Origin of the sequence: Limnovirga soli, assembly GCF_013106755.1 — a bacterium.
Lineage (GTDB): Bacteria > Bacteroidota > Bacteroidia > Chitinophagales > Chitinophagaceae > Limnovirga > Limnovirga soli.
In genome coordinates this window covers 1-57671 of sequence record NZ_WHPF01000017.1, presented here as the reverse complement: position 1 = coordinate 57671, position 57671 = coordinate 1, and the positions used below count along the sequence as shown (strand labels likewise).

Below are 57671 nucleotides of genomic sequence, written 5' to 3'. Positions count from 1 at the left end.
TTGTCAATTAAGAAGAGACATCGCACCAATTGACGAACCGACTACAGAATGGGTTGAGACGTTTGCAAAATGTATCACTTAAAGGAGTCGCTATAGAAGAGCAGCAGATAATAGGAGGTTTGGCGAATAGTGGAGCGTGACGGAACTCATATTGCAACTTCAGTACGAGTCAAATCTTGAGAGTTAACTGAACTTCAACCTCCTCGTTTTACTATTTTGCTGCATACAATACCAGCGCATTTCGGCTTTGTTGTCTGTTTTTAGGCCTGCGGTATTGCCTGGTTTACCTTTACAATAATGCGTCTATAGCGATTTGTTCATTTGCCATAGTTAACGCAATCAAGGTAATAACATCCAACGCACAGCAAGAGACCCTTCAACAAGTTAAGGGTGTCGGCAAGGTAAACCATTTAAAGCGAACATGTTTCAGCATCTGCTGCCATACTATTCAATGCACACCATGAGGCCGTGCAAAAAGCTAGTTGTGAAAGTGAAATGGCTTTGATTTAGGCCCTGGACAAGCTGCACAAAGCACCGAACCCACAAGAGTGTGACGCAAGCGGCGGTGCCCAATGGGTAAATGCAGGGCTAATAAAGGAACTGGGCGAAATGAAAAAGTAGATCTACAACAAACTAAATATGTGCCCATTTTGGGGTTTGAGTTTCACCAACAGTGGTAGAGAAATGTATCAAATTTCTATAATACATTTTTTTGATAAGGCTATTTGGTTCGTCTTTTTTTGATTAATAGCAAATGGTAGAAAAACTCTAAAAGAAAAACAATCACAAAAAATATAAACTATGCCAAAAAGTACCGAAAATGCTGAGGGCGCTACATGGCCTTTACCAAAATTCAGATTTGAAGTTGATCTTGGAGATGAATTAAAAGGGATATCATTTCAGGAAGTATCGGGCATGGATGTGGAGAGTCAAATTATTGAATATCGTAACAGCAATACACCGCTTTTCTCCTCACAAAAAATGCCAGGTATTGCCAAATTTGGGAACGTTACAATGAAAAGAGGTGTCTTTGTAAATGACAATAGTTTTTGGGATTGGCACTCACAATTTAAAATGAATTCGATAAAAAGAAGAACGATAGTAATTAAATTGTTAGATGAGGACGGTAATATAACCATGCAATGGACATTAAGCAATGCCTGGCCTACAAAAATCACGAGCACGGATTTAAAATCTGACGCGAATGAAATTGCTATAGATACGATTGAGATTGCGCATGAGCAGCTAATTATTTCAAATGGGAAATAATTAGGATCGAAGTATAAATTTTCTTAAATCATTGGCTTCAGTGGAGTAAGCAAGGGGTATTTCGCTCCTTTAATCACCCATCAGGTGGAGAACTCATTTTTTGGGAAAAGGTATTTAATTCGGCTATTTTCGGATTAGTGGCAAGATTTGCAGAACCAGATAAACTCCATAAATTTTAACCAATAATAAAATATGATAATCAAATATTTTCTAACACTGACATTTTTAATTGCGCTACTTAGCGTAAAAGCACAAACAAATCCTGTAAGAATAAACCCAAATATAGTTTTGCCAAAAGACAGTATTGAAAGCAAACTTTTGATTTCAACATTGAATGAGTTTTTAAATGCTGCTCAAAAACCAAACGATGAAAATAAATTAGTTTTAGAGACCGAAAAAGTAGAAACATTTATTTTGCTTGACGAGGTAAACAATATAGAAAAAAGTGAGAAATATAAAGATGATTACTTCTATAAGCCATATTTGACAAATGTTGTAGCATTGAAAGAAAATCAATATCTCTTGCAAGTATCGTATATTGGAACATTCGAAAACTTATCATATTTGAGAACAAGTTTTGAATTTATTGCTCACAAAATAAATAATACCTTTCAATATTCTTCCCCACTACTCAGGAACACTAAAAATTGGAAAATTGAAAAAGCAGGAAACAATGTTTTCCATTATCAAACTACCATCAACAAAGAGAAAGTTAAAGAATTCAATAAATTGGCTACTTCTTTTGACTTGAAACTAAAGGCAACTAATAAAATAACTGACTATTATTGTACTGATAATATTATTGAACTACAAAAATTAATTGGGGTTGATTATAAGTCTGATTACAATGGAAGAATACAAAGTGTTTGGAGCTCTTCATTAGGAGACAAAAAGCTAATTGTTTTAGGCAACAATAACTCAAGTTTTAACGAATTTGACCCACACGACTTATGGCACGAAAGATTAAGCTTGGTTATTTCACGAAGTCAGGTGAATAAGCCAGTGGATGAAGGTTGTGCTTATATTTATGGGGGAAGCTGGGGTTTGAGCTGGCAAGAAATCTTCAAAGCATTTAAAGAACAAATTGCAAGTAATAAAAATACAAATTGGACTGAAATAAAAGAAACGCCAATTTCTTTTAAGACAGGAAATTACCCAAATTCAGCCGACAATATTGTAAACGCTTTGTTGGTGAAGAAAATAGAAAAAGAAAAAGGGTTTGAAGGCGTTTGGGAATTATTAACCTGTGGAAAATTTGAAAAAGGAAACGAAAAATATTATACAACACTTGAAAAATTGACAGGAATTACAAAAGCAAATTATAACGACAAAATTTGGGAACTTATAAACAGCGAGAAATAAATCTGCCAAATGTCTAGTAAACAAGGGAGATTTCGCACCGCTGCATCCTAAAGTGGGAGTAGAACTCATTTTTTGAGAAAGGGTATTTAGTTCGGCTATTTATGAGTTAGCATCAATTTTATGAAACCACTAATAATCATATCCTTCATTGTTTTGTTACTCGCCGGATGTACAGAAACAAAATCGAATATTCCCTGGTATATGAAAACCTTTAACGAAAAAGGTCTCGATAAAAAATACCAGTTAGACAGTTTTTTAAAACCATCTTTTATAGAAGCCGACTTCAATGGAGACGGTACAATAGACATCGCACTAAGTATTAGTGAAAAATCAACCAATAAAAAAGGTATTCTATTAATACATAATAGCTCAAATGCATTTTATGTTTTTGGTGCGGGCACAAATTTTGGTAATGGTGGAAAAGATTTCAACTGGATAGACAATTGGGAGCTTTACAAAGAAAAAACAGTTTTTGAAACACAATTTGACCACGAAACAGGAGACATTATTGGTGGCAAAGAGATATTATTAGCACACACTGGAATAATGGCAGCACAATATGAAGATGGCGCCCCAATCGCAGGTGGTATTATATACTGGACAGGAAAAAACTATATCTGGATACACCAAGGCGAGTAAAAAAACTGCTGCCAATGTTACGCCTTCAAGTAATTATTAGGGGAAACACAAACTCCGTTGTTCCAGGTCTTCCAAAGGGTGACCTGGAACTTATAATAAATACCTTTCTGTGAAAGGAGTTAACTGGGAGCATTAACATTGTAAATAGGATTATAATACAATAGCATATTGATTTTAATGCTGCTAGTACGTCCCTTTTTAAAAGGGTATTTATTTACAGTTCAGGATGCCTATTGGAACATCCTTAACAACGTAGGAACTTCAAACACCAAAAACGCCTTAATTCATGATTATTAATCAAAAAGATTTTTACAAATTAATCGATTCAATTTTAAGCCCACTAGGGTTCATAAAAAAAAAGGAAACATGGTATTTGCATACAGATGATTGTATCTGTTTTTTTGCTGCAGCTAAATCTCCCTATGGAGGGTATTATGGACATGTTATGGGGTGTTTTTTAAAAGAAATATATGAAGGTGAAGACGAATTTCCTAAATATTACAAATACAATTTGATTTACAGCATTAGTGATTTGGCTCAAAAAGACTTGGTTAAAAAAGCTTTTGATTTAGAAAATAATGAGTTTGTCAAAGGTGAAAGAGAAACCATCATTGAAGATCTAATTGTAAATTATGCATTACCTTTTTTAAATAGTATCAAAACAAAGTCAGGAATAAAAATTGCAATAAATGAATATACGGGTTTGAAATATGGGATGGATTTAAAAATAAAAAATGCGCTTTCAATTGAAGATTAGATTACACACTTCCGTTGTTTCCTTCTCCGCAAAGTCTTCTTAAATAGCTTTGTGTGCGGAAGGGACGCTGCGGTTCGTTGGCCCTGATTTCCCTATTCTTGCGTAAGTATGCTGCTAAGTGTTTGCAGTGAAGCGTACCATTGCCTTAGCAAACGCATTTCCGGTAACAAGTTCCAACGCACACAAGGAGACCCTGCAACAAATTAGTTGTGAGGATGCAATGGCTTTAGTTTATGCCTTGGAAAAGCTGCATAAAGCCCCGAACGTACAAGAGTGCGACGCAAGCGGCGATGCCCAATGGGTATATGCCGGGCTAATAAATTTGCTGCTGTTTTTGTTTGCCTGATTAGTTTACGGAGAGGGTATGCGCTTCGTCGGTATTTTTAAAACCGGTGAGTAAATAGAGGTTGAAATAACGCACAGCGGCCTGCTCCCGTGTTATTTGAAAGCTATGTAATAAACGCACGGTGGAGAAATAGGGCAAATAAGTATCGGGCATGGGGATCATGTAATTGCTGGGCACGATGCAAAGGGCGCTATCGCCCAATTTTAAATTGTTACGCTGCTGGTTTAACCATACGTATTGGTGCAAATCGGTAAAATTACCTACGCCAATTACCTGCATTTGGTTGGTGCGGGCAATATAATAATCTATATGGGCGGCGGGATACCATTTGTTGCAAACAATGGTGCGGTTGGCGGGTATTTGGGGCTGTACGGCGGGCTGATTGATATAATTGCGAATACTATCGCCCATGGGTTGCCAGCCGTAGAGGTCGAGGGTAAAATCGCCATCGCCCAATATGTTTTTATTTTTACTGCCAATAGTACCCGGATAATAAGAGATAAACAAAAAGCCTGCACTTATTACAAACATGATACAGCCTGTAGCATATTTTACAAATTTGGGTACTACACAGGCGGCAGTAGATTTAACATCGAGATAGGCGGCTGCAATAAACTGGAGGGTAATAAAGCCGGGGCCACTCCAATGTGGTAAAACGGAATTAAACATAGCCGCAGCTGTTACTGTAATGATGATTGGCAGTGATAAAAATAAGAGCATGGATGTTATACCGGCCGATAATAATTGTTGCTTACGGATATAGATGATGGCCAGGATGATGACAATAAAGTTTAATGGATTATTGTATGCAATTTGGCCGGTGATGGCCTGTATAAAACTGTCTTTATCGAAACTGATGGTGTGTACCGCCACCCGCTGGCTGTGGTACAGCCAGGTTATAAAATTGTTTTGCCAGTTCCAAATAAATATTGGGCTTATTACGGCTGCTGTAATTATTGCCGATAGGTAGAGACCTTTTTGCATTAATAATTGCCGGTTGTATACGAGTATATATAAACCCGCCCCAAGCCATAAAAATATACCGTGCACTTTGCACATAATGCATAAGCCGGTGCACAGCCCCCACAATACCCATGTTGTTAGGGAGGGCATTGCTTTATTGGTTTGGGGTACAAATGCTAAGGCCAGCCTGATACATAGTAACCAGAAAACTACCTGTGGACTATCGGGCAGGATAAATAAACCGGCAATTACAGAGCTGTACACACAGGTGTTGTATAGCAGTGCTGCAAACCAGCCGGTTCTTTCGTTACGGATTTTGGTACCTATGGAATAACTAAGCCAGGTACCGGCGGCCGCACCCAATATGGCACCGAGACGCAGAAAAATTTCCTGTTGAAAATGAAGGTTAAGCGTAGTTAACCTTAGAAGCAGGGCAATGATGGGCGGATGATCGAAATAATTCATTTGGAGGTGTAAAGCGTAGGTCCAATAATACACTTCGTCGTTACCCAACTCGAGATAATTGGCTATAAAAAGCCTGATAAGCATTGTTAGAAAGATGAGAATGAGTACCCGCTTTTTATAGATCATTTTCAGGAATGAAAATTGAAAAAATAATTTGTTGTAAAGTTCCAGGCAAATACACAAATAATGGCAAGTGCTTTGGCCAGGTAAAAATGCACTTTGTATTTCTCATGAAAAAGAAATAGTAATGCACTGTTTAATGCCAACCCAATTAAAGCAAATACAAAGAATTTTACAAAATCCAATTGCATATTGGTTGAGGAGGCGTTAAACGTCCAAATATAATTAATATAAAAATTATTGATAGCGGCTACCACGAAGCCCATAATGTTGGCAATATATTTATTTATTGTAAGTTTTTCTTTGAGTACCCAGGTAATGGCAAAATCGAGCACCATACCCGTTAGGCCAACAATACCAAACCTGAATATTTTAATCAATACTTCCATGGATATCTGTGCTGCTAAAATTTCTTAATACTAACTGAGTAATTTTTTAAATAATGGCAAATATTAAGAATATTAGGTTGTTAATAACAGAATGGGGATATATTATTAAAACTTATACGTAGCAATAGAAAAATTGTACTTCTTAACCGTTTTTTGAAGGCTGTAAACATTTGAAAAAGGGGTTTGTGTTTGGTTTTTGGAAGCGGGACAAGAGACAGGCCGGGAAATAATAAATACCAAATAAATAAAAAATCTCTCTATCTTAATATAAAATTTGCATAGGCAAATTATTCTTGTTCAAACCAAACAACAATGAACGTAAGGAAATTTTATGGGGTTCTTTTGTTATTTATTACCCTTTCTGCATTGGCTGATATGCCAGGTAATCACAGGCGTCAGGATATAAGGGTTGTATTTTCCAATATCTCGGCTTTAGGTAATTATACCCTTCATGTAAAGGATTTTGATACCGATTCAGTAATTACTAAAGACACTTTGTATACCATTTATGCCAGTCAGGGTTTACCACATGAAATAATTATTTACGCCAGTTTGGGTACAGTTTTTACCGATAGTATTTTTCTGAGTGAAGTGGAACAGGAGAATTTAGGAATTGCTTTTACAGGCATTGCAGATAACAAATTACTGTATACTACCACACGAACATCGCTTGCCGGTGATAATGAAAACGCAGGTAAAGGGAAGGATGGTATTACCAAATCGGTGCGCCAATTCTGGAAAAGAAATGAAATACTAATAGGTATAAGTCTGGTGGCCGTACTTATTTTAGTGGTTTACTTTTTTTGGCGGAAAAAGAAAACCAGTATTGGCCATATTGAATAAGCCGCTGCATGCAAATTTTACAATACCTGCTGTATACACTTTTACTGGAACTGCCTATTGTGGTATGGATATACAGGACTGAATGGAAAACCGCACTGTTTACCGATACTTTACTTAATTTATTTACCTGGCCTTTGTTTACGGTATTATTTGATAATACTGGCCTACCCTTGTGGCTGCTTGAACTGGGCGTTTTTATAATGGAGGCGATTGTATTACAATTGTTCTTTAGTGCCAATGTTTGGAAAGCCTGGGTGGCTTCGCTACTTGCCAACGGTTGCAGTTTGGGGGTTGGTTTATTGATAACCGGTAATTCATTGTTTTAAAACAGCAGGATGCAGACAGATAAAAAAATTATTTATTCCTGGGCCATAGCGCATGGCATTAACGATTGGGTGGCTGGCTTTATGCTTGCCTACGCTTCTAATACTATGCAAAATACCCAAATTGTAACAGCATTGATATTATATGCCCTATTGGCTTTTGGCGGGCAATTACCCATTGGCATGTGGCTGGATAAAAACAAAAATTTAAAAGCTTTTGGTATCAATGCGTTGCTATTATTAATTGGGGCCTGTGCCCTGTTTTTTATACAACCCCTGCTGGCTATTTGCGTGGCGGGCATTGCATCGGCACTTTTACATGTAACGGGTGGTTGTATTTGCCTGATGCTGCATAAAAATAAATTTTCATTATTGGGCATTTTTACTGCCCCTGGTGTAGCAGGTCTTGCCATTGGTGGCTTTTGCGGGTCGCTACCTGTTTACAGTATTTTAATTCCAATGCTTTTGGTGATTGGCTTATTGGTAATCATCATAAAAAATGGGTTTCCGGTTTATAAAGTAACCGCTTCACAAAATAATATACCCGATAGCCATGATATGATAATGATACTTCTATTGTTTATGATGTGTTTGCGTTCATTTTTGTTTGACTTACTAAATGGGTTTGCCATTAATTACCCTTATGGTTTATTGGTTGCCGGACTAAGTGCATTTACCGGCAAATGGATTGGTGGTTTTATGGCTGATGCCATTGGATGGAAAAAATGGTTGTTATTTAGTTTACCAGCAGCATTTATATTATTGCAAATTGGTCATAATAATGTACTGGCATTTGGGTTTGGGGTAGCTTGTTTACAAAGCTCTGTGCCGGTTACCCTGCAATTATTATATAGCAGTGCCCCGCAATATCCCGCTACTGCTGCGGCATTAAGTTTAGGAACTATTATTGCCATATCGGGGCTTCCTTTATATGCTTCGGAAAATTTACAACATGTATTTGCGCATAACAGGATAGCTTATTCAGGCATTGGTTTGGTATCCATTATTGGAATACTGGCTGCACTTGCATGGTATTTTTTTATTAGTCGAAAATGGGTAAAAACCGCTGCCTGATAATAAATAATTGCATTTACAACTTTACAGCCATTATCTGCAGCCTATAGATTTGCTGTACAAGAGTGCGACGCAAGTATGTCCCATTAATAATCAATTGCCCGGTACAATAACTATTGCAAAATGGTTTTAGCCACGGTAATGTTTTGCTGAATAATAAATTCGCCTCCCTGATTGGTAGCATGTTTTAATGGCAAGGCTCGATGCATATGAATATTAATTTCTATTGGCCCTTTACTTAGGGTATTTAATTGGGCAATGGGAATTTGTATTTTATTATTCCTTATTTCTTCCTGAATTTCTATATCTGCGGTAGCAGAAGCAGTATCGGAGATGGACACGGAAATTTCATCGTTGCGAGCTGCGCCTGAGAACTGCAAAATGGCCAATGAATCAGTAGTTACAACAGCGGGTATTGGCGTTATGCAATTTATTTTGCTAAAGCTAAAATTCTCTGTATGGGTTTTGCCATTTATATCTGTAAACACTATTTGATGGGACCCGTTAAAATCATTTACACCAAAACGCACCAAATAAAAAGCACCAAAGGCTGTAGAGCTATCTACCTCTATGATTTTTTCGTCTATGGCAATATTACTGGGCTTGCTTAAAATAAGTGTGGTGCCATTTTCGCCGGCAAAACGAAACTGCATAAAACAGTTAACACTATCATCACCTTCATCGTAATTAATATTATAACTGCTGAATATCGTTTCGGGATTTACATCTTTACTAAAACCAATTTCGTTACTGGTACAGGATACAGACATGAAAGCAGCAGGTATAATTAGCCACATAAGTTGTTTAAACAATTTCATACAAGCATTTTTTGTTAATACCAGGGGAGTTAAAAAGTTAGTTAAGAAATACATAAATAAAAAAAGCTGCCTTTCAAGCAGCTTTAATTCTTTAGGTTACTATATTTTATTTCACAGGAAATTTTTTAAACAAAGCAGGTACTATTATATCTACAGCCGTTTTAAGTGTTGGCAAAGCTGCTTCATCATGCTTATAGGTATAAGAAGTTCTCCAAACAACATTCTTTGTAGCAGCGTCAATCATGTCAATAATTAATGCACCTTCTCTAAAAGTACTTACTTCCATTTTTCCTTTGTAAATGACGGGGCGGTTATCTGAACTAAAATAATAAATGCGGGCATTATTATCAAAAGCCGGGGTATACACTTCGGGCTTATACACCAACTGAGATTGCTGATTGGTTTCGTATTTCCTGTTCATCACCATAGTGTATTTAAAATAACAATCCGGATGTATTGAATCTTTTACCAGTCGTTTTTTCTCTATCTGGTAAATCCCTGCTTGTGCCAGGTATTGTTCAAACAATTGCTTATTCACCATTTTGGCGTATGATGTATCATCGGTTGGCAACAGAGCATATGTTTTGTATTTTGAAAAATCAGTGCCTGCTTCTGTTTCCGTTGCAAACATTTTGGTGCCGGGGCTACAAGCCACATAGAAAAGAGCCATTAAAATTGCCGTAAGTATTAATCTCATATTACAAATTAAAGAAGTTTAGTTCACTTAAAAAACTTTGCCATTACCACCTATAATAGAACCTTAATTATTAAAATGAAGTATTTGTTAACCAGCTGCAATAGTATGGGCATCACCGCTTGCCACGCTCGGTTCGGGGTTCCGCTTCCATGGCATCAAACCTGTACTTAACCAATAAAAAACAGCTATAAAATAATTAAGGTCTCTTGGATTTTTGTTGTGCAATAAAAATTTCCATTTGTGCCAGGGAAAAACTGCTCAGGTTTTGTGCTTTTGTAATGCCGGCTTTTTGGGCAGCAAGTACCCCATAATGAATATCCTTGTACCCTTCAATAGTATGCGCATCGGGGTCAATAGAAATCATTACTCCCTTTTCCGTGCAGTAATCTATCCAGCGCCAATCTATATCCAATCGTTTGGGATGTGCATTTAATTCAATAACCACCGCATTGGCGGCACATGCGTCAATAATTTTTTTATGATCAACCGGGTATCCGTTTCTGCTTAATAACAGGCGCCCGGTCATATGGCCCAAAATGGAAGTATAGGGATTTTCAATGGCGGCCAGTAAACGCATCATGGCTTTATCTTCTTTCATCTTCAAATTCGAATGTACAGATGCTATTACCAGATCAAAGCTGCTTAAAACCGAATTATGATAATCCAGGCTGCCATCATTCAGTATATCTGATTCAATACTCTTAAACACCTTAAATGGAGCATATTTGGCGTTTAAAGCATCTATCTCCTCGTGTTGTGCAATAATTCTTTCTTCATACAAGCCATTGGCGTAAAAAGCCGATTTAGAGTGATCGCTGATAACAAGATATTGTAACCCCTTTTGTTTAGCTGCTACAATCATTTCTTCAATGCTATTCGATCCATCACTCCATTTGCTATGGCTGTGAATAATGCCTGCTATATCTGCATCCTGTATCACCACCGGAAGGTTATTTTTTACGGCTGATGATACAATTGCCGCAGTTTCCCGTAAATAGGCTGGAATAAATGGTACACCAGCATTCTCAAAAATTGCTGCTTCACTTTCATATTCACCTGCAAACGGGAATCTTTGTTTCCAGGTATCCAGAAAAAGATCACTGCAGGAGTTTTCAAACACTGTTTGATAAAATATTTCAGGTGGTACATGTTTAAATACAAGTAAGAGATTCTCTTTGCCTTTTGCCTGTGTTAGGTTAGCAGCTAATTTTTCTATAGTATAAGTTTCATCTTTAGCCAAATAGGTGGTCAGCACTTCCTGTTCAACAGTAGTTACCCACACCAGTTGGTCAATAGTTTCCATATGCCTTATAAAATCACCCGCTAAAGCAAATTTTGCTGCAGGAAACTGCTGTTGCAATATTAGTTGTGCATTCTCTGCATATTGTTCTACCTGTTGATATAAATAACTGCCTATATTATTTAAGAAGTATTCAATGGCCTCTTTTATATTTTGCTGGGTTTTTTCTCCAAATCCTTTGTATAATAATAACCGGTTTTCATTACAGGCGTATAATAGCTCGCCCAAACTTTCAATCTCCAGATCTTTCCAGATGACAGCAATTTTTTTGGGACCAAGGCCTTTAATAGAAAGCATATCCAAAATCCCAGAAGGTGTTTTAGATAGGTACTCATTTAATAATGATAGCTGGCCTGTGCTGATTTGTTCTATAATTTTTTTGCCTATAGCTTCTCCTACCCCTTTAATGGCAAATATTCTCTCCTCGCTTAATGTTGCTAATTCAATGGGTAATTTTTCAATGGCAAATGCTGCAGATGAATACGATTTTGATTTAAAACTATTCTCGCCATGTATATCCATCAGTTTGGCCAGCAAAGAAAAATTATCAGCAATGGTATAGTTATCCATAAACTATGTTTTGTCTAAAAATAAAAAGTCCCGGTAAATTACCGGGACTCAATTTTATTGTGCTGTAAAGCCTAAGATTATTTCTTAGCGGCTTTCTTTGGAGCAGCTTTTGCAGCAGCCTTTTTAGGAGCAGCAGCTTTTTTAGGAGCAGCGGCTTTCTTTGGAGCAGCAGCCTTTTTAGGAGCAGCAGCTTTTTTAGGTGCAGCAGCTTTAGCGGCTTTTTTTGGAGCAGCAGCTTTCTTAGGAGCAGCAGCTTTTTTCGGAGCAGCGGCTTTCTTAGGAGCAGCAGCTTTTTTTGGAGCAGCTTTTTTAGCAGCTTTTTTTGCAGTTGCCATGTTCTTTTAAATTTAAATGGTTAGTAAATATGCCATAAAAATAAAAAAACTTTATGATAACTGCCAAAAAAATAAAATCTATGCAGTTACTTCTACTGGAACAACAGAAACAGTAGACCTGTTTAATCTTCCTTTTTTGAATTGAACAGTACCATCAGTTAATGCAAATAATGTAAAATCTCTTCCCACTCCTACATTAGTACCGGGATGATATACAGTTCCTCTCTGGCGTAAAATAACATTACCAGCGATGGCAGGTTGACCACCAAATATTTTAACACCAAGACGCTTGCTCTGTGAGTCACGTCCATTCTTTACACTACCTTCACCTTTTTTGTGTGCCATAAAAAATGATTATCTAAATGTGATTATGATTTATTTATTATACAAATACCTTATTAAAAAACATGCATACTATGCAATGCTTTCAATTTTGATTTGTGTATACTGAGTTCTGTGACCGGTTTTTTTGCGAAAACCTTTCCTTCTTTTCATTTTGAAAGCAATCACCTTATCACCTTTAACAAGGTCATTTACAATTTCAGCGGTTACAACTGCTGTTACATCTTTGCCGGCTGTTAATACACCGTCATTGTCAACAAGCAACACATCACTGAATTCTACTTTATCTCCAGTCTTACCTGCGATATGAGGAACATACAAACTATCTCCGGTTTGTACTTTAAACTGCTGGCCCGCTATTTTTACAACTGCTAACATAACTTTAAAAAATTAGGACGGCGAAGGTAGGAGTTTTACTTTAATTTGTTACATCTCCCAACAAATTTCTTTTAAGATTCTATATCTTACTGCCAATTCTTTTGCAAAATTAAGATTTCTATGCCGCAGAACTGGCAGGGTAGTACTATTTTTGACACCCTGTTTATACTTTCAATATGAATTTAAAATCGCTATTAGCCCGTCCGTTTGCCAATTATATATATAATAAGATAGCCAAAGGCATGGAAACTGCCGTGGCAGATCAGCAACACATTTTAAAAAGTCTGATAAAATCGGCCATCAATACCGATTTTGGTAAAGACCACGGCTTTAGTAATATCCATAATTACGAAGACTTTAAAAAACAGGTTCCAATACGAGATTATGAGCTGTTAAAGCCCTATATCGAAAAAATAAAGGAGGGCCGCCATAATGTTTTATGGAAGGGTAAACCCATCTATTTTGCCAAAACAAGTGGTACAACCAGCGGGGTAAAATACATTCCAATAACAAAAGAATCTATTCCCAATCACATCAATTCTGCCCGCGATGCCTTATTATGCTATCTGGCACAAACAGGTAATTATGCCTTTACACAAGGCAAAATGATTTTTTTAAGTGGCTCACCCGAACTGGATCGTATTGCCGGTATACCCACCGGCCGCCTTAGCGGCATTGTAAATCACCACGTTCCAAAATACCTGCGGGGCAACCAATTACCCAGTTATCAAACCAATTGTATTGAGGAATGGGAAGCCAAACTGGATAAAATAGTTGAGGAAACCTACCATCAGAATATGACTTTGATAAGTGGTATTCCGCCGTGGATGCAAATGTATTTTGACCGGTTAATGGAAAAATCTGGCAAAAAAGTAGGTGAACTATTCCCCAATTTTAACCTGATGGTGCAAGGCGGTGTAAATTTTGAACCCTATAAAGCCAAAATATTTGAAAGCATTGGCCGTAAAATAGATAGCATTGAGCTTTTCCCGGCAAGCGAAGGCTTTTTTGCCTTTCAGGATAGCCAAACCGAACCGGGATTACTGCTTAACACCAACTCGGGTATTTTCTTTGAATTTATTCCGGCAACAGAAATATTTAACGAAAACCCGACCCGACTTTCACTGGAAGAAGTGAAAATTGGCGAAAACTATGCCCTTATCATTAATAATAATGCCGGATTATGGGGCTATAACCTGGGCGATACCATCAAATTTGTATCTACATCTCCCTACCGTATTATTGTTAGCGGCCGTATCAAACATTTTATTTCTGCCTTTGGCGAACATGTAATTGGAGAAGAAGTGGAAGCTGCCCTGCTTAAAACCGCCAACGAAGAAAACATTAAAATAGTAGAATTTACTGTTGCCCCCATGGTGCAGCAAAACAATGAAAAAAGCTATCACGAATGGTTTATCGAGTTCGAAAACCTGCCTGCTAATATAGATGCCTTTAAACAAAAGGTAGACAATAACCTAAGGGCTAAAAACGTGTATTACGATGACCTTATTACCGGCAATATTTTACAGGAACTTAAAATAACACAAATACGCAAAAACGGGTTTATAGATTATATGAAATCTATTGGCAAGCTGGGCGGACAAAACAAATTACCCCGCTTAAGTAACGACAGAACCATTGCCAATGCACTGGCGCCATATATTACGCAGGTGTAATGCATTATTAGCCAGGCAGTTGAAAATATCATTTGGCTTTACTTGCGTCGCACACTTCAACGGCAACAATACTATGGGGCTATTTTTAAAAAGGCTGTTTGTTGCCGGGCAGCGAACAGAACCCCGCCATGTGCGACGCAACGGATGCCTTATTCATAATCAGCAGCCAGGCTCAACAAAAAAGAAAAACAAATTTTAATTTGAAATCTTATTAATAACAATTTCATGAAACGGAAAACTACCAATTCACTTTTAGCCAAGTGGGTATTTCTGTTACCTTTACCAACATTGTAAAAAAAGACTAACCATAAAAAGCATGTCTCAACTAAAACGAATTGCCATATTTGGCTCAACAGGTTCAATAGGCACACAGGCACTGGAGGTGATAGAAGCTCACGCCGATAAATTTTCGGTAGAAATACTTACGGCGCATACCAACGATACTTTACTGATAGCGCAAGCCCTGAAATTTAACCCCAATATGGTAGTAATTGGGGATGAAAAAAAATATCAGTCGGTAAAAGAAGCCCTTTCTAAAACCCATGTAAAGGTTTTTGCCGGCGAAGAAGCCCTGGAAGAAGTAGCTTCTATGGATTGCTATGATATTATGATTGCCGCCATTGTTGGGTTTGCAGGTTTAAAATCTACCCTAAGCGCAATAGAAAATGGCAAAACCATTGCATTGGCTAATAAGGAAACACTGGTAGTAGCCGGCGATATTGTAATGAAAAAAGCGGCTGAAAACAAAGCAGCCATTATTCCTGTGGATAGTGAGCACTCAGCCATATTTCAATGTCTGGTTGGCGAAGGCCGCAATAAAATTGAAAAAGTAATACTTACCGCCAGCGGTGGACCATTTCTGGGTAAAAAGCCCAATTTTTTGGTAAATGTAAAAAGAGATCATGCCCTGCAACACCCTAATTGGACCATGGGCGCCAAAATAACCATCGATTCTGCCACCCTAATGAATAAAGGGCTGGAAATGATTGAAGCCAAATGGTTGTTTAACCTGCAGCCTGAACAGGTGCAGGTGGTTATTCACCCGCAAAGCATTATACACAGTATGGTGCAGTTTGAAGATGGCAGCATAAAAGCCCAAATGGGTTTGCCCGATATGAAGCTTCCCATTCAATATGCACTGGCGTATCCACAACGCATTAGCAGTAAATTTCCCCGGTACGATTTTAAAAAACCCGGCACACTGGGTTTTGAGGAGCCCGACTATAAAACATTTCGCAACCTGGCATTGGCCATTGATGCCTTACAAAAAGGTGGTAATATGCCCTGTATTTTAAATGCCGCCAACGAAATTGCCGTATTTGCCTTTTTACGCAACCGTATTGGCTTTTTAGATATTACCGAAATGGTAGAACGTACCATGAATAAAATACCTTTTATAGCCAAACCAACGCTGGAACAATACTTTGAAAGCGATGGCGAGGCACGTAACTTCGCAGCCACTTTAATACAGATGTAGGTGTTAAAAATTAGTAACTAATTTGTTTTTGCCCCTAACCTTTGTATCATTGTACAAGTTTACAGGCGGTTTTACATTGCAAAAAACCAACTGTATTAAAAATTTGAAAATCAAATAATATGCTTTTAGCGATTGACTGGGCCGGTGTTGGAATTAAAACTTTACAATTTATTCTTTCTTTCTCCATATTGGTAACCCTGCACGAGCTGGGCCATTTTCTTACAGCCCGCTGGTTTAAGTGCCGCGTAGAAAAATTCTATCTTTTCTTTAACCCCTGGTTTAGCATTTGGAAAAAAAGTATTGGCGAAACAGAATATGGTTTAGGCTGGGTACCTTTTGGCGGCTATGTTAAAATTAGCGGCATGATTGACGAAAGCATGGATAAAGAACAACTAAAACTCCCTGCACAACCCTACGAATTTAGAAGCAAACCCGCCTGGCAGCGTTTAATTATTATGCTTGGCGGTGTTACCGTAAATGTATTGCTGGCCTTTTTTATATATGCCATGATGTTATGGCAATGGGGCGATTCATATATACCTACCAATAAAATGACCTATGGCATTACCGCCGATTCTTTGGCACAAAGCATAGGCTTAAAAGATGGCGATAAAATTTTAACCGTTGATGGTCAATACATAGATCGCTTTTCAAAAATTCCCCTGGCAGTTGTACTGCATGGAGCAAAAAGTTTTGAGGTAGACCGTGATGGTAAAAAATTAAATATTGCCATCCCTGAAGACTTTGCAGGTAAATTAATTACTTACCGCGATATTAGTTTTATTGGTTTGCGCATGCCATTCACAGGCATCGATGCTGTTGGCGATACCTCCATTGCCAAAAAGGCCGGACTGGCTAAAAACGATAGAATCATTGCCATTAACAACAATACTGTCACTTATTTTAATGATTTCAAGAAAGTTATTTCGGCCAATAAAGGCAAGCAGGTAAATATTGCCTATGTGCGTAATACCGATACCCTGCAAACTGCATTAACAGTACCATTAACCGGTATGATTGGCATTGCGAATAAAGATCCAAAAACCATGTTTCAGGTAACTGAAATCAGTTATGGTTTCTTCGAATCTTTTCCTGCAGGTGTTATAAAAGGTTTGGAAACCCTTACCTCCTATTGGTTACAGTTAAAACTATTGGTAAGTGGTAAGGTAAATGCCAGTGAATCATTGGGTAGTGTAATCAGCATTGGCAATATGTTTTCTTCATATTGGGATTGGGCTAATTTCTGGGCATTAACCGCCTTCTTTTCCGTAGCCCTTGCCATAATGAACCTCTTGCCTATTCCAGGTCTTGATGGCGGGCATGCACTGTTTACTTTGGTTGAAATGATCAGTGGCCGTAAACCCAGCGATAAATTTATGGAATACGCACAAATGGGTGGCATGATACTGTTACTTAGCCTTATGGCTTTTGCACTTGGTCTCGATTTCTGGAGATTATTCAAATAAAACATACAGGCTAATAACAGTACAGTTGTTATTAGCCTGGCTTTATACCAATTTTCTGCTTCACTTGCGTCGCACTCTTGTACGTTCGGTAATGCTATGCAGCAGAAAATGCCTTTTAGGTATAACTACAACTGTATCCCAATTTTCTTCATAAGTACAGAAGCATTCATACTGGTACAAATACCTTCTTTAAGCTTATAATCAAAATACAATTCTTCATTAGCCACCTGAACATCAAAATGGTAATTGCTAATCGCCTCCCGATAATTTGTTTGCATAGAAGCCAGTTCCACATCATGCGTAGCAATTATGGCCACTGCATTGTCTTTTATTAATTGGGTTATTAAAGCTTTTGACCCGGTGTAGCGGTCTAAAGAATTGGTGCCCCGCAGCATTTCATCCAAAAGTATAAACACCTTTTCGCCGGCATTTACCGCCTCAATAATTCCTTTCAGTTTTTTTAATTCTGCATAAAATGTAGAAGTATTTTCTGCCAGGTTATCGGCAATGCGCATGCTACTCATAATACGTACCACACTTATAGTAAAACGGGTGGCACAAACAGGCGCACCCATTAAAGCCAATACTGCATTTACACCTACGCTTCTTAAAAAAGTGCTTTTGCCACCCATATTAGAACCGGTAATTAAATGTATTTTCCCAATTCCATTTATGCCAAAACTATTGTTCACCCTTCTATCTTTCATAATTAATGGATGCCCCAAATCAACTGCTTCTACTTCAAAATGGTGGTCGGCAATGCGGGCAAAGCACCAATCGGGCTCATTAAAAGACAAGCAGGCCAGGCTATTTAATACTTCCAGCTGGGCTATGGCCGCAAACCAGGCAGGAATGGCCCCACTATTCTCCTTTTTCCACCGGTTAAGGGCCAGCAATTGCCTTAAATCCCACAATAAAAATGTATTCAAAAAGAAAAATGCAAAAACATTTAACCTAACATCAAAGCGGTTTAATACCTGCACCAGGTAATGAATGGAGGTGGCTGGTTTCTCGCCCTGTTGGTTTTTTACAGATTGCTGTATTTGCTGTAAATAAGCCGCATTCCACTGCTCTTTTTCTATATGCTGCAATTGCCTGTATATAGTTGTTACCTGCTTCACCACACCCGATAAAAGTCCATAAGTGCCATGAATTGTTTTGCTTAGCCTGAAAGCAAATAAATAACAGGCAAATAATACCAGCGAAAAAACACCCCCATCTAGGATATCTACTAAATACAGCAGTAATGCCGTAAACGGTATCACCGGGAAAACAAGTACAATTATTTTCCAGTAATCCTGTTTAAACAAATAAGGCTGCTGTAACCATAAAACAATTCTTTTTTCTGTTTGGGTAGTAAGTGGACTTGCTAATCCAAAAGCCTGTAATTGCTGGCGCCATGATATATGAGGTGTTAGTTCTTTTACCGCCTGCTGCACCTCTTGTATTTTTTCTTTGGGCATAGCAGCCAATAAATTTGAAGCTAATAATTGCTGCCCTTGTTGTGCACTGCAACGGTTGATGTATTGATAAATGGAGGCTTTCCCAAAAATATCCAGATCGTTGGCATAGGCATGTAATTCGGGCAAATAAATAGCCCCATCGAAACGGTGATAATATTCACCGGCAAGAATTTGCAATTCTTCCTGATTAATAGCCAGTAAAATTTCGGTATTGGCAATGGCAGCTTTTGTATCTGCATCCCTTGATAAAATAAATAAAAACGATGCTATTCCTGTTATACCTACAGCTATTATTAACCAAAGGGCGCTATCGATATTTATATAAATGGCAATTGAGGTGAATACAACTATTGCAAAACGAAGCCAGCCAATTTGGCTGCGCTTTTGCTGCAATTGTTTTAGTAGTTCTGTATACTTTTCAATGTGCTGTTGGTATATAGTTGCTGGTGATACTTTGCTGTTCATGGGGATGAAGCTACATAAAACATCAATTAGAAATTTATTGGCAAATAGTTTTATACATTTGCCAACTGTTTTGCACAGTAAAGTTCTTTGATGATTAATTGTGTACAGGCTGTTTACAGCTGCATAGCATTGTTGCCGTACAAGTGTGCGACGCAAGGATGTTAAATAGATTTGCAATAGCCGGGTACAAAAAAATTCTACTTCTTAACACGTATTACGTAAAACTTATTGGGGCTGTACTGGTTTTGACAGCATAGGTTACGGTAGGTGTAAGCATGCAGTGCGTTGGGTAATTAGCACTTTAATCTGAATATTCAAATCTCAAATGGCAATACTCAGTATGCCATGGCTGCCTAATCAGTGATTAAGTAGTCATTAGGGCCGCCGCGCAGGTTAGCCTGTTTCCATGCGCCGCCGCCGACTCAAAACAAACACAGGATGCTGCTGCAGAAGGCTGTGACTGTAGCAAAAGACTATTCAGCTAAGCGTTTAATTGGTTTGTTCGTTTCCTGTTAAGCGCCGACAAGCAATAATGAAATAAGCATGTAGAAAGCTTATGGTGATTGTGTTTGGACAGGGGTTCGATTCCCCTCAGCTCCACAAAAAATGCTTGCATAATTTTATGCGGGCATTTTTATTTTTAGTGCGTTATCAAAACATACATAGAATAACAAATTTCTGTTGTGCAATAATTCCCGGTCCTTTACTCACCAGAATTAACTTAACTTATTGTATTTCAATATTTTTGATATATAAAAAATCTTGTTTTACTTCTACTTCATTGATAATTTTGTTTCTCATAAATGATTAAATTTATTAGGATAAATATTAGCATACTTTACTATCTGAAAAAGCAAAAAAATTACACATTAGGTTTGGTAAAATATGCCATATTGGGTTTGGCACAACAAGTATTTGTTTCAAAGTATTTAATCAATTTACCCAGTGAGAAAGATTTGAAGATGATTATTGATAATGAAAAAGAGAAATGGTAACAATATTTATAACCCTATCTATCCAATTTTTACAAACATTTGGTTAGATATTTAATTAGCAAATTGTCAAAATGATTTCACGTGAACATACTTATAAAATATTAATTTAAACTTTAAAATTCAGCAGCTTAGTCTCGTGATTTTGATTTAATCGAAAAGTCAATCACCTATTTCCGAAAATTAATCATCTGCCATTGTTATTTATGCAAGGGAGGTCCAAATAGTTGCATATTATTCAATTTCAAATTTTTATAACTGTTTATGTCCTTCATTTCCCGGGAGGTAGATTTTAGTAATCGGAACTTGCCCGGATATTTTATAGTCCAGGCATGCTTTTTTATAAACTATTTCGAAACTTTCAATTGGATAATGTTTGATGAATTACTTAAAATTCAAAAACGATATTTCACAATTAAAAGTAACTCCTCCAATTTCAATATGTCAGCATTTGAAACTGAAAGAGCAAATAAAGTACCTAATTCAATATCCGAATTAATTCCTCTACACAGGTTTAACTCATCTACTCTTGAAAGATTTACAGCACTGGAAGTACTATGTAGCGGATCTGCAACATTAATTGTGAAATCCGTCGGATTATCTTCTACTTTAGCTACAAACATTATACTCTCTATCTCCAACATAGTATCAAATGATTGTACCATGTAGGGCAATCTTGATTTATCAATAGTCAAATCAATCGTTCCATTCATTTTCAAAAGATGCCACTCGTTAGGCAGATCATGTTTCATGTTGATAGAAATATGCAAACCATTTTGATTTAAACCTTGTTTGATTGCGGCTAATTGGTCTTTAAGTAGAATATTCGACAAGTCTTTAAAACCAGAACCACCTTCCCTTGCAATGTATTTTACATGAACAATAACATCTGAAATTGTATTGTAATCAAACTGTTTTATTTCCGTTGGAAGTTCCAATCTCCAACTACTTATTGCACCAGTGTTTTCAAAGGGTAAATAGCGTTCGTCTCTAAAGTTTAATTCAAATATGCCACTATCATTTTGAGCATTGCTGGTTGCAATGGATTGAATTGCTCCAATATTATAAATAAAACGTTCATCATTGGCAGGGTCTTCTGCATAGCCAGTTGTTGCTGCATTATCAGGGTTTGTATTTTTCCTGTATCGGTTATTTACCAACGATAGTTTAGCACTAACTGATGTATATGGGCCTGCAATACATGGAAGGCTTATACTTACGGATTTTAACCGTCTGAAATATTGACCTGGATGATCCATATCATAAAGTACTTCAGGTATTTCAAAATCGCAAATACCAGTTGCTCGAAGTCTTACCAAAGCCAATGGGTCAAGTAATGCAAGTGACACATGTTTGATAATTTCGAATTCTCTTTTGTTTTTATCCAGATAACCTGCTTCCATACGTTTTATGTCGTGAATCAAATGGTCAGCAGACTGTAATCCTTTCTTCATGCTATCCCAATAACCGTATGATATATAAGAGTCATCATTGCCCAATTCAAAACGATAACAACGTTCTGCTTTTTTGGAAAAGTCATGGGCTAGTTGGTATGATTTAAAATACACAGCACTTATTTGCCCGATCATCCAATCGTACAATTCCTTGTTAGTGAATTTAGAACGCATGAAGTCGTCGGTTTTCTTAGCGTTATCAATTTGCAATTCATGATTTATTAAGTCACTCTCCGCAATTTCTTTACGAATTTCAGCTGCAGTAATTTGTTTGTCAATAAACGCTATTTCTTTTGAGGCAAGGCGTTCCTGAAGCTGCCACTCATCATTACGCCTTTGGTAATTAGCAATTGTAGAAACACCTCCTGCAATTCTATCTATAACCTGAGAACCCAATAATATTGATTTTGCAAATGAACTAATGGAATTTGATATTTGCTCTCCACCAGTAACTTTGGAAACGGTTACGGGGGAACCAAAGGCTCCTGAAATACCTATGTTAATATCAGGTATTAGTGCGGTGCTTCCAGCAGCCATTTCCATTACTGAACCAATTGTATATGCGTAACCTGAAATCACGTTCAAACCTAAGGATGTGATTTCTCCAACATTCATAAACTCAATTTCATTATAATATTGCTGCCTCTCCTCGGTAACTTTCTTAGTCCGTTTTAAGACTTCAATTTGTTCTTTTGATTCAAGTATCTGGAGTCTTTTAATGTCTTTAACAGCATTCAATACATTTATTTCTAGTTCGCTTCTAAGCAAGGTTAAAGCTTCGGCATCTTTCTTTTCTAATGCCTGAAGCAATGAGCTTCCTAGGCCTCTTACCTCCTGGGCAAGTTCTGTTGCCTTTTGTGACAATATATTAAAACGATAATAAGGAGTTGGTGCATTTAATCCTGCAATTACAGATGATAAATTCAAACCTGAAGCGGCGGCACGAACTAACATGCCCGGATCAATCGGTGGAGCAAATAATGCTAAACTTCTTTCTACGCCATCAATATTTTGGCAATGCCTGATTTTAAATAACCGATCTGCCACCCGATCCCAATATTCAAACATTTTTTCATTGGCAGGAATACAAAAATAAAGAAGAGCTAAGTTTACAGGAGATGAAGGCAATTCATTACCACTTTCAGGCAACAGGGATAAGTCTGGAAGAATATTTTCTAATTCTATCAACGCATTGCCAAAACTATCCAGTTTAGCTTCAATTTGATTATAGGTTTCATACGGTTGTTTAATAACAGCAGGAATAATTTTTGGCTTTGGTCCCAATAAATTATCCGCTAAAATGTACATCTGCGTTGCCTGTGCAATGGATTCCATAGTGTCTTGTCTAAACAAGTAATCTCCCCATTCGGTGAGGTTATCAATATATTTCATCAACAAAGCTTTCTGATAAGCCACTGGACGAAAACGGGCAATTACATCTGGTCTAAACGGTTTGTTTCTCCATTCCTCTATTGCAAATTCTAATTCTTTAATAGTAGGATTGGATAATTCTGCTGTTGCATACATCAATGAATCAATACGCTGACTTACATAGTCAGTTTCCTGATTGAGATAAAAGGGTTTAGTTACCCAATATTTTTGTACACCGTTTCCAGGTAATGCACCTGTAGGATTGAACATATAATGAAACCAGGACAATGCTTCTTCAAAGCGTTGGTTCTTGGTAAGACTGCCAGCAATATGAAGCGGTACCCTGAAAAATAAATCCCAGTTATATGCACTGTAGCTTCCATCACTATTAAAATCAATATCTTCAATAGTATAGCTTAATGTTTCTGTTCCATCCGGATTTTTTACGAATGTTTGAGGGACAATTTGCACATTGGGATTGTAATAGGATTTAAAATCAAAATTTGTTTTTTGCATCTGTGTGTCCCTTTTCATCAAAGACGGAATACCAGATTTATACAAAATACTTCGCAAGGCACATACTAAAGGATGGTACATATTCTTAAATTGCTCACCATATTTCAGCGGTTCATCTTCGATCAATTCATTTAAAAATTCATCAACCTTTGGGTCACCACTTTTACCTATAAAAAGATTTAAGAAAAAATCCATATCCGCATACTTACTTAGCTCCTTTAATATATCTTGAAAAGCTGCATCAGTCAGGATATATTTAACTGCAGTAGCTGTATCCGCAGGATGATTATTCTGAAATTCAAATGTCATTTTTTTAAACCAATTGGTAATATCACCTATTAATTGAAAAACATTCGATGCAGTTCTTTTTTCACTATCATTCAAAGTGTATGTTTTAGAAAATTCACCCGCATCCTTTTCCTTTTTATAGAAACCTGGAATAATTACATAGGAATGCTTACTGTCTTCTTTGAAGTATGGTAGCAAAGTACCCAATGGGATTTTGAAATTATTTGCTTTATCATCACGTTTTCCAGAATTAATGATCAATTGAAAAAACTGAAACATCAAAGCAATCAAATCAATACTTGTGAATTGATGAGGATAGGATAAACGGAATGTTCCAGGTGTTTGAGCAAGTATTTTAGTATAATAATTGCCGCTTAGAAGGGCATGAATATTTAAAGAAGACAAATCATTTCCAGCAATCAAATCCATTTCTTTGTAACGCTGTTCAATCAGTTTTGTATCAAGGAATTTGGGTACGAAGTTTAGTGTATATGGTTTGGGAGATGCTAACTCAGGGTATCCTTTGCAACCAGCTATGTCAAATGCTCCAGCAACTATTGTATTATATTGATAATGGACACTATCAGAACTTAGATTCACATATATTCCTTGTTCATTAAAAACTACTATTTGATCAACCGATTCATTATAAAAGAATTTAAACCCCTCTATCGATACCGTGTTTTTGGAATAAGGTTCTGGATCGGGCGGGGTTTTGATGAATTCCTTGGAAACTCTCTTTGGCTGCCATTTTTTATTGCTTAATTCGCTAATTGCTAGTTGAATCTTTAATTTTATTTCTGGCTTATCTATTTTTACCCTTGTCCCTTGATCATTACTCGAAGGAATTTTTGAAGTTTGGTTAGGATTTGCTTCCTCACTAAACATAGGCCAAGCCAAATGCAATCTATTGTTTCGCATAAATGCCAACAAATGATTACCCGTAATGTCCAACTCCACTTTTTCCCAAGGGCTCCAGTATCGTTCGTTTTCAAAACGCCTGTAATAGTAAATGGAAGGTTCACCACCTTTGGTGCGGGCAAATACATGCATATTTCTTGTAGGCACGTCGTACCAGGTAGCCATTACTTCCAGAAAAGCAATGTTGTCTAACTTCTCAAGATATTTTTTGATGGCTTCCTCTGCAGTATCATTGGTCAATTCATTTTGCTGAATTTCATTAATGAACTCTGTCAAAAGATAAGTTTTATCATCGGTCAATGTAACATCATACCAGTTTTCTGGATATAAGAAAACTTTGCGGTTGGCTTCCCATACCCTGTAATTCTTCATCCATTTCCATTGGTTCCAGTTAGGGTCATCATCTACATTTGCAATGGCATCACGTTCCAATCCCATTAAACAACGTTGCACAAAAAGTTGGATGCTATTATGAGCCTGAACGATTCTTGAAGATGGCATGCAAGCCTCCATTTCCACATCAACCAAAAAATACTCATACAAATCATTCTCATCCTTCATTTCTGGCTTGGTAGCCATTAAATACGCAACCAAAGCGTTTCGTTTTTGAGGACGAATCCTATCCATGACTTCTTTTAAAGTGCTAAGCCATGTGTCTTCATCATAGCGTGATTTTAATGTTGCCCGCAAATCACTTACCTCATTTGCAGTAAGAATCGGGTTGATGTATCTTTTTATTTGAGCAACGGTTGCACCAATTTTTCTGGTAAAATCCGCACACTCAAATACTCTTCTCCAAGTTTCTGAATTTTTATAATTGCTTATATCGAAAGCTGCGAAAAGATGAGCATCAATTGCATCCAAATCTTCTTTTGTATAGTCGGTCAATAAAGCCAGGGTATTTAGGAATTCATCCCTATTGGCTGAAGCTCCGGGTAAAACAATCTCAGCAATTGTAAAATAACTAATTGGCCTCTCTGCGTCTGAAGGATTTACAACAGGAGTGAATTGTTTTGAATAAGAAACTGTGGTTAAAAATTCTAAATACTTTGAAAAAGTAATAGCCGTTTGTCCTGATTCATAAGGAATGCTGTCAAACTCCAGCCAACTCAAAGCTGCGTTAGCATTATTTTTAAAATACCATTCAACTTCTGTGTTGCTTAATTTAAACGCATTTAACAAAGCAAACATTTTATGCAATAACCTAATGGATGCATATTGTTTTGGATAATTAGCAGGAGTTATTGCGTTGTCAAAACTGTCTATAAGTAACACAGAAGCAAAATCTGTTCCCGGAGTAAGTTGTTTGAGTTGGGCAAACTGTAGAACTATTCTAATTAAAGACAAATCTATCTTAAAACTAATAGATATTGATTGCTCCAAGACCACCTGTTTTCCTTTTGCGATTTGGAAATCGGAAATGGAATCAAATAATGCTTGCACTAAATTCTTTTGCTCATTACTAGCATCTACCCCATTGGCCAATGCATCCAGTGCATCAATAGCAATGTTAATGTTGGTTCTAATGATGGCTTTATCAAACTTAGTATCAATAATTGTTTTAATTCCTGCAGCATCAATTACATCCGTCAATTCTTTATCAAGCAACTTAACTATTGTTTTAACATCTCCTTCTTCAACATTTTCTAATTGGGATAAAACATTAATCAACGTTTCCTTCTGCTCTTCTGCCGAAAGCTTGTTATCAAATTTTGACTTCTGCTCCTCATTAATTTTTTCGTATTCGAGTTTTATCTTACCCAACAACTCTTCAATTTTTGTAACTTTTATTTCCCGGTCGCTGAGGTTTTCGGCTTCATGGTTTAATATGAACCTGACATCAATCGCCTTTAAAGGTGATTTTTTAAAATCATCTACGACTGTCAGAAATTCTATAGTTTTATCAGGACCATCTGAAATATCTATTCCGCTTAGTTTCTGAATTATTGCAAAGTCCTCTGCTTTTAATTTGAGTATTTTTATCAGACGTGAAGCAGCAAAAAGAAAACTTAAATTAGAGAACGTTAGCTTACCATCAGGAAGTAATGGCGTGATGAATTCCAAATCTGTTTGTTTCAATTGAAGGCAGGTAGCTATATAGCCATTGTAGGTACTCAACAATTGCGATCCATTTACTTTTATGGGAAATAGACCCTCATCCAGTATTCCATTTTTTGCTTTGTTAAGAAACACTTGATAGTAAAGTGGTTTTAGTCCATCTTCTTGTAATACTAAATTGGGTAATTCTCCAAAACATCCGATTAATTCTTCTATTTTAATATTTGCCTTCTCTGAAATTTCTTTCAACTGAGCCGCTTTTATAAGGCAAGCATCATTTAGATTTCCTGCTCCAAGATTCCCTTGTGAAATGATTTCATTCAAAGTTTCATACTTCCATCCGGTTTTCTTTTGTAATCGAAGGAAACGATGGATTCTATCCAAAGCATCCAAATCTAAATGGGCGATTTCTTTTGTTGCGGTATCGCAGGATAAATCATTGTGTTTGATAAATAGATTCCCGTTCTTATCTATGAATTTCAGTTTCAATAACAAGTCCAATTCCTTGTACGTAAGTCCGGTTCTATCAAGAAAGTGATCAACCTGTTTTAAATGGTGTACTACATTGCCGGTAGCTGGAACATTCCAAAATGTTTGTTGAGCAGCATTGTCATTGGGTACCGGAGTGAGGGTAATTAATTTTCTTTCCGCATCGGTTAAACCCAATCTTTCAGCGGCAATACTTTCATCAGATGGGATGGCAGCACTTTGAAAAGCTTTCATCAAATCAGCTCTGTTTACATCAAAGCGACTGAGGTATGCTTTGGCTTCTGTGTGTTGTAAATCAAAAGGAAGCTTAAAGGCAAAGGATTTATTTCTCAATTCATCGTAGGCACCAACATTTACATATTCCGGTGCTGCATCCAACTCTGCTGCTGTACCAAAAGTTTGCCGCAAACGAAATACTTTGTAGTTATTCCCTCCAGTATTTTCAATTTTGCAAACAAGACTTTTATCTCTAAGGTAATGCTGTCGAGATGTTGAAGATTCTGTTTCAAAAATCAAAGCATCAGCAGTTACTTTAAGGCCAGCAGTTGTTAAGGTAATTAGCAAGTCATTCGATATCTTGCCTTTCAAAGCGTCTGCCCCATCTGAAAGCACACCTGAATAACTGATACCAGTATCTGGCGCAACTGCTTCCTCTAATATTTCACACACCAAATCAATGTACTTTACAGGCGTGTTGGCATTGGCACAACCAAGATCAATTTCACCTAATTCCGGTCTTCTTGTAAACAACACACTTTTTGCATTGTTGGCAACTACCATTCGCTTATCTAAAAATTGCAAAATCTCTACTAAGTAAGCAGCCGGACTATACACCGAACGGCAATGTTCGCACTCGCAGGTATCAACGAGTTTGAAAAGCGATTTCAGATTCGGGAAATCTTTGCTTACAGCTTCTAATTTTTTTGCTAAAGTGGTGGTTTCAAAAGATGCAATATCCATCACACTCATACTATCCTGCAGGTCGCCTACCATCAGTATGGCAGCGGTATGTTTGGTTTCTGCCTTGCGGTAAATTTCTTTGGCTTCTTTTTCTTCAATCCCCGCTTTAAATGCCACTTCTTTTACAAACCGGGTTTCACCAATAGCAACAATACTCTGCGATGAGTGGATATTTTGACTCCTCAAAGCCATTGTTTTGCTATAATTCGGCACTAATTTAAAAACCCGTTGAACAGACTTTATTTCTTCATTAATAACCTCTTTATCCTTCGTGGCAATCTTCTTTTCTTTTAGAAATAAATCTACATTATGTTTCATTAAATCAAAATCCTCGTGCTTGTTGAAAAATGAAACAATTATATCCTGATTTTTTACCACTGGTTTTTTGGCTCTTTCCAATTGTGCGGCAAAAGCCATCGTTGGAAATTCTTTTTCCATTTTCCTCACCATTGCCGAGGCATATGTGCTGATAAGCTGTTTGTCCTTTAAATCAGGTCTTGCTTTGGTAATTTCTGCAACCCATTCCCCCTTATTTAGTTTAGCCAGTTTTCTTACATCTTCAGGTTTTTTAAGCCCTTTTGATTTGGCTATTTGAGGAATTATTTCATTGCCGAAACCAAAAAATTTTCCCATTTCAATAGAAGTCTTTCCATCTTTTTCTTTCTCCTTTGTTGCATAAAAAGCAGGATCGGTTACTTTATCAAAAAAAGTATTCAGGTCATTCTTGTTTTCAGTAAATAATTCTTGAACCTCTTCCAGCTTTCCTTCTTTAAAAAAGTTGGTGAGCAGGTTAATTGCTTTTTTAGGGTGTTCGTTTTTATAATATGCTGTTGCTTTTTCTTTGTATTGAGAAAGGATTTCCAGGTTGCGTTTAACGTTTTTTGCTTCTGTCGGTGAAACAATTTTTTCTTCTATAGCAATTTTTATATCGGCTTCAATTTTTTTGCGGTCAGCAATGGCTGCATCGTATAACAGGGTTATATCTTCCACACCAATACCTATTGAGAGCCTTGCATGCAGGTTATTTGCAAAATCGTTATGGAGTAAAGTATTCTTACGAAACAAGGCATAAAAGAAGGCAGCATCTATTTTTGACAATTTTTGTAATCGATAGGCAACAACCAAATGCTCAATCTTTTCAGCAGCCACTTCCAGTTCCTTTGAAAGAAAAGTAATATCCCGGTGTTCTTTATTTTCCTGCAAATCGGCAATGGCAACTTTATTGGCCAGAAAGGAAATTTGTTTCACCAGAAAGTCAAATTCTACCACCTCCTTTGGCAAAGCTTGCCCTATAATTATATTAATTTCTTCTCTATCAGAAGCGTTGAACCGCACTTCATCCATATTAGATTTAAAGAGTTCTGTGCCTTTTTCTTTGGTAAAAAGTTTTACAGCAATATCCGCTTCCATTTTTCCACGACCACTAAGCTGCTCATGCGTCCATTGAAGTTCGTATTTACCTTCTTTACTCGTAAATGTATCAGCCAGTGCCTGCCACTCACGCATATCTACATCATAAATGACAACTTTGAGGTTTGCCAATGGCCTGCCGTTGCTATCCGTTACTTTACCGAGAACAGTGTTGGGATTTTGGTGCTTGAGTGTTGTTGCCATGATATTTATCTTTTAAAGTTTTATTCAATTATTTAATGATAATGTGCGTATGCGTTAGGCGGTTACTACGATCAAAAGACCAGTACATATTTTACTTCGGCATCTTTTATTATTTATTTGTTCTTGTGAACGATACAATACATAGCTTGATACAAGCTACAATAATTAATGGCATCGTTCCTTGCGTCGCAATCCTTTCATCGGCATAACCTATGGCATCATTTGCAACAGCCGGTGCCAATACAGTAAATAAACTTATCCTACACCAAAGCTGCTACTCAGCCCATCAAAGAAAAAGACGATGCAGTGTGCGACGCAACCAAAGCCAAATTATTGATCTGCGGTTTGGTACAAAAATATCTCCCGTCTTTCTTATCCAGTCGTTGTTGGTGCCAACAGCGTAAAGATGATTAGCTACTAAGTAATTATCCTTCATTAACCGTTTGCTCCCATTTGCCATGCCCCTCGTTCCATATCTGTATCATGCGTTCAGAAAATATGCGAAGGCTTTCTTCTGCTGAAATATTATAATACCTGCCTGCCTGTTGATTGAATAAAAATTTCTCCGCCTGCAGTTGTTGCCCGGTTGTTCTTGAATTGATCCAGATCCTTTGTGCACTGGAAGCGCCGAGAAAAGCAACGGCAACTGTTGCCGCCGCACTTACAACGGGTAATATCCATTGCGGAAAATTGGTTGGGTAAATAACCTGCAATGATGAAACGATGGTGGTAAATGCCGCCAACACAATGCTGCTGTATTTATAGAAATGGAAATTTGTTTTGGCCCTATCGGCTTTTGAATCAAAATGATTGAGCAGCCTGTTAAATTCTGCATTAACAAGCATCGTTTTTTCATCCTGGGTCAGCGCAGTATTCAATAAGTAAACACTTGTTGGTTTTTTATCTGGCATTTATCTTTTATTTTAATATTCGGTTCTTGCATATTACCTATTCTACAATGGCACAAGATGCCAACCTATATTTCATTTGCCTCGCTCTTGCGCCAGTTTGGGAATTGATTTCCTTTTCCTATTTCAACTTTTATTAATCCTGTTAATCCTCTTATTCCAAAAATCCTGATTCCGACAATAGCAGCATCATCGGTAAAATATTTCCAGAGGGAGAGTTTGGCTTCGGTTTGTGTGGTATCATTTGGCATTTTTCTGGTTTTATTGTTTGTGTAAATAGTTGTAGTTTTCATTGTGGACACAAGCGGACCTTGCCCCAATTGGGAGTACATTTGAACACATTGATAAGCATTACTGTTTCCATGAATAAGGAGAATAATTGGGGTCATCCTCATTCTTAAAAGTATTATTATAACTTTTCTCGGGATTCATTCCTTCAAACATTCGCTTTTCAATATCTGTCAAATGTTCCTCCACATAATAATCAGTTATAGTAGACGCAGCTTTGTAACCATCACCTACTATTCCAACTGGATTTACTTCAACATTAACAGAGCCTCCTACACCAACTACCAATTGAAATTTTAGTTTGATTCCTTTTTTCGCGCTAAAGTCTGTAGCAAATGAGCCTTTAAGCCCAGTTTCAAATGAACCCGAAAGTTTTAAATTCTCTACTCCAATGGATGATTGTAGGCTTGCTGCTGTAAATCCAACTGATGCTCCTAAATCTATTGCATCAGGTGATATTTTTAATCCAGATGTAAAACTAACTGAAAGCGCTTGAAACCTTAAATCAAAGTGATCAGTATCAATAATTGATTGATCAATAATTGAACGTCTATAATTAAATAACTCTAATTCCATTCCTGTTTTTTTTTCGCTTTTGAAATATTCACCAGGTTTCTTGCTATCATATATTAAAGATCTCCATTCTGGTCTAATTCGAAAACGAAATCCACTTCGCCAACCATCACGGCCTGCTATTGATATATTTTGGTTTTGGGTTACTTCTAAATCTGATTGTGTTAAATTATTTAAAGTAGATTTAAGGCCTAAGTCAGTAGAAACAGATATATCTGATGATTTAAATTGATCAGTAGCCGTTTGATCAGAAGCTTTTGATTTGCGTCTGAAAACTGATGCTACGGGGGCGGAAGCTTCTTCAGGCTCAATACTATATCCTTCGTAGGTTTCCGATGAATTATACCGTGGTTCAGGATCAACTGAAGCTCTGCTTTGTCTTGGTCTATCAATTGAATAGGTTTGCCCAATCTCATCATCATGCACAATAACTGATTCGTCTTCCGTTCCGGAAGTATCACAAGAAATTAATACTCTATTCTGAACATATCGGAAGCTATTCAATCCTCCGCCAATCCCAATAGGGTCCGCACTCAACCAACGCCCCAGCCAATTCAAATAATACCTGGCAATATGGTAAGCCATACCGCTTTCTTCATCCCTTTCCATTCCGGTATAGCGGTAACGTTTGGCCGCTGCTTTAATATCACTGTTGGTAGCGCTAAAACTAGTAGTGCCATAAGGGTGGTATTCTTCGTAAGAGATGGTAACGGCGTTTTCATTTAATTCTAAAGAAGAGGAGCCAAGGTGGTTGCCATAAATAAAACGTATCACTTGTTGCTCTTCAAAATCATCTGTAATCACTGGTGTTTCCACCATAGCAATCCTGCTTTTATCATCCATCAAATGCAGGGTGTCTGTTTGCTTTACTGTATCACCTGCACTATTTTTTATTCTAAATACTTCCACTGCACCCAAATACAAACGTTCTTCTTTCAAACCATTTTTTTCAATTACTTTTCTTATTCTTTGTCCGCCTCCGTCATATACATAAAAGGCTTTGCCGCCGCCGCCCAAATCAATTTGTTCCAACTGGTCTTTGTAATTCCATACCATGCCCATCAAATGCGGCAGGTTCAGCATATTGCCCTGTATGTCGTGTGTGTAACGGGTTGTGGTATCGGCAATTTGTGTTTGCAGCAGTTGGTTGTTTTTTATAGTGGTGGCATCAATGCTTAGTTCATTGCGGTGGGCATCGTTGTTATTGTACCAATATTTTCTGGTGTAGTCTCCGTCTTTAGCTCTATGTTGCATTTTTAGAATATTACCTACAGCATCGTACAAATATTGCTGGGTGTATTTTCGTAGTGCATTTACATTAGTTGGAGAAGTTTCCAGTTGAAAAGGAAAATTTCTGTTGTTGTCGCGGTTGTTTTCGTTTACTTTATTTTGACCTATATGCTCTCTGCCACTGGCATATACTAACTGGTAAATGGCATCATACTCATAATTATTTTCTGGTTTTATTTCCTGCCCGTTGTAAAAAACAGTTGGTTGTGCATTATCTTTTATAAAACTAATATTGCCAACCGGGTCGTATGTATAGCGCAGGTCTTGTAAAATATTTGTGCCATTGTTGCTTGTAGTTAGCAAGCGCAACAGGCGGAAGGTTTTGTTATCGTAGGTATATCTGGTAAGGGAATTGTTGCCATAGTAAATAGTTTCTCTTTGCCCCTTGGCATCGTAATATATATTGGTAACAAAAACGGTTGCGTCAACATTGCCTCTTAAATGTGCGTTCATACCATCCAAAACCCCGGCTTCATTATAAACAGGCAGCATCACAGATGCAGGTATAACTTCTGTATGTGGTGTGCGTATTTGTAAAGGCCTGTTCAGCGCATCAAATTCACCGGAGGAAATAAATATTTCATCCTCCATTTCAATGACTGCAATAGTTGTCCAATCGGGAATTGTTTTGTAATCTTTACATAACTGCCTGGAGCTTTCTAAAGGGTTTCCTTTAAAATCAAGTTTTCTAACTCTTGTAATTCCGGCACTGTCGTATTGAACAGGAGATGAGCCAATGAAATTTAAGTTTTGTTGCGCTAATAATTCCGCAGGGTTTAAATCTTTTGTGTCAATATATTCCTGTCTTCCTGTAATTATGGTATTGCCTTCATTGATCAGCAAGGAAGTCAGCGGTCTGTGCAGTTCATCATAAGTAGTTGCAAACTCATGTCCCTTTGCATCCCAGGCATATACAGGCTTGCCCATGCAGTCGTTCAGCATCCATTTTTCGCCTGCATCCATACTGTTTTGATACAACATGTTTCCCAGCATGTCATATTTATAAGCCATTACCGTATTGCCCGCGGCATCAATTACTTTTCGCAGGTTACTTTCCATATCCAGTACTGCAAGGCTGGTATAAAATTCTTCTATGATTGTATTGCTGCCAAAGTCCTTTCTCTTGTTATGTGCAATAGTACTGCATGGCCTGCCAAATGTATCCAGGTGAATGGTTGCCGGTGTGTTGAAATGCAATGCTGCTTTTTGTGCCGCATCTTTTTCTTTAACCGAATCTTTCAAAACATCATCTATTAAATTATTTATCCGGTCAGTGTACCATTTGCTTTCCATCACAGTATCATTGGCATCATAGGTCAACTGCTTCCAACTGTCAAATTCCACTTTGGAAAAAGTATTATCCGGCATTTCGGTTTTGATCAATCGTCCCGCCGCATCGTAATACATGATGGGTGTTACCCCTGTTTCCACGAGTTCTTTAACATCTTCATACCCGTTTGTTACCGAAAAATAGGGTTCGTATTGTTTTACCGGGTTGCCTTTATTATTCAGGATAGTTCTACCATTGCCGACCCAGCGGAGCTGTACTGGATTACTTGTTGAAGTATCAACGTTTTCAACTGTTACAATATCATCTGGTTGAATAGTTACTTTTTTTGCTACGCCAGGTTCTGCCTGCACTTTTTTCATCAACACTTGCCCAAGCCCGTTTGAATATTCAAAACCAAGCTGCAGTTTACTCTCAGGATTTAATGCTGCTTCATCTTTTCTAAAGTGTGTTTCTCTCACAATGGAAGAAACAACAGCAGGTTTGCCTGTGTTTTGGTACACCTCAAAATCGTACACAAAACGGGCAGAGGCATGCTGCAATAATTGTTTTGCTTTTTGGTGCAGGGTTACTGAATCATCAATGCCATTACCTAACTCAGGCACATTAAAAAATTCTTGAATCAAATCTTTTTCAGTCTGTTCAGTAAATTCAGTTAATCCGTCCAAATCATCGGCTTGATCTCCTTTTCCAAAAACAGCCATGGCTTTTACTAAACCCAATTCATCTGCAATGGTTTCTGAAATATTGTTGTTGGCATCCCTCATCCGCTGAGGCGAAAGGGTACGAAAATTAAAGACATCAACAGTAACTTTATTTTCAAGCGCATCTTCTGTTTGTTCTGCAAATAGAAAATAATTGCTATAGTATCTTACTTTGGTAGTGGAGCCAAAAGGATCGGTATATGAAAGCGGCAGATAAAAACGGTTTTGTGCATCTGCAGCTGTTTCAGTGTCCTGTATAAATTGTGTAGTACCTGAACGTATCCACCAATTATTATCGCCTTCGCTATGAATGAATTTACTTTCAGTTAGAAGACCATCATTTACTTTATCACCATAAATATCTGTAAGCAATTCAGGTGTAAACGCCAACTGAAAACTTTCGTAAGGCATTGCCAGCGATTGTAATTGGTGCAATGGCAAAATATTTACCAAGTCATTATTGCGGTAATTAATGCGAACCTGTTCAATCAATCTTTTTTGGGGAATGCCATCTGTTGGTTCTGTGTTTACCTGTTGATAGGGAACTTCATTTGCGAGATCGAGAATATTTTCAAAATCATTCATTGAGTAAAATGAACCTGTTTTACCCACACCTTTTAATTCAAATGTTTTTGTTGCAGCAGGCAAACGCAAACGATAAGCTTCCTCATTTACTACATCATTTGTAAACTCGTTTTGCGTATAACTGATAATTGTTTTAGCTTGTTCCTGTTGCACAGCTTCAGGCATTGATACATCTGCAATAAGCCTTGGATATACTATTGCTGCTGATTCCAATACATTGCCATATTCATCCAATTTAATATTCAGGCTATGTGCAATTCTTGGATCTTCAGTATTTCTTTCATAGCTATAACTAATGGCCTCACTTTCTTTTACTGTAAAAACAGCGAACTTGTTTTTGCCTTTGGGTTGCAACAATTCAATTAAACAATTATGTGTAGAAACAGTATAAGGAGTAAGTTCTTTTTTTCTTGCCTCATCGGTATTACCAAATTTAATGGCATCCCTGGCAAACACTTCAGAGCGTAGCCCCATTCCCTTGCAGGCTCTTAGTGCTTCCCGCCATTCCTGGGCAGAAAGATGGCTAATTATTGTTGGGTCTATCCCTGATGCGGCAACCAATCTTGCATCGGGTAGGGCAACTTCATGGTGGGTTACAACAAAACCTTGCCTTTGCATTTCTTCATACCAATAATCTTTGGCAAACTGATTGAGTATTTTATCTTTATGCAAAAAAGCTCCTGTATGGTTCCATGTTTTAGAAACAACAGGTTCTTGATGTAAAGTAGCATCGGTAATATTTGTTGCGCCACTCTTTTGCCAATGCTCAAATATTTCCGCATCTATTTGTTCCACCATGCCAAACCCTCTGAACTCTTTTTCTGCATGATCGAAATAGCCATGATGGTATTTGTATTCACTCACAAATTTGTAGCCCGATATTTTATCTTCTGTTGTAGTTTTTGAAATACAATGAACAGGGAAATGCAATTTTGTAACCCATGGTTTTCCTGCTAATTTATCTTCTATATAAAATTTTGTTGAAGCTGTGTATTCAAAGTAAGTCTCCTTACCCAAATTATTTTTATAAGAAACCATGATATGGGGCTTCTTACTTTTCATGAGGTCAATGTATTTGATAGAGGCAGTTGCATCTTTTTGCAAGGCAGAAGACCATACGATACAAGCCACACCATTACCCAATAAATCGGCAACCGTAACCATTGCTTCACTGTCAATGGCCGGAAATGAATTTATTTCAAATACTTCCCCGCTGAAACTGTTGCCGCTCAGATTCATCCAGCAGGTGAATTTGTTTTTGCCGAGGTAAATAATATCTGTTGTACCTGAGCCATCAATATCTGCCAGCCTGATGTACGATGGATTAAAAGTATCAGGATGATCAAAGATGGGAGCATTGTTCATTGCCACTTTTGCACCAAATTTTCCATATCCAAGATTGGGCCAGTAGCATACTTCACCATTGCGGATGCGTACAATATCTGTCATTCCTCCAGCGCTCATATCAGCCAGAAAAACAGTTTGCTTTAGGTCAGCAAAAACAACATGCGGTCCTTTTTCCTCATCAAAAGGCTTAACTGTTTTTTGAACAGTCTCGTAACCATTTTTGCCTGATGAAGGGTACCATGAAAAAACATGGTCTTCTGAAATTAAAATATCCGGTTTGCCATCACCATTTAAATCAAGCATTCTTGTATTGGAATCACCTAAATTAATATTCGGCAGATTTTTAAAATATTGAAATGGCTGCCATTCATTATCCTCATCCAGTTCAAAATACCCTTTGGGTTCATTTGCAAAATTCACCAGTTGTTTACCACCATCGGCATTCAAATCAGCCCACTGCAACTGGCTGCCCAGACCGGCAAACGTAGGTTTGGGTGTAACCAATTTTGCCCGTTCAAATTTTCCACCACCCAGGTTATGTTTATAATACCAACCGTTGGCTTGCTCCGTAAGCATACCAGATAAACCCTCGTTAAATAAATCTGTAAACTGGTACCCAGCGCCATCAAGCCCTGATGGTGCATGGATCAATTCTTCTGCTGCAATTGTGTTTACTTCACTGTTCCATTCATGCTTTTGATATTGAAATTCAACAGCAGGAAAGTTTTTGCTGCTATAGGTGCCATCTTCTTTTTTGATATACCCAAAAGAAGTAACTGATTTTAAAAATGTAAAATCTTTTTGGGTGGCTGTATCATATTCTAAATTAACCGACCTTACCAGCCCATCATATTCACCAGTTCCATTAAAATGATGCAACAACAAAACCCTTTTGCAAAGCCTTGTTGTCCTTATTTCAAAACCGGCTTTGTAATCGGAGAAAGCATCGGTACGAAAATCCCAGTATTTGAATGTATCAACTGCATCACCAGTTTGCAATGTACCATAATCAAACACAGTTTCAAACAGGTAATCTGCTGTTCCCGGAAAATCATCTTCAATTTTTTTATACGGTGTTTTATTGCCGTATAAAATTTTATCAGGGTAAATATTTGTGTAAGTGAGTCGACCGTTTTGAAAACGGTTTTTATGATGCAGCAGAGACTTGTCAAAACCAATTTCATCTTCGCTTTTGTAAATGTATTGGCAGCAATTTCCTTTATCATCAAATACAAATTCAGGCAACCATTCAAATATTTTTTTATTATCAGCAGGGTTAGCCACCACAGCATTGTTGGTCCAACCAAAAAGGCTGGTAACATTATCCCTGGTAATAATGCGCCATTTAATTATCCCGGTTAGCTTTTCTGTCCATCGTTCTATCCTTGCAAAAAGCCCCTCAATACGTGGCCTGTAAAAGCGTATACTGTGCAATCCATCTGCAGCAGTTTTTTCATTAATGACATAATCCCCGTTTCCATCTATTGAAAAACTGCCATCAGTTTCTTTTTTAAATTCCGGCACCAGGTCCTCTGCTTCTGAAAAAAGAAAAGTATCTGAATCAATGCTATCAAAATATTGAGGTAATCCTTTATCGGTTTTTCTTTTGATAGAAGGCAAACTAATATTCCAGCCTAAACCAAAAATGCTGTTTCCTGCACCTGAATTATAAGAAAGCGAAAGTGAAGGCGAAGCACCTCTTGCAGGAGAAAAGGGGAGTGGAATAGAAAAGGAGGCGGTACCGTTTACTGCATTTACAGAAAATTTTTCATCAATACCTTTTATTGCACCGCCGCCTTTGGGCAAAGAAATGGAGGGTACATCAATTGCATTTGATTTGGTTTTTCCTCCATCAGTTTTTAGGAATTGAGAATTTCCTGATGTAGAATCGCCCATTGCGGAGTCTGATGACCCGCTGACAGAGTTAGCCTGCATATTATAATTTGTGTGAAATTATTTTGGTAGCAAAAAATAAATTCCTGGTAAACGGATTAATAAAATAAATATAATATTAATTTTTAAGATATGCAATTTCCTTTTTTGTACTTATTAACATAGGTAGTATTATCCAGTTTTAAAGATTATTCGGATATTGCGGCTTTCAACCTCCCCCCAAAAAGTCTTTTCACCTCCATCTTTGCCAGGTAATAATTATTCATCACCTGCATTTGGGTAACATTGGATACAACAGGAATGTCTTTGTATTTGCTCAATTACTCATTCAGTTTATCAGCACCATTAAAAATCTCTGCATGAAACATCTTAAGCTAAATTTTCTCATCCGACTTATCAGCGCCTAAGTCAACATGTTCACCCGAAGAAAGAACCCTAATTCTGGACGGAGTAAGGCGTTGTCCAATTGCTTGGTCATAAATGTAAAAGGAAGTTAGATGACTATAGATATATTCGATATAATCCTTCTTACAGGCATTATATTAGGAGTACTATTTAGCTTGATAATGTAATAAAAATGAGTCGTTCTTTATGAAAAATTATACGCAAGGGCTAATTTTTCCTATATTTCAGGTATAGCTTTGAAGCTAAAAAGCATTAAAAAATCTTAGTGAATTATTCGGTAAGTAATTTTTACAACTCTTTAAAATTACCGATTTTTTAGGGGGGGGGGTATTGGAGGGTTCGATTCCCCTCAGCTACACTGAAAGGGAATGGTGTTTTACCATTCCCTTTCATTTATTCCATCCGGAACTATTTGCATTTTTTAAAAGTATCAAATTTGAATTTCTATACAATTCTCAATCAAATTTGAGTTAATAGGGCCTTACTTCCTATTTGATAAGTAGAAGTTGATTACTATTAAGACCAAAAAATAGACACTTGCGTTTTTGTTGTCTTTTATAGAAAAGCCTTTCACATAATTAATAATAGTTTGATTGGTAAATGCATTTAAAAATTCAAATTGGGTTGCGATCTTTATTCCCATTTTAATTCTGCAGTTATTTTATTGTTGAAAAATTTTGGGTTCATTGCTGAAGTACAGATTTTCCTTTCCCTCAAAAATGTTTTTCAATCACATTTATTGATTCATCGGGCAGAAAAGTTATCTATAAGCGGTTAAGAGCAAATAAGGTTTGCCCAATATTATTCATTGTATTTGTCATTATCTTTACGATGAAAAATAAGGCTAATTTTCAATTATTTTTAAAGCCGAAGAAAGACATTAGTGATTTTGATGGTTGTAATATTTTTAATTGGCCAGTCTATATTTTCTGAACATTAAGCCGAAACTATTTATACATGACAATTATAATTATTCTACTGGGTTTTGCTTTTGGTTTCTTTTTGCAATATTCAAAAGTAAACACCTTCAATACCATTTCAAAAATGGCTATACTAGAAGACTTTACTGTGGTAAAAACAATTGCTACAGCTATAGGTATTGGCGCCATTTTGCTAAGCATTGAAATAAGTTTTGGACTTGCCAGTTATCACATTAAGCCTTTTATTGTTGGAGGTATTGTTGTTGGTGGTTTTGTTTTTGGTGTTGGGATGTCGATTTTAGGGTACTGTCCGGGTACAATGCCGGTATCATTAGGACAGGGATCTATTGATGCCCTAGCAGGAATGCTGGGTGGTTTTGTTGCATCTTTTGCATTTACAGTTTTAAACCCTTATTTACAAAATCTGCTTGGACCTGATTTAGGAAAATTGTCGCTGATATTTAATATGGATCAAACTTCTGCATTGCACTTTCTTTTTGTGTTTCTAATTGGCACCTTATTTATAGCCATTTCATTCTGGCTTAATAAGGTTGAAAAGAAGAAAGATTTTAAATGGTTTTATTCTGCATTGGGTATCTCTGTAGTAGCTAGTATTATTTTTGCAGTATCAGACAGGGGTTTAGGTGCTTCAACTTTTTATCCTTACATCGCCGACATAATAACTGGCACTACAGATAATGACTATTTTATAAAGCACGTAGAAAAATCAGGATCTTATGAGATGATTTTTTTAATGGGTGCCTTTCTCTCCGGACTTATCTTTTCGCTGATAAAAAAGGAATTCAAATTAAAGATTGTACATGAAAATTGGGCGAGATTTAAAGGTAATTCGAACATTAAGCGACTTATTTGGGCCTTTATCGGAGGTTTTATTTTACTCTTTGGTGCCAGACTAGCAAGTGGTTGCACTAGCGGGCACATAATTTCAGGAGGCATGCAACTGGCGGTGAGTAGCTTGGTTTTTGCTGTTTTTGTTTTTGCTGGTTTCTTACTTACAGGAAAGTTGTTTTACAAAAAATAACACTTTTAATAAAAGGGAAGAAAAACTGTAAAACGGTAATGCGCCTACACAAGTTGCCTCAATTTATTAAATAATACAAAAACAAGATTCCAAATTAAAACAATGTTCTATCTGAAAAAATGAATGCAGCTAAAACAGTATTAATATGTATGTAGCTTTATTTATTGCCAGGAGTGTTTTTGAAAGTATTGGTATTTTCAAATAAATTCAGGTAGTGTGAGAAATGTATAACACAAATATTAATTGCAAATAATTATAGGCGATGCAATTACGACTTGAATTAATTAAAGCACTTTAAATAAATCATTAAAGCAACTGCTTAAAGTGGTATTTTAAGTGTAAACATTGCACCCATTTAAATTCAATTTAGATACATCTTTCTATTTTTCATAACCCTATTTTAAACACAGTTATATCCAAATCAGGGTTGAATTTAAGTTTACCATTTAGGAACTATATTTTCAAAATTGTATGCGGGCATTTTTATTAGAGGCCGGCATAACGGCTTTTCAGTAAATTTTTCATAAACAGGTTCACCTCCCATTGATCGGCAATGGGTTGGCGGGTAAAGGGCAATAATGCCTGATAAGGTGGCGCACCAAACTCGGGGGTAATGGTAAAAATTTCGGCCCCCTGTTTTTGCTTTATGTTAATTAAAGTATCCCACCAATGCAAGTGAATATCCAATGCTTCTTTTTGTTCTGGTGCCCGAGGGTCTATTACCTGTGCGCTTTGGGTATGACCCACTCTGGCATGCAAATGATCGGTATGTTGCATGGCCAGTGCTACTGCTGCTGACTGATCATGCAAAAAAGTTTCTGCCACATTGCACCAGTGCGATATATCGAGTGTGATACGAATATGTGGGTATTGCATTAAATACTGCTGTGTAATATGGGCGGCAAAGCTCCACTTACCGCGATGTGTTTCGTGTACTATAGGTATTCCCGTTTCCGTTGCAATTTCGCCGGCAGTATTTATTAATGCCATATTCTGCAATACAGAAAAATAATCCTTACCCGTTTGAGAATTTATAAACAGGGGCTTTAGCAAAGCCAGGTGCTGCATATATTGCTGGAATGTATTTTTATGCAGGTCAAAATCTGGCGCTACAGTTTGCCAGTGCTGGGCTATAAGCAATAAATTATGTTTACGTAATCCATCCTGCAGCAATTGTATATCCTGGCTGGTGGCATCTAAGGCTATACTCATTTCCACCCCGTCATATCCATCGGCTTTGGCACGGGCAAAAAACTCGTCTAATGGCAAATGGGCATAGCCCCATTGCGGACAAAAAAATAATAATTTCATACGATGTGTTTTTGTTGCATAGCATATCAGCAGTACAAGTGTGCGACGCAAGTAAAGCCTGTAGCTGATTTAATGCCGGGTCCAAAATAATTCATCTGCATTATTCGCCGGAAACATAACTGGGATAACCCAATTTTGCATACAGCTTTGATAGTCGGTGCGCATGTTCATCATAAGCGCTCTCGAATAAGGTTACCGCCTTATCATTACCTACCAATGCACCACTGCTTAATACTTTAGGTGGTTTACCTGCCATTGTTAATAAACGGGCTACCTCGGCCTTTATGCAATTTACCAGCATTACTCCGCCCACAGTAGAACCGGGTGACACGGGAGTTTCCAGCCCATCAATATGCACCATGGCATCTCCCAACGGCGCCCCGGTATCAAGTATAATATCAGAGAAATCGCCCAGCTTTTTTCCATCTGCCCTTTTACTGGTTGAGCCTGCGGCATGCGCTTTGGTAATAATACTTACTACTTTCACCCCCTGCAGCTGTAACAATTCAGCCATTTCTATTGGGGCAATATTGCAGCCGCTGGAAGAAATAATCAATGCCGTATCAGCTGGACTAATATCAAAATTGCGCAATATTCTGTTGGCAAGTCCGGGTACATTTTCCAGAAACATGGCTTGTCTTTGGCCATTGGCACCCACCACATTATTGTGATAGGTTAAAGACAATTCTACAATAGGATTAAAACCGGGAAAAGAGCCATAACGGGGCCACATTTCTTCTACCATTATTCTGCTATGTCCAGATCCAAACAAATGCACCATACGGCCTGTCAGTATGGTTTGTGCAAACAAAGTGGCCGCCTCTTGTATTTGCGCCTGCTGGGCTTCAACCACATTGGCAATGGCACGGCATTTTTCTATATAGGTTTCTATTACATTCATATGCTCAATATTGTTATTTATTTGATTGTTTATGCTCAAGTGCAAACAATGCAGCTCCCATGGCTCCCGCCATTTCGCCTTGTGTAGCCTGTACAATCTGTATTTTATTGCCGGCAGGGCGCCATTCATACACATCCATAAATGCCGCCAATGGAGTAAATAATGCCTCACCCGCTTCAGCAATGCCGCCACCTATTATAATTATTTGGGGAGAGAGCATATTGCTTAACGATACTACCCCCAAAGCCAAAGACCGCACCGATTGTAACCAGACCCACTGCGCAAATGGGTTAGCGGCTGCAACATCCTGTAACAATGCCTGTGTGGAATCGTATTTACCCATAGAACGTTTTACTATGGAGCAATTGCCAATGGATTCTTCCAGGCTACCAGGCGTACCCGTAATACCAGGTTCACCCAAACTGTGAATTGCCATATGCCCAATATGTCCTGCTTTTTGAAAATGCCCGGTATAGGGCTTTCCATCTATTAAAATGGCACCACCCACACCTGTACCTAATGTAAGCATTACTGCATGTTTAGCATTTTTGGCTGCACCCATTTTATGCTCAGCCAATAAGGCGGCTACCGCATCATTCAATACCCAGGTGGGCATATTAAACACATTGGCCCAAACCAATTGTTCCAGGCCTTGCAAACGACCTGGCATAAACGCAATGGCGGTATTATTTTCATTGGCTAAACCTGGCGCAGAAACACCTATAACTATTTCGTGGGCAGGTGTAAATTGCTGAACCAATGCTTTAACCGCATTGGTTACACGCTGTTGCCAGCTTTCTGCATCTCCATCATTGGTGGGTAATATTGATTGATGCAAAATAGTTCCATCAGCCGCCAGGGCTATGTTTTTAATGCGTGTTCCCCCAAGATCTATTCCCAATGCAACTAGTGCCATGTTATGGTAGTTTAATATTGACCTTCACTAATGCTCCAGCCACCATCTACAGTTATTGTTTGTCCGGTAGTAAATACAGATTGGTCGCTCATAAAATAACAAGCCAGTCCATCCAGGTCTTCGGGTTGGCCTATTCGGCCACCATCTAAAGGTTGTTTGGTTTTTATAAAATGCATAATGGCCGCATCATTGGCCGCACGTGCTGCCATGGGCGTTTCTACCAATGCCGGCACCAATACATTTATACGAATATTATGGTTTGCATAATAGGCGGCTATGGATTTACTAAACCCTATTAATGCAGACTTTGCCGCCGCATAAGCATGTGTAATAAAATATCCAGGCGAAGGCGAACTACCCAATACCGAACCAAGGTTTAAAATAGTACCCGCAGTAGACTGTTTTAGAAATTGCTGTACAGCCGCCTGATTGGATAACATCACAGAAGTAAGATTAAGCTGCAAAGTTTTTTGCCATCCTTCCATTGTAAGTTCGTGCAGGGGGCCATCGCCAAATTTTCTGCCACTGCCGCCGGCCACATGGTATAATCCATCAAAGCCGCCAAACAGTTCAATACATTTTTCTATGGCATTTTTGGCAGTACCTTCTTCTGTAGCATCACCGGTAATGATATGTGCCTGACTTCCTAAAATTGAGGCAGCAATAATGACAGATTCGGTGTTGCGGCCAACACAAATAACCGAAGCACCATTTTTAATAAATGCTTTGGCAGCTGCAATACCCATACCAGTTGTACCGCCAATAATTACAATTTTTTTTCCCTGTAGCATATGCTAACTTTTTACAGCAAATGAATTTGCGGCTACAACTTATACAATTTCAGCAAATTATGGTTTTCCTTTTTTTATGAGCCAGGCAATTGATTGCTATGGCAACTTTACTTGCGTCGCACTCTTGTGCGGTAGAATAGCCATCGGCGGTTAGCTAAAAGCTTAATCAGGTTCAGAAAGTACAAGAGTGCGACGCAAGAGCAGCTTCATTATTTATCTGCAGCCGGGTTCACCCCTTTCTATTTCTTTTTTAGTGATGCCAAATAGCCTAGCAAATTAGCCATATCCTGTGTTGACATGGATTCGTACAATCCCGTCGTCATCATAGATTCTTTTAATTGGGTAAGCGTTTTTACGTCGGCTGTTTTAATTTGCCTGCGGCCACCGCCAGGGAATTTAATATCAATATCGGTTTCGGTTTTGCTGGCAATTACCCCGGTAAGGGTAGATCCATCTTTCATGATCAACTCCCACCCTTCGTACCCAAAACCAATCCCTGCAGAAGGATGCACAATGGCATCCAGCAAACCTTCTTTGGGTAATTTGCTGCCAATTTCGCCAAGCTTTGGACCAAAATCGTATCCGCTATTATTTATCTGATGACATACGGCACAGGTATTTGTAAAGATATTTTTACCAGCTGCTATGTCGGCAGTTAAGGCTTCTACTTCCTGTATGGATGGGGCTTTTTTAGCGGTTTTATTTTTAACATCATCGGGCAAATAGCTGGCGGCTTCGCTGCGAATATTACCGCGCCATGCGCCATTTACACTGGCTACAACGTAGGGTATTAACGAAGCCGGTACTTTTTTCTGTTTTAGTATTTCCAATACCCTTTCTTCACCACTCCAGCTTTTGCCAATACTACTGGCTGCGGTTTGCCTAAGCACAGTATCGTAAGCATTACTTAAAGCTATCTGCTGAATAATATCAATAGATGCCTTACTACCCACACCTGAAAGTGCCGCCATTAAATGCTGCTGACACATAGTGTCTTTGGCATTAAATACATCCATTAACAGTTTGGTTCCTCCCAGCTCAATTAATAAACCGGCGGCATTTTTACCCACCGATTCATCCGGCTTATTTATTGCGAGCTGCAGCAAATTATTATTTTCTGCTTTTACCTTATAACGGGTTACCAGTTCAATATATTCATCAGTGCCATTTAGAGATGCTAATACCTGTTGCAATGCTTTTTGTGCTACAGCAGATTGCATTACGGATTTTATATCCAGTGCGTGCAAAATCACTTTATTCAATGCCACATCAGCTGTTGCGCTATGGTCAATCATCTGAAGTAACAAACTGGATTTTAGTGGGCCGCTATTAAAATCAAAGGCCCTGAAATAACGCAACCTTTGCTGTAAGGGCACCGCAGCATTTGCAGCCAGTTTTGCCAAATAAGGCACGGCTTTTTCGCTACGGGCACGCCAAATAATATCGGTACCTGCTTTTGTTTGTAAAGGATCACCTGTTACCTTAATATAGGCATCTAAAAAACTGTCCCACTGTTCATCTGCACCTATACCCAATGCTTCCAGATACCAGCGGTCTTTACCATCGTATGCGGTGGCAAGCTTGGTCCACAAAGCAGGTGCTTCCATAGCTTTGTTGTGATGCAGGGCAATGGCGCATTCCCTGCGTACCTGTGCTGAGGTATCGCTAATAAGGCTGCTTACCACGCCTATTACATTGGCATTTAATTCACGTGCAGCACGTATGGCCATTATTCGGATATTGGGATTGCCATCTTTGATGGCTTGCTGTATATACTTTTCCGCATTGGCTTTGGGCAATTTAACCAGGGCCCAGAAAGCCCTTGCACGCATACGGGAATCGCTGCCGGTTACCCAGCTGGTTTCAAGTGCAGGTATTGCGGCTACTCCCATTTGGGATAATGCAGTAAATGCATGGTATCTAACAGAAAGATTGGGGTTTTGTAAGGCGCGTACCAGCCCTTCTGCAGTATTATAATCCTGTTTGGGTATGGTATAGGCAGTGCCCTTTGGAGCAACCCGGTAAATACGGCCACGCACCTGATCACCAGCCTGGTGACCACCCACACCGGGGTCGTACCAATCGGCAATAATTAAAGAACCATCTGGTGCCACACAAATATCTGCGGGGCGAAACCACTGATCCTGTTCATTTTTAAGGATATTAGATATAGTGGCAGTATACCCTGCTCCGCTATTTTGTACGGGATAAGACCTTACTACATTAGGGCCGGGATCGCAATGAATCATTTGTCCATAATACTGTGCAGGCAGCAAATTACCTTCATATATTACCATGCCTGTAGGCGAGCCGGCTCCCGTTTGCAATAAGTTGGGCATGGTACCTGGATCGTTCAAATGCCAATGCCTAAAAGGAATAGAATCTTCAATATTGGTTCTATTGGCCTGCCAGTAAGCGCCTGTTAATGCATCTGTATATCCATAGCTGCCATATTCCATAACAAAGTTGATACGGGTACCTTTATTACCATCATCATCATTATCGCTTTGCCATAATGTTCCATAACTATCTACGGCCACCTCGTAAGGGTTTCTAAAATTTTGTCCAAGACATTCTACATTAGACCCATCTACATTACACCTGAACACCATACCCTCTTTGTATTTTTTAGGGCCAATCACATCACCATCCTGATCTAATACATCTTTACCATTTTTATCTTTTAGGGTTTTGCCGGCATTGCCCATATTAAAATACAATTTTCCATCAGCACCAAATGTAAATGCATGTACTCCATGGTCGTGCTGTTCGCCATCAATTCCACTAAATAATACTGCTTTGCGGTCGGCTTTATCATCGCCATCATCGTCATAAAAAATCCAGATATAGGGGCTTTGAGAAACAATGGCTTTATTACCCAACACACAAATTCCCAATGGTGCATTTAGTTCCGGCCCCTGATAAAACACTTTAGCCGTATCAGCTTTACCATCGCCATTATTATCCTCAATAATCATAATGCGGTCGCCGAGGGCATTGGTTGGGTTGCCATTAATATCCGGACGATAATTATAGGCTTCTGTAACCCATACACGGCCACGTTCATCCACATCAATATTGGTGGGATTTTGCAGCATGGGCTCGGTAGCCATGGCGGTTACTTCCAGCCCATCGGCAACGGTTAATGTTTTTAGTGCATTTTCTGGCAAATGCTTTTGTGCTTCTGTAGCAGAATCCGTAGTTACAGCCGTGTTGTTGCCGGGTTGTGTATTACATGCCAGCAGCATAGCAAATAAACCAGGTAACCAAAAGTGGTTGCGAATAAACTGAGATGGTGTGATTGGAAATTGTATCATACAGCGTTAATTGTTAAACAGACATTTAAAGCTAATCTAAGCAAAGCATATATAGTAAAAAAATAATTTGCCGATATAGCATAAATCGTATGCAAATACAGTAATTCTTATTAGCCCGGCTGTGAAAGCACAGGGCAGCATCCGTTGCGTCGCACACTTGAGGGTTCTTTTGTAGGGGGAGCAGTATTAAAAATTATTAACAAACAAAAACACCAAACTGCCTAATATATTAAACTAAAAGGTTAAGCATGTCAATAAAAAAAATCAGTTTCGTTAACAACCTAATCCTACCAATTCAACTACCTATCTTACCATAATACTGATGATCAGAAAAATATAATACAATCATTTTTCCCTTATAAAGAAATGGATAATAAAGTTCGTACTTGCCATCGTAAGCGCTAAACAATGGCTCCCTAAATTGTTTTGTAAACACCTCCAGCAAATATGCTTTTTCGTCTTTGGAAGTAGGAAATAAATAAGATTTTTTATCCGGCAGCACCGTATCTTTTTCGGCATTGTACGCCACACCAAATTTCAGAAACACTTTTGTGTTTTCTACTGTATCAGCTACTACAATTGCAATAGATGGAAAATTTTCATCTATTTCGGATAGTAACCTAATTGCGTTATTAGTTTTGCTTAAATATTGGAGATTATAAATATAATCCGATAGTTGCTGCACCTTTTCCGGATTATCCTGAATAAGCTCTTTAGCAGAACTAATTAAAAAAGCTTTCTTTTGATTTGCTGTTAATTTGTCGCCGGCATATAAAAAAGCAAAAATTAAAGGGAAGCTCAACGCAAAAGCAAATATTACCGGTTTTTTATGCCTTGAAACAGAAGGAGGCTCTGTGTCTGCATTATGTTTATTGGCAATGCGGGTAAGATTAAGCATAATGTTTATCATTAATGCTCCACTCATCAAAGACAGTATGCCAATAACACTTGCATAAAAAGTATCAGTTATGTTTCGTTCAAAAACCTTGAATCCAAATACTTCCATACTTATATATACAAATACCCAGTATAGCAATAATAAAATTGATATAATACCTATAATATTACAAAGCCTGATAATTGATTTTTGGTTCATGAGTTGATTTTTTTATGAATATAATCCATTCCAGATGTATAATAAAAAGGCAAAACAGGAATATTGTAAGTGTTTGATTTTTCTAAGATTTGTAAGGATAAATAAATAGAGATGTGCTGTACAAGAGTGCGACGCAAGTAAAGCCTAATTATGTTACTCAAGCCTGGCCAATAAAAGTAATTTATCAACCGCGGTTTGGTTAATAGCATTCTTAAGACAGAGATAGCTTCTCAGGAGTTCGGTTTTATTTGCTATTTTTAGCGCTGCACAGCATACGGCTAATACCAAAACATGATTTCTGAAACCAGTCAAACCAATTTTTTGGAAGCATATTTTAATAACCAGCAATCCTATAATCATCTCTTTGGAGCCAATGTTAGCCTGCAGGAACATTGGAAAACTTTTTTTACTTCGTTTGCTCATTTAGGCCAGGAAGAAATTATGAACCGCAGTCAGGATATGATGCGGTTTTTAAAGGAAAATGGCGTTACCTATAATATTTACGACGACCCCAGCGGACTAAACCGCCCCTGGAAACTGGATATTATTCCATTCCTGATTAGTAAGGAAGAGTGGGGCATTATTGAAAGCGGACTGGTGCAACGTGCTACTTTATTTGACCTGATTTTAAAAGATGTGTATGGCAGCCAGCACCTGATTAAAGAGGGTATTTTACCTATGGAGATTGTTTACAATCACCACGGTTTTTTAAGGGAGTGTTGCGGCATTCAATTACCCGGCAAACATAATCTGGTAGTATACGCTGCCGATATGGCCCGCAGCAATAACGGTAAAATTTGGGTATTGAACGATAGGACCCAGGCACCCTCCGGCTCGGGCTATGCATTAGAAAACCGCCTGGCTATGGCCCGCATTGTACCTGAACTATTTGATGGTTTAAAAGTAAGGCGACTATCACCTTATTACAATGCCATGCGTAAGGCTTTAACCGCTATGGCACCTCACCAAAAAGAACAACCCCGCATTGTAATACTTACACCTGGCCCCAGCAACGAAACCTATTTTGAGCACTCATTTCTTTCTTCGCACCTGGGTTTTACCCTTGTACAAGGAGATGACCTGATGGTAAAAGATAATATTGTTTGGCTTAAAACCCTGGGCGGACTGGAGCAGGTAGATGTTATTGTACGCAGGGTAGACGATGAATATTGCGACCCGCTGGAATTAAAAGAAGATTCTCAATTGGGAGTACCGGGTTTATTGCAAGCTGTTCGTAGTGGCAATGTAAGTATTGCCAATCCACTGGGTAGCAGTGTAGTAGAAAACCCCGGACTAATGCCTTTCTTACCTGCCATTGCAAAACGCCTGCTGGGGGCAGAATTAAAACTGCCCAATATTGCATCGTGGTGGTGCGGGCAGCCAAAGGAATTAAAATATGTACTGGATCATTTACATACCCTGGTAATAAAACGCATTTTCAGAGAATCGAATAAAAGAACCTCGGTAGATGCAACCTTGTTAACTGCCAGCGGCCTGGCATCACTTAAGGCACAAATTATAGCGCAGCCACATTTGTATGTAGGGCAAGAGAAGGTAGACTTCTCCTCTACCCCAGCTTTGGTAAACGGGCAAATGGAGCCTTGCCATGCTTTGTTCAGAAGTTTTGCTATTAGCGATAATGGCAGTTATACCGCCATGAATGGCGGACTTACACGCACTTCATTGGATAAGGACAATATCATCATCTCGAACCAATTGGGTGGATTTAGCAAGGATACCTGGATATTATCAGGCGATGAAAGCAATACCTGGGCTGTTAAAAAAGAACAGGAATATGTACAGGATCCGGGCCCCGCAGATAAAACGGAAGTTCTGCCCAGCCGAACAGCCGAAAATCTGTTTTGGGTTGGCCGGTATGCAGAACGTGTATTGGGCAATGCCCGTTTTCAACGCACGGTAATGCAGTTTGTGGAGGAAGCCAATAAAGCATTTATTGACAATGACCTTAGCTTGAAGCAATGCCTGCTATCCTCATTAACGGCCTATACACATACCTTCCCAGGTTTTATTGGTGCCAATGCCGATAAAAAAATTCAGGACCCCTGGAAAGAACTGGGCGATATTTTATTTGATGAAAACCGGGAAGGTAGCTTAAGCTACAATATTGCCTTTTTTACAAGGGCGGTGCATGCAGTAAGAGACCATTGGTCTACCGATACCTGGCGGGTGTTGCGCGAAATGGAAGAAAACTGGCAACTGGCCATACATGCCAAACATAAGGGCCATTATAAAATGCTGAATGCAGTTGATAGTCTGATTACTTCTATGATGGCCTTTATTAGCCTTAACAGGGAAAGTATTTCACGCGAACAGGGCTGGACATTATTAGACACCGGCCGTAAAATTGAACAAAGCCTGCTGCTGGTTTCTATGCTAACTGCAACCATGGCTACACAACAGGATGATCAGGTGGCTTATATTTTACAGGAAGCTATTTTAAAAAGCAACGAATGCCTGGTTAACTACCGGTTTAAATACCGTGCTCATATTACGTTGCCACTGGTGTTAGACCTTATGTTGTTAGACCCCAATAATCCGCGTTCGCTAATTTACCAGATAGAACGGTTAAAAGCCTATGTATCTGCCCTGCCAAAAATAAATAGTGGCCATGCATTGGCAGAGCATGAACGCCTGGCATGGGAAGCATTTACCATGCTTAAAACTGCCGACAAAGACGCACTTTGCCTGGCAGACGAACAACAGCAGAACAGTAATCTGCTGCATTTTTTAACAAGGATGAATAATTTGCTGAATAATATTTCCAATGTAGTGTCTAAAACCTATTTTAAACACGCACAAACCCAGCAACAGTTATTCAGATCGGGAAATATGTAACCATGCTTTACCAAATTACACATACCACACAATATACCTATCACCAGGCGGTAAGTCTTTGCCATAATGTGGCAAAATTGCAGTTGCGCAATACCGGCAGCCAGGTTTGTAAACACACCGAAATAAATATTACACCACAGCCCGATATAAAGTTTGCCTACGAAGATTTCTTTGGCAATAAAGTAACCTATTTTGCCATACAAAGGGAGCATAAGCTGTTAACCGTAACCGTTTTATCTCAGGTAGAAAAAAAATTACCAACAAGTGCAACCTTACATTTTTATGCAGGTACTAAGTGGGAAGACATTCAAAAAGTTATACTGGAACCCGGCAACGATAATTTTGATGCACGCCAGTACATACCGCAAACAGATATGACCCTTACTACGCCGGAGATTTTGCAATACACCCTGCAATCTTTTACCCCCGGCCGGGCCATGTTTGAGGCTACCAAAGAACTCATGCAGCGCATTTATACCGATTTTGATTTTAAACCCGGTTTTACCACAGTAGCTACACCGCTATCGGTGGTTATGAAAGAACGCAAAGGTGTTTGCCAGGATTTTGCGCACCTGGCCATTGCCTGCATCCGCTCAGTTGGTTTGCCGGCACGTTATGTAAGCGGCTACCTGGAAACCCTGCCACCCAAAGGCAAAGAAAAATTAGTGGGTGTAGATGCATCCCATGCCTGGTTTGCCGTGTATATACCCAATGCCGGATGGATAGACTTTGACCCCACAAATAATGTTTTACCGGCAGACCAGCACATAACCATTGGCTGGGGCCGTGACTATGCAGATATTGCGCCATTAAAAGGGGTAATTTTAAGCAGCGGGCCGCACCAGCTAAAAGTATCGGTTGATGTACGCAGAATGGGATAAAACCATTTTTAGCCGGGCAATTGAATAACCATTAAGCCTGCTTGCGTCGCACTCTTGTACATTCTGCAACAGTGGCGGCAAAGAATATTACCGGCTGATGATTAAAAACAAAGCCCATTACCATAATTTGATTAGTTTAGCCTTTCAACTATAACACAATTCAATTTTAATATCATGGCCAAAGCAAAAAAAACAAAAACGCCTAAGAAAGCTGCACCAGCATCGGGAATGGTAGTTAAAAGTACCGCGCCGGGCACCTATGCCAAAGCATCGTCTTTTATTGCCAATAAAAACTTTTCTTCGGCCAAAAAAGGCGGTATTACCAGCACACCCAGAAAAGCAAAATAGCCTTTGCGATAAAGGCTATTGTAGCTGAGTATTTATTTTAAAAAAAATCTGTTGTTGGCTGTTGAATAGCTGCCATTAAAACAGAACCCTGAACCGAGCGTGGCAAGCGGCGATGCCATTATAGCTTATGCCGGTAACAAAAACTATTTCTTTTTCTTAGCCCACAGCTGCCGCATATCTAATGTATAAGGATATTCTTTGTTTACTTCAATATCGGGCACATCGGTTTTAAATGGCAGTCTGTCTTGCGTAATATAATGCTCCACCACAGAAAACCAGGGGCGTGGCCGCAGGGTTTCCTGTGTATGCCCATGATCCCAAAAACGGCTAATTCGGCGGCTTTCGGCCTCGTAAGCATTTATGGGGAAGGTATCGTAGCTTCTGCCACCAGGGTGGGAAACATGATAGGTACAACCACCAATACTTCTGCTGTTCCAGCTATCTACAATATCAAAAACAAGTGGCGTATCTACCCCAATGGTTGGGTGCAATGCAGATGGCGGTTGCCATGCACGGTAGCGTATACCACAAACATATTCTCCTTTGGTTGTAGTTTCTTTAACCGGTACACGGTTGCCATTGCAAAGCAATACAAACCTGTCGGCATTAAAACCTTTAAGCGTTACCTGCACTTTTTCCAGGGAAGAATCTACAAAACGGGCAGTGCCGGTACTGCTCATTTCTTCGCCAAGCACATGCCAGGGTTCAATACCCATGCGTATTTCCATATCTATGCCCTGAATTTTCACCGTGCCATAGTGAGGGAAACGGAATTCGAAATAGGCATCAAACCAACTCATTTGAAATGGATAGCCGGCTTCGTTTAAATCGCTTACAACTTCTTTTATATCCTCGTGTACATAATAGGGCAACATAAATTTATCGTGCAACTGTGTGCCCCAGCGTACCAAATTATGCGTGTATGGTTTTTTCCAGAATTTAGCTATTAACCCGCGTAGCAACAGCATTTGTAATAAGCTCATTTGCTTATGGGGTGGCATATCAAAAGCACGAAACTCCAGAATACCCAGCCTGCCCGAAGAAGAATCGGGCGAATACATTTTATCAATGCAAAATTCTGAGCGGTGGGTATTACCGGTAATATCGGTTAATAAATGCCGGAAAATCCTATCCACCAACCAAAATGGCACATAACCTTCTCCTGTATCCGGTACTTGTGAAAAAGCTATTTCCAGCTCGTACAGTTTTTCATCGCGGCCTTCATCCACCCTTGGTGCCTGACTGGTAGGCCCAATAAATGAACCTGAGAACAGATAGGATAATCCGGGATGGTGCTGCCAATAGGTTATTAAGCTGCGCAGCAAATCGGGGCGGCGTAATAATGGGCTATCTGCCGGCGATGCGGCACCTATTGTAATATGGTTACCACCACCAGTACCGGTATGTCGGCCATCCAGCATAAATTTCTCTGTGCCCAGTCTGGATAAATAAGCCTGCTCGTACAAAGTATTGGTATTATGTAATAATTCTTTCCAGCTATTGGCGGGATGGATATTTACTTCAATTACCCCGGGATCTGGTGAAACCACCAATCGCTCCATACGGTAATCGCGGGGTGGCTCGTACCCTTCTATGCGCACCGGAATTTGTAGTTGTACAGCTGTAGCTTCAATGGATGCGATGATATCAAGATAATGTTCCAGGTATTCCATGGGCGGAATAAAAATATAAATAATGCCATCCCTTGCTTCAACGCATAAAGCCGTTTTAATCGTTTGTACCTCGAAGGTGATATTCTCCTCAGCTTTTTCTTCTTCTGTTTCCTTAATCTGGGTTGGCTTTTTTATTTTTTTTGCCTCCCCGCCCAACTCAACCGCCTCCTCTGTTTTTGCTTGAAACCTGGGTGGTGCCGGATGTTCGTACACCATACCATACCTTCCAGCAATAGATTCATGAAAATGATCTAAGGCAGGTAAGGCTTCAAACAAACTACGCTCAACCTGTTGAGGTGCAGCTGCTTTTGCCACTACCGGCAATGATTCTAATGGCAACCTTAATCCGATTGGGGAGTTACCCGGCATTAAAAACAAATACTCCCTGTTAAGCTGCCATTTACAACTTAGCCATTTATTGTTCCAGTAATTCCATTGTACCGGCAAAACATAGCCAATGGGATTGCCAAGGCCTTTATCCAGTAATTGGGCTAAGGTTCTGCGCTCTATACTGTCTTTTAAATTTGCTTTTAATGGGTCTATATTTATGGGTGTTTTGCCTTCACTCCATAAAAAAAAGAATGCATCTTCATAGGCGGCACTAATATTATCTGTACTTACCGCCAGGCGTTTCGCCAATTCTTCCATGATGGCTTTCGCATCTTCATGGGTATAAATTCGTTCAGTTTTTTCGTGGGCAATTAAATCCAGGTTACGCCAAATGGGGTATCCATCTTTGCGCCAGTATAAACCATATTGCCAACGGGGCAAGGGCTCGCCCGGATACCATTTACCCTGCCCATAATGTATCATTCCAGTGGGGCCAAATTGTTCCCGCAGCCGAAAAATCAGGTCGTGGGATAGCTCTCGTTTTTCTTTACCATCTGCTGCCGTATTCCATTGGGCCGACTCCATATCATCAATAGAAACAAAAGTGGGTTCGCCACCCATGGTTAAGCGCACATCGCCTGCTGCCAGGTCTTCATCAATTTTAAAACCAAGGGCTTCAATGGCGGCCCATTGCTCCTCAGTATAGGGTTTGGTTACCCTTGGATCTTCGTGAATACGGGTAACACTATTATCAAATTCAAAAGTAACTTCTGCTTTATCGCTGGCACCTACTACCGGTGCTGCGCTGGCATAATGCGGGGTGCAAGCCAATGGTATATGGCCTTCGCCGGCAAACAAGCCTGATGTTGGGTCAAGCCCAATCCAGCCTGCACCGGGTATATACACTTCCGTCCAGGCATGTAAATCAGTAAAATCTGCTTCGGGGCCAGAGGGACCGTCCAACGATTTTATATCAGCAGTTAATTGTACCAGATAGCCCGATACAAAGCGGGCTGCCAGCCCCAGCTGTCTTAAAATTTGCACCAATAACCAGGCAGAATCGCGGCAGGAGCCCAATGCACGGCCCAATGTTTCCTCCGGAGTTTGTACTCCCGGTTCCATGCGGATGGTGTAGGCAATATCTTTATTTAGTTGCTGGTTGATGGCCACCAAAAAATCGTTAATATTCTTTTTGCTTTTGTCCAGAACCTGCAGCCAATTGGTTAATAATGGGCCGGCTGCTTCCTTTTCCAGATAAGGAATTAATTCTTTTTGTAATTGGGTGCTATAGGTAAAAGGAAAATTTTCTGCATATTCCTCCACAAAAAAATCGAAAGGGTTGATCACTTCCATGCGGGCAATTACTTCCACATCAATACATAATTCGGTGGTTTTTTCAGGAAAAACTACCCTTGCCTGGTAATTGCCAAAAGGATCTTGCTGCCAGTTCATAAAATGATCCTTAGGCGTAATTTTTAGCGAATAGGCTTCTATGGGTGTGCGGGAATGCACAGCAGGACGTAAACGAAAAATATGGGGCGATAAACTTACCGCCCTATCGTAATGATACGTTGTTTTGTGTTTAATAGCTACACGTATTGCCATAATTACTTTATTAAGTGTTGATGGCAAACAATCGTCGGAGTAGATAAAATTAAAGCAAATTTTGTGGCAGGCAATTTTTGTTTTGCAGTTAATCACTTTTATTGGCCGTGCTATTGGTAGCAATGGCATCGCCGCTTGCGTCGCACTCTTGTACGTTCCGCACCTGATTTGGCTTTTATTAAAAAGCCGATGGCTATTCTAGT

Annotated in this window: 36 protein-coding genes and 1 other RNA gene (1 of these 37 running past the window's edge); 17 read left to right on the top strand and 20 right to left on the bottom strand. The window is 38.7% G+C overall.

Annotated features, from left to right (window positions below):
* The 5 genes from GD597_RS19575 to GD597_RS19555 form a co-directional block, all read left to right on the top strand.
* Window positions 1–82, top strand: the 3' end of a protein-coding gene (locus GD597_RS19575; RefSeq protein WP_171609606.1) for a hypothetical protein. It extends 1220 nt beyond the left edge of the window; the window shows 82 of its 1302 coding nt (coding positions 1221–1302); the start codon falls outside the window, past its left edge; the stop codon is at window positions 80–82.
* 719 nt (window positions 83–801) lie between these two features.
* The gene (locus tag GD597_RS19570; protein ID WP_171609605.1) at window positions 802–1269 is read left to right on the top strand and encodes a phage tail protein; all 468 of its coding nucleotides are present in this window, start codon (window positions 802–804) and stop codon (window positions 1267–1269) included.
* Window positions 1270–1461: 192 nt separating this feature from the next.
* Window positions 1462–2631, top strand: coding sequence for a hypothetical protein (locus GD597_RS19565; protein WP_171609604.1), 1170 nt, complete (start codon window positions 1462–1464; stop codon window positions 2629–2631).
* 120 nt (window positions 2632–2751) lie between these two features.
* Window positions 2752–3270, top strand: coding sequence for a hypothetical protein (locus GD597_RS19560; RefSeq protein ID WP_171609603.1), 519 nt, complete (start codon window positions 2752–2754; stop codon window positions 3268–3270).
* A gap of 286 nt (window positions 3271–3556) precedes the next feature.
* Complete coding sequence (locus tag GD597_RS19555) at window positions 3557–4027, top strand: DUF4304 domain-containing protein (RefSeq protein WP_171609602.1); 471 nt, start codon at window positions 3557–3559, stop codon at window positions 4025–4027.
* Between the two features lie 346 nt (window positions 4028–4373).
* Here GD597_RS19555 and GD597_RS19550 read toward each other — a convergent pair whose 3' ends face one another.
* Both GD597_RS19550 and GD597_RS19545 read right to left on the bottom strand, forming a co-directional pair.
* Window positions 4374–5885, bottom strand: a complete 1512-nt coding sequence (locus tag GD597_RS19550) for an ArnT family glycosyltransferase (protein WP_171609601.1) — start codon at window positions 5883–5885, stop codon at window positions 4374–4376.
* Between the two features lie 44 nt (window positions 5886–5929).
* Entirely contained in the window at window positions 5930–6310 is a 381-nt protein-coding gene (locus tag GD597_RS19545; protein ID WP_171609600.1) for a GtrA family protein, read from the bottom strand.
* A gap of 312 nt (window positions 6311–6622) precedes the next feature.
* Here GD597_RS19545 and GD597_RS19540 point away from each other — a divergent pair, with 312 nt between their 5' ends.
* From GD597_RS19540 to GD597_RS19530, 3 genes are read left to right on the top strand one after another with little or no spacing between them, the layout of a single operon-like run.
* Window positions 6623–7153, top strand: coding sequence for a hypothetical protein (locus tag GD597_RS19540; RefSeq protein ID WP_171609599.1), 531 nt, complete (start codon window positions 6623–6625; stop codon window positions 7151–7153).
* 8 nt (window positions 7154–7161) lie between these two features.
* On the top strand, window positions 7162–7479 hold the full coding sequence (locus GD597_RS19535; protein ID WP_171609598.1) for a hypothetical protein: 318 nt from the start codon (window positions 7162–7164) through the stop codon (window positions 7477–7479).
* Window positions 7480–7488: 9 nt separating this feature from the next.
* On the top strand, window positions 7489–8550 hold the full coding sequence (locus tag GD597_RS19530; protein WP_171609597.1) for an MFS transporter: 1062 nt from the start codon (window positions 7489–7491) through the stop codon (window positions 8548–8550).
* Between the two features lie 113 nt (window positions 8551–8663).
* On the opposite strand, the gene GD597_RS19525 is transcribed toward GD597_RS19530, so the two are convergent.
* The 6 genes from GD597_RS19525 to rplU form a co-directional block, all read right to left on the bottom strand.
* Window positions 8664–9368: a hypothetical protein gene (locus tag GD597_RS19525; protein ID WP_171609596.1), complete on the bottom strand. Its 705-nt coding sequence runs from the start codon at window positions 9366–9368 to the stop codon at window positions 8664–8666.
* A 106-nt stretch (window positions 9369–9474) separates the two neighbouring features.
* Window positions 9475–10065 (bottom strand): DUF4136 domain-containing protein, encoded by a 591-nt coding sequence (locus tag GD597_RS19520; RefSeq protein ID WP_171609595.1) that lies wholly within the window; start codon window positions 10063–10065, stop codon window positions 9475–9477.
* Between the two features lie 196 nt (window positions 10066–10261).
* Complete coding sequence (locus tag GD597_RS19515) at window positions 10262–11935, bottom strand: DNA polymerase/3'-5' exonuclease PolX (protein WP_171609594.1); 1674 nt, start codon at window positions 11933–11935, stop codon at window positions 10262–10264.
* 77 nt (window positions 11936–12012) lie between these two features.
* The gene (locus GD597_RS19510; protein WP_171609593.1) at window positions 12013–12270 is read right to left on the bottom strand and encodes a hypothetical protein; all 258 of its coding nucleotides are present in this window, start codon (window positions 12268–12270) and stop codon (window positions 12013–12015) included.
* 78 nt (window positions 12271–12348) lie between these two features.
* Window positions 12349–12615 carry a 50S ribosomal protein L27 gene (rpmA, locus tag GD597_RS19505; RefSeq protein ID WP_171609592.1) on the bottom strand — a complete coding sequence of 89 codons (267 nt, stop codon included), beginning with the start codon at window positions 12613–12615 and terminating at the stop codon, window positions 12349–12351.
* 69 nt (window positions 12616–12684) lie between these two features.
* Window positions 12685–12990, bottom strand: coding sequence for a 50S ribosomal protein L21 (gene rplU / locus GD597_RS19500; RefSeq protein WP_171609591.1), 306 nt, complete (start codon window positions 12988–12990; stop codon window positions 12685–12687).
* Window positions 12991–13166: 176 nt separating this feature from the next.
* Between rplU and GD597_RS19495 the strand changes: the two genes are divergently transcribed.
* The 3 genes from GD597_RS19495 (at window position 13167) to rseP (ending at window position 17609) form a co-directional block, all read left to right on the top strand.
* On the top strand, window positions 13167–14666 hold the full coding sequence (locus tag GD597_RS19495; protein WP_171609590.1) for a GH3 auxin-responsive promoter family protein: 1500 nt from the start codon (window positions 13167–13169) through the stop codon (window positions 14664–14666).
* Between the two features lie 316 nt (window positions 14667–14982).
* Window positions 14983–16143 carry a 1-deoxy-D-xylulose-5-phosphate reductoisomerase gene (locus GD597_RS19490; protein WP_171609589.1) on the top strand — a complete coding sequence of 387 codons (1161 nt, stop codon included), beginning with the start codon at window positions 14983–14985 and terminating at the stop codon, window positions 16141–16143.
* Window positions 16144–16262: 119 nt separating this feature from the next.
* Window positions 16263–17609 (top strand): RIP metalloprotease RseP, encoded by a 1347-nt coding sequence (gene rseP / locus GD597_RS19485; RefSeq protein ID WP_171609588.1) that lies wholly within the window; start codon window positions 16263–16265, stop codon window positions 17607–17609.
* A gap of 125 nt (window positions 17610–17734) precedes the next feature.
* Here the strand turns inward: rseP and GD597_RS19480 are convergent, their stop codons facing one another.
* A complete protein-coding gene (locus GD597_RS19480) occupies window positions 17735–19537 on the bottom strand; it encodes a MutS-related protein (protein WP_171609587.1) in 1803 nt (600 codons plus the stop codon).
* Window positions 19538–19767: 230 nt separating this feature from the next.
* Here GD597_RS19480 and ssrA point away from each other — a divergent pair.
* Both ssrA and GD597_RS19470 read left to right on the top strand, forming a co-directional pair.
* Window positions 19768–20140: a transfer-messenger RNA gene (gene ssrA / locus GD597_RS19475) on the top strand.
* A gap of 200 nt (window positions 20141–20340) precedes the next feature.
* Window positions 20341–20532, top strand: coding sequence for a hypothetical protein (locus tag GD597_RS19470; RefSeq protein ID WP_171609586.1), 192 nt, complete (start codon window positions 20341–20343; stop codon window positions 20530–20532).
* Window positions 20533–20924: 392 nt separating this feature from the next.
* Here the strand turns inward: GD597_RS19470 and GD597_RS19465 are convergent, their stop codons facing one another.
* From GD597_RS19465 to GD597_RS19450, 4 genes are all read right to left on the bottom strand, one after another.
* Window positions 20925–30200 (bottom strand): Tc toxin subunit A-related protein, encoded by a 9276-nt coding sequence (locus tag GD597_RS19465; protein WP_171609585.1) that lies wholly within the window; start codon window positions 30198–30200, stop codon window positions 20925–20927.
* Window positions 30201–30625: 425 nt separating this feature from the next.
* Complete coding sequence (locus tag GD597_RS19460; protein WP_171609584.1) at window positions 30626–31111, bottom strand: DUF4231 domain-containing protein; 486 nt, start codon at window positions 31109–31111, stop codon at window positions 30626–30628.
* 65 nt (window positions 31112–31176) lie between these two features.
* Entirely contained in the window at window positions 31177–31359 is a 183-nt protein-coding gene (locus GD597_RS19455; protein WP_171609583.1) for a hypothetical protein, read from the bottom strand.
* Between the two features lie 100 nt (window positions 31360–31459).
* Window positions 31460–39118, bottom strand: coding sequence for a SpvB/TcaC N-terminal domain-containing protein (locus GD597_RS19450; RefSeq protein WP_216368635.1), 7659 nt, complete (start codon window positions 39116–39118; stop codon window positions 31460–31462).
* Between the two features lie 1320 nt (window positions 39119–40438).
* Here GD597_RS19450 and GD597_RS19445 point away from each other — a divergent pair.
* Window positions 40439–41443 (top strand): YeeE/YedE thiosulfate transporter family protein, encoded by a 1005-nt coding sequence (locus GD597_RS19445; protein ID WP_171609582.1) that lies wholly within the window; start codon window positions 40439–40441, stop codon window positions 41441–41443.
* Window positions 41444–41929: 486 nt separating this feature from the next.
* Here GD597_RS19445 and GD597_RS19440 read toward each other — a convergent pair whose 3' ends face one another.
* The 6 genes from GD597_RS19440 to GD597_RS19415 all read right to left on the bottom strand — a co-directional run bounded on the left by GD597_RS19440 (window position 41930) and on the right by GD597_RS19415 (window position 49775).
* Window positions 41930–42754, bottom strand: a complete 825-nt coding sequence (locus GD597_RS19440; RefSeq protein WP_171609581.1) for a sugar phosphate isomerase/epimerase family protein — start codon at window positions 42752–42754, stop codon at window positions 41930–41932.
* A gap of 100 nt (window positions 42755–42854) precedes the next feature.
* Window positions 42855–43655: a sugar isomerase domain-containing protein gene (locus GD597_RS19435; protein ID WP_171609580.1), complete on the bottom strand. Its 801-nt coding sequence runs from the start codon at window positions 43653–43655 to the stop codon at window positions 42855–42857.
* A 13-nt stretch (window positions 43656–43668) separates the two neighbouring features.
* Window positions 43669–44571 carry an ROK family protein gene (locus GD597_RS19430; RefSeq protein ID WP_171609579.1) on the bottom strand — a complete coding sequence of 301 codons (903 nt, stop codon included), beginning with the start codon at window positions 44569–44571 and terminating at the stop codon, window positions 43669–43671.
* Between the two features lie 11 nt (window positions 44572–44582).
* Window positions 44583–45362 carry an SDR family NAD(P)-dependent oxidoreductase gene (locus GD597_RS19425; protein ID WP_171609578.1) on the bottom strand — a complete coding sequence of 260 codons (780 nt, stop codon included), beginning with the start codon at window positions 45360–45362 and terminating at the stop codon, window positions 44583–44585.
* A 239-nt stretch (window positions 45363–45601) separates the two neighbouring features.
* Window positions 45602–48679, bottom strand: a complete 3078-nt coding sequence (locus GD597_RS19420) for a PVC-type heme-binding CxxCH protein (RefSeq protein WP_171609577.1) — start codon at window positions 48677–48679, stop codon at window positions 45602–45604.
* Between the two features lie 295 nt (window positions 48680–48974).
* Window positions 48975–49775, bottom strand: coding sequence for a hypothetical protein (locus GD597_RS19415; protein ID WP_171609576.1), 801 nt, complete (start codon window positions 49773–49775; stop codon window positions 48975–48977).
* 291 nt (window positions 49776–50066) lie between these two features.
* On the opposite strand from GD597_RS19415, the gene GD597_RS19410 reads away from it, so the two are divergent.
* The 3 genes from GD597_RS19410 to GD597_RS19400 all read left to right on the top strand — a co-directional run bounded on the left by GD597_RS19410 (window position 50067) and on the right by GD597_RS19400 (window position 53860).
* Window positions 50067–52631 carry a circularly permuted type 2 ATP-grasp protein gene (locus GD597_RS19410; protein WP_171609575.1) on the top strand — a complete coding sequence of 855 codons (2565 nt, stop codon included), beginning with the start codon at window positions 50067–50069 and terminating at the stop codon, window positions 52629–52631.
* A gap of 2 nt (window positions 52632–52633) precedes the next feature.
* A complete protein-coding gene (locus GD597_RS19405) occupies window positions 52634–53512 on the top strand; it encodes a transglutaminase family protein (protein ID WP_171609574.1) in 879 nt (292 codons plus the stop codon).
* Window positions 53513–53686: 174 nt separating this feature from the next.
* Window positions 53687–53860 (top strand): hypothetical protein, encoded by a 174-nt coding sequence (locus tag GD597_RS19400; protein ID WP_171609573.1) that lies wholly within the window; start codon window positions 53687–53689, stop codon window positions 53858–53860.
* A gap of 143 nt (window positions 53861–54003) precedes the next feature.
* Here GD597_RS19400 and GD597_RS19395 read toward each other — a convergent pair whose 3' ends face one another.
* The gene (locus tag GD597_RS19395) at window positions 54004–57468 is read right to left on the bottom strand and encodes a transglutaminase family protein (RefSeq protein WP_171609572.1); all 3465 of its coding nucleotides are present in this window, start codon (window positions 57466–57468) and stop codon (window positions 54004–54006) included.
* Window positions 57469–57671 lie beyond the last annotated feature (203 nt).

Coding starts and splice junctions, on each gene's coding strand:
- GD597_RS19570 (WP_171609605.1), top strand. CDS start 802: ATGCCAAAAAGTACCGAAAATGCTGAGGGCGCTACATGGCCTTTACCA.
- GD597_RS19565 (WP_171609604.1), top strand. CDS start 1,462: ATGATAATCAAATATTTTCTAACACTGACATTTTTAATTGCGCTACTT.
- GD597_RS19560 (WP_171609603.1), top strand. CDS start 2,752: ATGAAACCACTAATAATCATATCCTTCATTGTTTTGTTACTCGCCGGA.
- GD597_RS19555 (WP_171609602.1), top strand. CDS start 3,557: ATGATTATTAATCAAAAAGATTTTTACAAATTAATCGATTCAATTTTA.
- GD597_RS19550 (WP_171609601.1), bottom strand. CDS start 5,885: ATGCTTATCAGGCTTTTTATAGCCAATTATCTCGAGTTGGGTAACGAC.
- GD597_RS19545 (WP_171609600.1), bottom strand. CDS start 6,310: ATGGAAGTATTGATTAAAATATTCAGGTTTGGTATTGTTGGCCTAACG.
- GD597_RS19540 (WP_171609599.1), top strand. CDS start 6,623: ATGAACGTAAGGAAATTTTATGGGGTTCTTTTGTTATTTATTACCCTT.
- GD597_RS19535 (WP_171609598.1), top strand. CDS start 7,162: ATGCAAATTTTACAATACCTGCTGTATACACTTTTACTGGAACTGCCT.
- GD597_RS19530 (WP_171609597.1), top strand. CDS start 7,489: ATGCAGACAGATAAAAAAATTATTTATTCCTGGGCCATAGCGCATGGC.
- GD597_RS19525 (WP_171609596.1), bottom strand. CDS start 9,368: ATGAAATTGTTTAAACAACTTATGTGGCTAATTATACCTGCTGCTTTC.
- GD597_RS19520 (WP_171609595.1), bottom strand. CDS start 10,065: ATGAGATTAATACTTACGGCAATTTTAATGGCTCTTTTCTATGTGGCT.
- GD597_RS19515 (WP_171609594.1), bottom strand. CDS start 11,935: ATGGATAACTATACCATTGCTGATAATTTTTCTTTGCTGGCCAAACTG.
- GD597_RS19510 (WP_171609593.1), bottom strand. CDS start 12,270: ATGGCAACTGCAAAAAAAGCTGCTAAAAAAGCTGCTCCAAAAAAAGCT.
- rpmA (WP_171609592.1), bottom strand. CDS start 12,615: ATGGCACACAAAAAAGGTGAAGGTAGTGTAAAGAATGGACGTGACTCA.
- rplU (WP_171609591.1), bottom strand. CDS start 12,990: ATGTTAGCAGTTGTAAAAATAGCGGGCCAGCAGTTTAAAGTACAAACC.
- GD597_RS19495 (WP_171609590.1), top strand. CDS start 13,167: ATGAATTTAAAATCGCTATTAGCCCGTCCGTTTGCCAATTATATATAT.
- GD597_RS19490 (WP_171609589.1), top strand. CDS start 14,983: ATGTCTCAACTAAAACGAATTGCCATATTTGGCTCAACAGGTTCAATA.
- rseP (WP_171609588.1), top strand. CDS start 16,263: ATGCTTTTAGCGATTGACTGGGCCGGTGTTGGAATTAAAACTTTACAA.
- GD597_RS19480 (WP_171609587.1), bottom strand. CDS start 19,537: ATGAACAGCAAAGTATCACCAGCAACTATATACCAACAGCACATTGAA.
- GD597_RS19470 (WP_171609586.1), top strand. CDS start 20,341: ATGATTAAATTTATTAGGATAAATATTAGCATACTTTACTATCTGAAA.
- GD597_RS19465 (WP_171609585.1), bottom strand. CDS start 30,200: ATGGCAACAACACTCAAGCACCAAAATCCCAACACTGTTCTCGGTAAA.
- GD597_RS19460 (WP_171609584.1), bottom strand. CDS start 31,111: ATGCCAGATAAAAAACCAACAAGTGTTTACTTATTGAATACTGCGCTG.
- GD597_RS19455 (WP_171609583.1), bottom strand. CDS start 31,359: ATGCCAAATGATACCACACAAACCGAAGCCAAACTCTCCCTCTGGAAA.
- GD597_RS19450 (WP_216368635.1), bottom strand. CDS start 39,118: ATGCAGGCTAACTCTGTCAGCGGGTCATCAGACTCCGCAATGGGCGAT.
- GD597_RS19445 (WP_171609582.1), top strand. CDS start 40,439: ATGACAATTATAATTATTCTACTGGGTTTTGCTTTTGGTTTCTTTTTG.
- GD597_RS19440 (WP_171609581.1), bottom strand. CDS start 42,754: ATGAAATTATTATTTTTTTGTCCGCAATGGGGCTATGCCCATTTGCCA.
- GD597_RS19435 (WP_171609580.1), bottom strand. CDS start 43,655: ATGAATGTAATAGAAACCTATATAGAAAAATGCCGTGCCATTGCCAAT.
- GD597_RS19430 (WP_171609579.1), bottom strand. CDS start 44,571: ATGGCACTAGTTGCATTGGGAATAGATCTTGGGGGAACACGCATTAAA.
- GD597_RS19425 (WP_171609578.1), bottom strand. CDS start 45,362: ATGCTACAGGGAAAAAAAATTGTAATTATTGGCGGTACAACTGGTATG.
- GD597_RS19420 (WP_171609577.1), bottom strand. CDS start 48,679: ATGATACAATTTCCAATCACACCATCTCAGTTTATTCGCAACCACTTT.
- GD597_RS19415 (WP_171609576.1), bottom strand. CDS start 49,775: ATGAACCAAAAATCAATTATCAGGCTTTGTAATATTATAGGTATTATA.
- GD597_RS19410 (WP_171609575.1), top strand. CDS start 50,067: ATGATTTCTGAAACCAGTCAAACCAATTTTTTGGAAGCATATTTTAAT.
- GD597_RS19405 (WP_171609574.1), top strand. CDS start 52,634: ATGCTTTACCAAATTACACATACCACACAATATACCTATCACCAGGCG.
- GD597_RS19400 (WP_171609573.1), top strand. CDS start 53,687: ATGGCCAAAGCAAAAAAAACAAAAACGCCTAAGAAAGCTGCACCAGCA.
- GD597_RS19395 (WP_171609572.1), bottom strand. CDS start 57,468: ATGGCAATACGTGTAGCTATTAAACACAAAACAACGTATCATTACGAT.